A 57,671-nucleotide genomic window follows, 5' to 3' on the forward strand; every position below is an offset into this window, starting at 1 on the left:
CGGCCGGAGTCGGCCGTGGCATGACTCGACCACTAAGAAGACTGGATGAAAACCCGCGACCGCATCCTCGAATGTGCCCTGCAGTTGTTCAATCAGAAGGGCGAACCGAACGTCTCCACCATGGAAGTTGCCAATGAAATGGGGATCAGCCCGGGCAACCTCTACTACCACTTTCACGGCAAGGAGCCGTTGATTCTCGGGCTGTTCGAACGCTTCCAGAGCGAACTCGCCCCGCTGCTCGACCCGCCGTCCGATGTCGAACTGTCCCCTGATGATTACTGGCTGTTTTTGCACCTGATCGTCGAGCGCCTGGCCCATTACCGGTTTCTCTTCCAGGACCTGTCGAACCTCGCCGGACGCCTGCCGAAACTGGCCAAGGGCATCCGCAATCTGCTTAACGCTCTCAAGCGCACGCTGGCCTCGCTGCTGGCTCGATTGAAGGCTCAGGGGCAACTGGTCAGCGACACCCAGGCGTTGGGGCAACTGGTGGAACAGATCACCATGACGCTGCTGTTTTCGTTGGACTACCAGCGGATTCTCGATCGTGAAGGCGAAGTGCGGTTGGTGGTTTACCAGATCATGATGCTGGTGGCGCCGCATCTGTTGCCGCCCATCAAAGTCGCGACAGAACAGCTCGCCCTTCAATACCTGGAAGTACACGAATAGTTTTGGTCACCGATAACTCTGTGGGAGCGAGCCTGCTCGCGATGGCGGTGTATCAGCCAACATCGATGTTGGATGTAATGGCCTCATCGCGAGCAGGCTCGCTCAGGAGATCTGTAGCACCTCTAAAAACAAAAACGCCCGACCTTGGCAGGCCGGGCGTTTTTTTGAGCCCTGGAAAAATCAGGACTGACTGGTTGGCGTCGATGGCGCTGGCGCAACAGTCGGGGTTACAGCAGGGGTTGGTGCAGTAGCGGAGTTCGATGCGCTGACCGGGGCTGCCGACGCTGCCGGAGTTGCCGGCTTGGCAGCAGCTGCTGGTTTTGGTGCGGCGGCTTTTGGAGCTGCCGGTTTTTTCACCGCAGGCTTCTTCGCGGCGGCAGGTTTTGCCGCTGGTTTGGCTGCAGGTTTTGCTGCTGCTGTTTTAGCGGCAGGCTTGGCCGCCGGTTTGGCAGCTGGCTTGGCGGCGGCTTTCGCAGCTACCGGTTTAGCGGCTGGCTTGGCTGCGGCTGGCTTGGCGGCGGCAGTTTTGGCAGCTGCCTTGGCAGCAGGTTTAGCCGCTGCTTTAGCCAGTGGCTTGGCAGCGGTTTTGGCTGCTGGTTTAGCCGCGGCCGGTTTGGCTGCCGCGGTTTTTGCCGCAACAGGCGCAACCTTGGCACCAGTGAGTTTTTCGATTTGCTTAGTCAGGGTATCGACCTTGCTGTGCAGTGCCTTGACTTCGTTGCGGCTCGGTACACCCAGACGCGAAATGGCGCTGTTCAGACGCTTGTCGAAAGCGCCTTCCAGCTCATCCCACTTGCCCAGTGCACGGTCTTTCACGCCGCTGATGCGCGACTTGGCCGACGAAGCGGAGTCCTTGGCGGCATCGACAGTTTTGCCAACAGCGTTCTTGGTCAGCTTCTCGGCTTTCTCGCCGTCTTTAACCAATGCATCGAAGAGTTTGCTGCCGTCAGTATCGATCTTCGAGTACACGCCTAAACCAGCCAGCCAGATTTTACGGGAGTAGTCTTCTACCTTCCCGATCCACGAGCTGCCTTCTTTTTCGGTGTTCTTTTTACCAGCCATCCCGTTCTCCTTAAGATTTACGCGCGACGCGTTCGAGCAATGCCGTCAGTTCATCGAGCTTAGCAGAGAGTGTCTCAACGTCATGTTTAGACGGAATGCCGATACGATTCAAGGCACTTGCGACACGCGAGTCGAACGCCTTCTCGACTTTGTCGAGTTGAACTTCGACCTTGCCTTTGAAAGAGCTCACTTCAGTCTTGGCTTCAACAATCTCGGCATTGGCCGCTTCGAGCTTCTCGGCAACTACTTTTTTGCCTTTGGTTTCAACAGTTTGACCAGCCTTGATCAACTCTTGAAAGTAATCGCTGCCCTCTTGGCCAACCTTGGTGTAGGCACCCAGGCCTGCCAGCCAGATCTTGCGGGCATAGGATTTGACGTCGCCCAGAGCAGTGGTCGATGCGTCGATTTTTTTCTTCAAAATAACTTTGGCCATGGTGCACCTCACGCGCAGAAGGTTTGAGGAACTGCCCGCGGAAGTGTCGGGCTCAGGCACAAAGTAGGGAGAAAAATTAGAAACGGCACCCTAACAACTGACATAAACAGGTGGTGGCCCCACCAATTACTGTAGGAGCAAGCTTGCTCGCGATGCAGGCACCTCGGTATTCGGGTTACACCGCAGAGATGCCATTGCGAGCAAGTTTGCGCCTACAAGATCGCGCGCGTTATGCCAGCGCTTTATCCAGCGCCTTTTCGATTTCCGCTTTGATCATGCCGCTCATGGCCGACATCATCAGGCCCAGTTCCACATCGACCTTGATCGAGTCGTCACTGACATGCACCGCGCCCTTCACGCCGGAGCGCTTGAGGTTCAAGGTATCGCCGGACCACTGCGGCTCCAGGCCATAATGATCGGAAAGTTTCTGCGCCAGCTTGTCGGCCTTCTCGCGCGCCGCTTCCTTACCCAGGCTGTGGGCACGTTCAACACTAATATTGGCCATCAAATGACTCCTGCTATATGGATGCTTTCACAAGGCATCTTGACCTCCGCTGCGTCAAAACGTCCCGATGGTTGCCCATCTTACCTTCAGCCTTGCCAAGACAAAGCATGCCTTGGGGATTAGAATGTCGCGCATTCTCTTTTGGTGAGCGATATGACTGATCAGCGCAAAGGCAACGATGCCGAACCCACCACTCACTTCGGCTTCAAAAACGTTCCGGAAAGCCAGAAAGCGGAAAAAGTCGCCGAGGTTTTCCACTCGGTAGCCGCCAAGTACGACCTGATGAACGACCTCCTGTCGGGCGGCATGCACCGGCTGTGGAAGCGTTTTGCGATCGAACTGTCGGGCGTTCGCACCGGCAACCGCGTGCTCGACATCGCCGGCGGTACGGGCGACCTGACCCGTAAGTTCTCGCACCTCGTTGGCCCGACCGGCCAAGTGGTTCTGGCCGACATCAACGAGTCCATGCTCAAGGTCGGTCGTGACCGCCTGCTGGACCTGGGCGTGGCTGGCAATGTCGAGTTCGTGCAGGCCGACGCGGAAAAACTGCCGTTCCCGGACAACCATTTCGATTGCGTGACCATCGCTTTCGGCCTGCGCAACGTCACGCACAAGGAAGACGCCCTGCGTTCCATGCTGCGCGTCCTCAAGCCGGGCGGTCGTTTGCTGGTGCTGGAATTCTCCAAACCGACCAACGCGCTGATGTCCAAGGCCTACGACGCCTACTCGTTCGCGTTCATGCCGTTGATGGGCAAGCTGATCACCAACGACTCGGAAAGCTATCGCTACCTGGCCGAATCGATCCGCATGCACCCGAACCAGGAAACCCTGAAGTCGATGATGGTCGAGGCCGGTTTCGACCGCGTGACCTATCACAACATGACCGCAGGCATCGTTGCCCTGCACCGCGGCATCAAACCCTGATGCTGCTCGCCGGCCTGCTCGCCAGCGTCGAACTCGGCCTGAACCGGGTGCTTCGACTCGACAGCACGGCGTTGCCGCGGCTGGCGCATCTGACCGGCAAAGTAATCGCCGTCGATTGCCGCAGCCCGGCGCTGCAAGTGTTCATCCTGCCCAGCGATGAAGGCCTGATGCTCGCCTCCCAGTGGGAGACCGGCGCCGACTGCACCTTGCGCGCACCGGCTTCGAGCCTGCTGAAACTGGCGGTGAGCAAGGACAAGACCTCGATCCTGCACAGCCCTGAAGTCGAACTCGACGGTGACAGCGGCGTGCTGCTGGAACTGGTCGCGATCCTCCAGGACCTGGAGCTGGACTGGGAGTACGAACTCTCGCGCTGGCTCGGTCCTGTCGCCACGCAACTGATCGGCGGCCACCTGCGCAGTCGCGCCCGCTGGTATCAGCAAGGCTTCGCCAGCCTCGGCCAGAACCTTGGCGAGTACCTGGCGGAAGAATCGCGCACCCTCGTCGGTCAGCGCGAAGCCGAAGCCCGATTCAGTGAACTGGACCAGATCAAACTCGATCTGGAACGTCTTGAGGCGCGTTTCGAGCGCCTTTCCCGATCCCTCGACCCAAGCGATAACGCATGAAGCTGCTTGCCGTCCGCCGTTTGTTGCGCATCCAGCGCGTCGTGATCCGCTACCGCCTCGATGACCTGCTGTTCGCCCTGCCGCTGCCCTGGTTCCTGCGAGCGCTGCGATATGGCTTGCCGTGGCGCTGGTTCCCGCGCAAGACCCTCGACCTGAGCCGCGGCGCACGCTTGCGCCTGGCACTGCAGGACCTCGGGCCGATTTTCATCAAGTTCGGGCAGATCCTGTCCACCCGCCGCGACTTGCTGCCCGAAGACATCGCCGATGAACTGATGATGTTGCAGGACCGCGTCCCGCCGTTCGATTCGCAAGTGTCGGTCAAGCTGATCGAAGAACAGCTCGGCAAGAAAATCAGCGAAGTGTTCAGCCGCTTCGACGTCGAACCACTGGCCTCGGCATCGGTGGCGCAGGTGCATGCTGCGCAGCTGAAAACCGGCGAAGAAGTCGTGGTCAAAGTGATTCGCCCGGGCCTGAAACCGGTCATTGCGCAGGATCTGGCGTGGCTGTTCATCCTCGCCCGCGCGGCCGAAAAACTCTCGGCCGACGCACGCCTGCTGCACCCGGTGGACGTGGTTCAGGATTACGAAAAAACCATCTACGACGAACTCGACCTGCTGCGCGAAGCCGCCAACGCCAGCCAGCTGAAGCGCAACTTCGACGGCTCGCCGCTGCTGTACGTGCCACAAGTCTATTGGGACTGGTGCCGGCCAAAAGTGCTGGTGATGGAGCGCATCTACGGCATCCAGGTCACCGACCTGGCGACCCTGGCCGACCAGCGCACCGACATGAAAATGCTCGCTGAACGCGGCGTGGAGATCTTCTTTACCCAAGTGTTCCGCGACAGCTTCTTCCACGCCGACATGCACCCCGGCAACATTTTCGTCAGCACCGTGAATCCGTGGAGCCCGCAGTACATTGCGATCGACTGCGGCATCGTCGGCAGCCTGACCCCGGAAGACCAGGACTACCTGGCGCGCAACCTGTTCGCGTTTTTCAAACGTGACTACCGGCGTGTGGCACAACTGCACATCGATTCGGGCTGGGTTCCGGCGGAAACCAAACTCAACGAATTCGAAGCGGCGATCCGTACGGTTTGCGAACCGATCTTTGAAAAACCGTTAAAAGATATTTCCTTCGGTCAGGTGCTGATGCGCCTGTTCCAGACCGCACGCCGCTTCAACATGGAAGTACAGCCGCAGCTGGTTCTGTTGCAGAAAACCCTGTTGAACATCGAAGGCCTGGGCCGTCAGCTGTATCCGGACCTCGACTTATGGAACACCGCGCAGCCCTTCCTCGAACGCTGGATGCGCGAGCGTGTCAGCCCCAAAGCCTTGTTTGGCAACGTGCAAAGTCAGATCGAACAAATCCCGCATCTGGCCAACATGACACGTGATTTGCTCGAACGCCTGTCCCAGCCCCATGCCAACGATCCCCCGCCACCGTGGCACCAACGCCGTGACGACTGGTTCCTGCGCCTGCTCGGTGCGGCGCATCTGGCCGGTGGCGCGATCCTCGCCGCCGGTGGGCCGTTGAACGATCTGGCCTACTGGCCGGCGGGAATCATGATGGCCGTCGGCTTGTATCTGGTCGTTCGCCGATAGCCAGTTGTGCTGCGCACTGGCACACTGTTTCAACGTTGAGCCTGACTAATGAAGTGTCGGGCTCGCTGTCGGAGTCGAAGATGAAAAACTGGCTGGACGAGATCAAGTGGGACGCGGACGGCCTGGTGCCGGCGATTGCCCAGGATCACAAGACCGGGCGCGTCCTGATGATGGCCTGGATGAACCGCGAAGCGCTGGAACTGACCGCTGCCGAGAATCGCGCCATCTACTGGTCGCGCTCCCGTGGCAAGCTGTGGCGCAAGGGCGAGGAATCCGGTCACGTGCAAACCCTGCATGAGATGCGTCTGGACTGTGACGCCGACGTGATCATCCTGATGGTCGAGCAGATCGGCGACATCGCCTGCCATACCGGTCGTCAAAGCTGCTTCTATCGCGTCTACGAGGACGGCGACTGGACAACCGTCGACCCGGTCCTGAAAGATCCGCACGCCATCTATTCCGCAGGACACAAACATGAGTGACACTCTCACCCGCCTCGCCCAGGTACTGGAAGAGCGCAAAGGCGCCGCTGCCGACAGCTCGTATGTCGCCAGCCTGTACCACAAGGGCTTGAACAAGATTCTGGAAAAAGTCGGCGAAGAGTCGGTCGAAACCATCATTGCCGCCAAGGACGCCGCCATCAGCGGCGACTGCAGCGATGTGATCTACGAAACCGCCGATCTGTGGTTCCACAGCATGGTCATGCTCGCCCAACTGGGGCAGCATCCACAGGCTGTACTCGATGAACTGGACCGTCGCTTCGGTCTGTCCGGACACGCCGAGAAAGCCTCGCGCCCGTCCGCTTGAATAACGATTAGAGAGGAGCAGCAACATGGGCATTTTTGACTGGAAACACTGGATCGTCATCCTGGTTGTTGTCGTGCTGGTGTTCGGCACCAAGAAACTGAAAAACCTCGGCACCGACGTTGGCGAGTCGATCAAGGGCTTCCGCAAAGCCATGAACGATGACGAAAAACCGGCCGATCCGACCGTGACCCCGACCCAACCGGTGCCACCTGCTCAGCCACAGACCACCCAGTCCGTGAATCAGCCGCACACCATTGACGTGCAGGCGCAGAAAGTCGAAGAGCCGATCCGCAAAGACGTGTGAGCACTGACTAATGTTTGGTATCAGCTTCTCTGAACTGCTGCTCGTCGGCCTCGTTGCCCTGCTGGTGCTGGGCCCCGAGCGTCTGCCGGGCGCTGCGCGCACCGCCGGCCTGTGGGTCGGGCGTCTGAAGCGCAGCTTTAACGCGATCAAACAGGAAGTTGAGCGTGAAATCGGTGCCGACGAGATTCGTCGGCAACTGCACAACGAGCACATTCTTTCGCTTGAGCAGGAGGCGCGGAAGATTTTCACGCCGACCCAGCAGGAGCCGACACCGGTTGAGCACGTGGGAGAGCAGACGATTCACGCTCCCTCCGCTGCAACACCTGCACCCGCTGTAGCGACTACCGAACCCGCGCCCGTTGCTGCAGCGCCCGTGGTCGAAGCCGTTGCTCCAGCCGCCGCGCCTGTCGCGCCGGCTCCTCATGACCCAACACTGCCGCCGCGAGCCCCATGAGCGATCTCCCTGAAAACGACCAGCACATGCCGCTGGTTTCGCACCTCACCGAGTTGCGTACCCGCCTGCTGCGCTGCGTAGCGGCGATCTTCATCATCTTCGCCGGGTTGTTCGCCTTTACCCAGCAGATCTATACCTTCGTCTCCACGCCGTTGCGCGCCTACCTGCCGGCCGGTGCGACGATGATCGCCACCGACGTTTCGTCGCCGTTCCTGACGCCGCTGAAACTGACGATGATGGTCTCGCTGTTCGTGGCGATCCCGGTGATCCTGCACCAGATCTGGGGCTTCATTGCACCGGGCCTGTACAAGCACGAAAAACGCATCGCCGTGCCATTGCTGGTGTCGAGCATCATCCTGTTTTACGCCGGTATGGCCTTCGCCTATTTCCTGGTCTTCCCGCTGATCTTCAAGTTCTTCGCCGCTGCCACCCCGGCCGGCGTGGAAATGATGACTGACATCACCAGTTACCTCGACTTCGTCATGACGCTGTTCTTTGCCTTCGGCGTGGCGTTCGAGATCCCGGTGGCCGTGGTGCTGCTGGTGTGGATCGGCGTGGTCGACGTCAAGTACCTGAAGAAGATCCGTCCGTATGTGATCATCGGCTGCTTTGTGGTGGGGATGATCCTGACGCCGCCGGACATCTTCTCGCAGACGCTGCTGGCCGTACCGATGTGGTTGCTGTTCGAGATCGGCATCCTGTTTGGCGGCCTGGTCAGCAAACGCGGCGAGCATCCGGACGATCAACCGGTTGACGATCACAACGACCAGCCGCCAGCGACCCAGCCGTGAACCTGCTACTCCTCGAAGAGGCCGACTTTATTGCGGCCGACCGGGCCGTCCTGCGTGATCGGCGGTTGACCCACATGCAGGAAGTTCACCGCTGTGAAGTAGGCGACAGCATGCGCGTCGGGCGCATCGGCGGGTTGATGGGCTCTGCCGAAGTGCTGCGCCTGGACACCGGCGAAGCCGAATTGCGCGTCACCCTCGATCAACCACCACCCGCCAAGCTGCCACTGACCCTGGTGCTGGCCCTGCCACGGCCCAAAATGCTCCGTAGGGTGTTTCAGACCGTGGCGGCCATGGGTGTGCCGCGCATCGTGCTGGTGAACAGCTATCGCGTCGAGAAGAGCTTCTGGCAGACACCGTTTCTTGAACCGCAAGCCATTCGCGAACAGTTGATTCTCGGCCTCGAACAGGCGCGGGACAGCGTGTTGCCGGAAGTGGTGATAGAAAAACGCTTCAAACCCTTCGTTGAAGACCGCTTGCCTGCCATTACCGAGGGAACCCTTGGCCTGGTTGGCCACCCAGGCAACTACCCGCCCTGCCCTCGTGCGCTGAGCGAACCGGTGACCTTGGCCATCGGCCCGGAGGGCGGGTGGATCCCTTACGAAATTGACCTGCTGGGCAAATCCGGCCTGCAACCTGTGCAGTTGGGCGAGCGCATCCTGCGCGTCGAAACTGCCGTTACCGCGTTGCTGGCACGACTCTTCTAACTGACACCATTCTGCCCGCTCGTCAGAGCGCTTCTACAGATTGTCTGCCCACGGCCGATATACCTCCCATAAAACCAATGTTTGGTCCAAGGGAGTAGCAGCATGTACCAATGGCTGGCCGATAAGCTGGGAAACGTAGGCGTTAATCGCAAACTGGGCGTCGGCTTCGGTCTGGTGCTGCTGCTGACATTGCTGATTACCGTCACTGGCTGGACCGGCCTGAGTGACGTAATGAGTCGTGGTGACAAGCTGGGGTACATTTCCGACATCAATGGCCTCACCAAAGATTTGCGCATCGCCCGCCTGGATTATGAGATGCGTCGTGGCGAACAAGGCCCGGGCGCCGTCCACGATCTGTTGGGTAAGCTGGACAACGGCCTGCAAGCTGCCCGTCAGATGATTGAACAGCCCGCCGATGTGGCCATGATCGACCAGCAACTGGCCGCCGTCAGTCAGTACAAGCAAGCTTTCGCCACCTTGACCCAGGCCGGCGCCAATCGCGAAGACGCCCGCAGCAAGCTCGGTGCTACCGCTGACAATGCCGTCGCCAAGGTCGCTGAAGTTGAAAAATCCATGCTGCAGGGCGAGAGCGTTGCGCAGTTCAACAGCGTGATCGATTTGAGCAAGCTGCTTCAGCAAGCGCGCTTCCAGGTACGTGGCTACACCTACAGCGGCAAAACCGAGGCCGAGCAACCGGCATTGGACGCTATCGACAATGCCCTGAAGTATCTGGAAAGCCTGCCGTCCAAACTCCCCGAAGAACACATTGCCAATCTGAAACAGGCCACTGAATCGCTCGAAGCCTACCGCGCAGCGGTCAGTCAGTTCCGTGATTCCCAAGTGGCCAGCGCCGACGCACTCAAACACATGGCCGCCCAAGGCGAAATCCTGCTCGACGTCAGCAAGAAGCTCACGATTTCACAAACTCTCGTGCGCGATACCGACGTGCAACACGCCAAGAACATGCTGTTGCTGGCCACCTCCCTGGCGCTGGTCTTTGGGCTGTTTGCCGCTTGGGCCATTACTCGGCAAATCGTGATTCCGCTGAACCAGACGCTGAAGGTGGCCGAGCGCATCGCTGCCGGCGACCTGACCCATAACCTGGCGTCCAAACGCGCCGACGAACTGGGCCAATTGCAACGCGCTATTCAAAGCATGACTCAAGGCCTGCGCGAACTGATCGGCGGCATCAGCGAGGGCGTCACGCAAATCGCCAGCGCTGCCGAAGAGCTGTCGGCGGTCACCGAGCAGACCAGCGCCGGGGTCAACAGCCAACGGGTCGAGACTGACCAGGTGGCCACCGCCATGAACGAAATGACCGCCACCGTACAAGAAGTCGCACGCAATGCTGAAGAGGCGTCCGAGGCCGCTGTTGCCGCCGACCAGCAAGCACGCGAAGGCGACAAAGTGGTGGGCGAGGCCATCGCCCAGATTGAACGCCTGGCCAAGGAAGTCGGCAATTCCACCGAAGCCATGGGTGAGCTCAAACGCGAAAGCGACAAGATCGGTAGCGTGCTCGACGTCATTAAGTCCGTGGCCCAGCAAACCAATTTGCTGGCGCTCAACGCCGCCATCGAAGCCGCTCGCGCCGGTGAAGCCGGACGTGGTTTTGCCGTGGTCGCCGACGAAGTTCGCAGCCTGGCGCAGCGCACGCAGAAATCCACTGAAGAAATCGAAGAGCTGATCGTCGGCCTGCAAAACGGTACCCAGCAAGTCGCGACGATCATGGACAACAGCCGTACCCTGACCGACAGCAGCGTTGAGCTGACTCGCCGGGCCGGTGGCTCACTGGAGAGCATCACCCGCACGGTGTCTGCAATCCAGGCGATGAACCAGCAGATCGCCGCGGCCGCCGAGCAGCAAAGTGCCGTGGCTGAAGAGATCAACCGTAGCGTGTTGAATGTGCGGGATGTATCGGATCAGACGTCGGCGGCAAGTGAGGAAACCGCAGCGTCCAGTGTTGAGCTGGCGCGGTTGGGGACGCATTTGCAGATGCTGGTGGGGCGATTCAAGGTTTGAGGTGATTCAATTGCCTCGGTTCGCCTGCAACCGAGGTGATGAAATCGCCAGCAGGCTGGCTCCCACAGGAATGGTGTGAACACCACAAATCCACTGTGGGAGCTAGCTGCCTGCTAGCGATTGGCGCCCCCCAAGGCTGCTGCTTTCAGAGGACCTGACGCAAGAAAGCCTGAGCCCGCGGATCCTTCGGTGTTTCAAAGAACTCCGCCGGTGAGGCATCTTCCAGCAACTTGCCGTGATCGAAGAACAGCACCCGATCCGCCACTTCCCGGGCGAAGCCCATTTCATGGGTAACGCAGACCATGGTCATGCCTTCCACGGCCAGGTTTTTCATCACGTCCAGCACTTCGCCGACCATTTCCGGGTCCAGCGCCGAGGTCGGCTCGTCGAACAGCATGACCTTGGGCTCCATGGCCAATGCCCGGGCAATCGCCACGCGCTGTTGCTGACCGCCAGACAGGCGCGACGGAAACTCAGTGGCTTTTTGCGCAATACCGACCTTTTCCAGCAGCGCCATGGCCTTGGCCTCACGCTCTTTTTTGCCGCGCTTGCGCACGACTTTTTGCGCCAGGCAGAGGTTTTCCAGCACGGTCATATGTGGGAACAGGTTGAAGTGCTGGAACACCATGCCGACTTCGCGGCGGTAGGCGTTGACGTCGGTTTTCGGGTCGGCCAGTTGCAGACCGTCGATGCTTACCGAGCCAGAGTCGAACTCTTCAAGGCCATTGAGGCAGCGCAGGAAGGTCGATTTACCGGAGCCGGACGGACCGATCACCACCAGCACTTCGCCCTTGGCGACGGTCGTGCTGACGTTATCCACCGCGCGTACCACTTGGCCGCGGGTGTCGAAAACTTTTACCAGATCGCGGACTTCAATCACTTTGCGCGAGCCTCCGCTCAAGCCGGCTGGCGATTTTCGACAGCGGCAGGTTGATCAAAAGGTAAAGGCCAGCGACGCAGAACAGGATTTCGAATGGTGAGAACGAAGTAGTGATGACTTCACGACCACTTTTCAGCAGTTCGGTAATCGCAATCACCGATACCAGCGAAGTGTCTTTCACCAGGCTGATGAACTGCCCGGCCAGCGGCGGCAGCACGCGCTTGAACGCTTGCGGCAACACCACATGACGCATCGACTGACCGGCGCTCAATCCCAGGGAACGCGCGGCCTCGTTCTGGCCACGGGCGATCGACTGCACGCCGGAGCGGATGATCTCGGCCACATAGGCGCCGGTGAACAGCGACAGCGCGGCAATCCCGGCGAACTCGCGGGACAGGTTCATCACCGTGCCGATGAAGAAGTAGAAAATGAAGATCTGCACCAGTAGCGGCGTTCCGCGCACCAACTCGACGTAGAGGGTCGAAAGGTCGCGCAGGGTCGGGTTGTTCGACAGTCGGCACAGGCCGGTGGCGAGACCGATCAGCAGACCGAGCACGCCAGACACCACCGACAACCATAAGGTAGTCCAGAGACCCCACATCAACGGTCCTGCGGCCCAATGCCGGGTGACACCGATCACATCACCTTCAGCTACATCGTCGCCCTGGGCGACTTGCAGGCTGTTGTCATCGACGGTCAAGAGTTGCTCATCACCGGCGTCGTTGCGCAGGGTGACTTCGGCCTTGTCGCCCTTGCGCACCAATTCGCTGACAGTCGAAATATCGGCGGCGCGCTGGGATTCTTCGGCGTGATAGGCGAAGTACTGCGGCACGCGGTTCCAGCGCCATTCGTAGGACATCAGCGAGGTGGCGTAATACAACGCGCCCGCCAGTCCGATCAGCACCAGCACGGTCAGCACGTGCCAGGGCCATTGGGCTTTTTTCTGTTTCATCAGGGTTAGCAAGTCCGGATTTTGTGTTGCCAGGGAGGCCGCCATCGCCAGCAAGCCGGCTCCTACAGTTGATCTGGGTGAACACAATCATCCTGTAGGAGCCGGCTTGCTGGCGATTGCCGCGACTCGGTCTGAAGCCTTATTCCATGTCCTTGAGCCACTCGGTGCTCTTGAACCACTTGTCATGGATGCGATCGTAAGTGCCGTCTTCGTGGATCTGGTGCAGGAAGTTGTTGATGAAGTTGATGCTGTCGTAGTCGCCCTTCTTCAGACCGAAGGCCAGCGGCTCGTAGGTGAACGGCTTATCGAGGAACACCAGTTTGCCGTTGCCGACCTTGTTCACCGCGACGACGTTGTAAGGCGCGTCGTAGATGAAGGCATCGGCCTTGCCGTTGACCACGTCGAGCACGGCTTCCTGCTCGTTGTCGTAGCCATGGTACTTGGCTTTGGAGATCAGCTTCCTGGCGACCATTTCGCCGGTGGTGCCGAGCTTGGAGGTGATGCGGTAGTCGGCGGTATTCAGGTCTTTATAGGACTTGATGGTGCCTTCCAGCTCCTTGCGGATCAGCAGGGTCTGGCCGACCACGATGAACGGTTCGCTGAAGTTCAGGCGCAGGTTGCGTTCCTGGGTCAGGGTCATGCCGCTGCCGATCATGTCGAACTTGTCGGTGAGCAAGGCCGGGATGATGCCGTCATAGCCGGTCGAAACCAGCTCCAGTTTGACGCCCATGGCCTTGGACATGGCTTTGAGGATGTCGACTTCAAAACCGATGATCTCGCCGCGCTTGTTGGTCATTTCAAACGGCATGTAGGTCGGGTCCATGCCGACTTTCAATGTGCCGCGCTTGACCGCGTCATCAATCGCCCCGGCCTGCGCCGCGCTGACTGCAACCAGTGCCGTGACGCCGACCAGCAGCATCGACAGATACTTCTTCATCTTCAAGTCCCCAAAACCATAGCGTTTACGGTGCGAAATCGACAGTTTTCCAAGGAAAACAGACAGATACGGACACAAAACGGTCCGGGCGCACCAAGTCGGGGACGGATGCTAACGCACTCGCTCGATTGCACAAGGGTTTAGGCAGGAATTGTTGCCTGACGCCACGCAAAAAAACCCCGCTTTCGCGGGGCTTTTCATCATGCTAACTGAGGTTGAACGCTCAGGGGTTTGAGTGGCAGCAACGGTGCATGGGGATCGGCCTTGAGCGACTTGCGCCATGCGCCCAGCCACTCGGGGTGACCTTCGTTCCACACCTGCTCATGCAGGCGAGCCAAGGCTACCGGGTCGCTCAGCAGTTGCACTTTCTCGTTGTTGGTCAGGCCTTCAGGCCCAACCTTCATCGCGTGGCGAACCCGCTCGATCCGCAGCCACTCGATTGGCTCGGCCTGGCCGTGACGGGAGGTCGCCAGCGAGCACGCCAAAGCGTTCTGCTGTGGGTCTACTACTGAACGGACGAAACCGTCATTCAATGCATGCCAGCGGTTTTCGTGGGTGTACTGGTCGGTGGCCAGCAATGCCTGTGGCGGATTGTATTCCTCAGGGATCAGGAACAGGCTCTCGTCACGGGACTTGAGGCCCAAGCCAACACGACTGGAGATCACGGAAACAGGGATCGACAGCATCAACGAACCGACGATCGGCACCAGCCACCAGAGGAAGCTCGGGTTCAGCCAGATCACCAGCAAGGCCCAGAAGAAACCCAGCAAAGTTTGTGGACCGTGGCGTTTTACCGCTTCACTCCACGGCGTGGAGTCGTCGTCACGTTGCGGAGAGTTCCAGGTCGCGGCCCAGCCGAGGAACGCAGCGAGAACGAAACGGGTGTGGAAAATCATCCGTACCGGCGCCAGCAGCATGGAGAACAGCATCTCCAGCAGCATCGACAGCGTCACCTTAAACTTGCCACCGAACTCTTTCGCGCCCTTGGCCCAGATCAGGATGATGCTCAACAGCTTCGGCAGGAACAACAGCACGATGGTGGTCGAGAACAACGCAATCGCCTTGTCCGGGTGCCATTGTGGCCACAGCGGATAGAGCTGGCGTGGTTCAAGGAAGTACTGCGGTTCCATCAGCGTGTTGACCGCCAGCAGCGCCGTCGACAACACCAGGAAGAAGAACCAAAGCGGCGCCGACAGGTAAGACATCACGCCAGTGAGGAACACCGCACGGTGCACCGGGTGCATGCCTTTCACCAGGAACAGGCGGAAGTTCATCAGGTTGCCGTGGCACCAGCGACGGTCACGCTTGAGTTCATCCAACAGGTTCGGCGGCAGTTCTTCGTAGCTGCCCGGCAAGTCGTAGGCAATCCACACGCCCCAACCGGCACGACGCATCAACGCAGCTTCAACGAAGTCGTGGGACAGGATTGCACCGGCGAACGCGCCCTTACCGGGCAACGGCGCCAGGGCGCAGTGCTCGATGAACGGCTTCATGCGGATGATCGCGTTGTGGCCCCAGTAGTGCGATTCGCCCAACTGCCAGAAGTGCAGACCGGCGGTGAACAGCGGACCGTACACGCGGGTTGCAAATTGCTGCATGCGCGCATAAAGGGTATCCATGCCCGACGCACGCGGCGCGGTCTGGATGATCCCGGCGTCCGGCGTGGCTTCCATCAAGCGCACCAGACTGGTCAGGCACTCGCCGCTCATTACCGAGTCGGCGTCGAGAACGACCATGTATTTATAGTCACCGCCCCAGCGACGGCAGAAGTCGTCGAGGTTGCCGCTTTTACGTTTTACGCGACGGCGACGGCGGCGATAGAAGATCTTGCCGAAGCCACCCGCCTCACGGCAGACGTCCAGCCAGGCTTGCTGCTCGGCGACGCAAATGTCAGCTTCGTTACTGTCGCTGAGCACGAAGAAGTCAAAACGGTCCAGGTCACCCGTGGCCGCCACCGACTCGAACGTCGCGCGCAGTCCGGCAAACACCCGTGGCACGTCTTCGTTGCAGATCGGCATCACAAGTGCGGTGCGAGCGTCCTTTGGAATCGGCTCATTGCCGGCACTTTTACCGGAGATACGGTATTTATCGTGACCAGTGAGCAACTCTAGAAAGCCCATCAGGGCGGTCCAGAAACCCGCCGACACCCAGCAGAACAAAATCCCGAACAGGATCAGGATGCTGGTCTGCAGGGCATACGGCAGCACTTGCGTGGCCGTTTGCAGCAGCGGTTGGTGCAAGACTTCTTCGAGGTCGACGAACGACCAGCCCTGATACGGCATGATGCCTTTCATGTACCAGCCGGCGACGATGGTCTGGCCGAGCATCAACACCAACAGAATGTAGCGACGGATCGAACCCACGGTGCGCCAACGGGCAGCCGGCAACACACGCTCGTCTTTCGGTGGCTTTGGTGGGTTGGTGCGACCAGTCATACGGCGCCAGCCGCGTACCAGAATGTTGGTGCGCCACGGTTCCGGTACGACTTTGGTCCGACGAATCGGCGGGGTTGCCTTGAGGCAGACCCGACCGCTGGCATCAAGCGCCAGCATTTCGGCGTCCTGCAATTCTTCGGCGGTGCTCAGGGTCAAGCGTGTGCCAACCGATGCCTGGGCGGCATCGGCTGGAGCATCGAATGTCGAAGACGACAGACGTTCGTGCAATTCGCTGAAGGACTGGCAGCCCGCGAGTTCCGCGCGCTGCTGGTCGGTCATCGGCAGGTGAGCCAGGTACTCGGAAAGCGACTCTGGCTGTACTTGGGAATTACTCATCGGCAGGCAACTGATAGCTCCAGGTCTCGGTCAGGACTTCTTCAGTCGGTGCCGATTCCGGTGTGGCTGGGGCCGCGTCGGCAGCAGCAGGCTGCTTGGCGTCGGTGTTGGCCTGGTCCTTGGCATCTGCAACTGGCTTGGCGTCGGCCTGCTTGGCCTCGGCAGCCTTCGCGTCCTTGTCGATTTTCTCCGCCTGCTTGGCGGCGACCTTGTCAGCCTTGGCAACGGACGAAGTGGACGCTGGAACCGACGACTTCGCCAGGTCGGCAGGCACGATGTTCTGGACCAACGCAGCACGCATCTCGGTGGCTTTGCTCGGGTCCTTGATCTTCATGCGCAGGGTCAGGCGCCAGCCCTTGGTTTCAGGGTTGTAACGCACGCTGTTTTCCACCAGCTCGGAGTTGTCACCGACGCTGACCTGGCTGCGTACGTCCGTTTCCGGAGGCAATGCCGCCAGGGAAGGACCTTCGAAGTCCACCAGGTACGCAACGCTACCGTCCGGCTGACGAATCAGGTTGGACTGTTTAACGTCGCCAGTGGAACGCAGGGTCTGCTTGACCCAGGCGCTGTCCGGGGCGTGAATCGACGCTTCATCCATGGTCCAGTGCATACGATATGCGACATCGAGCGGCTGGCCAGGTTCAGGCAACTTTTCCGGGCTCCAGAAAGCCACGATATTGTCGTTGGTCTCGTCCGCGGTCGGAATCTCTACCAGATCGACGGAGCCTTTGCCCCAGTCGCCCTTCGGTTCGATCCAGGCGCTTGGGCGCTTGTCGTAACGGTCGTCGAGGTCTTCGTAGTGGCTGAAGTCACGGCCACGTTGCAGCAAGCCGAAACCGCGCGGGTTCTCGACCGAGAAGTTGCTCACGGCCAGGTGTTTCGGGTTGTTCAACGGACGCCAGATCCACTCGCCGTTGCCGGCATGGATCGACAGACCGCTGGAGTCGTGCAGTTCGCGACGATAGTTCAGTACTTTCGAAGGCTGGTTCGCGCCGAACAAGTACATGCTGGTCAGCGGCGCAACGCCTAGCTTGGTGACTTTGTCACGCAGGAACATCTGTGCCTTGACGTCGACAATGGTATCGCTGCCCGGACGCAGGGTCAGGCGATAGGCACCGGTCGCCCGTGGCGAATCCAGCAACGCGAAGATCACCAGGTGCTTGTCACCCGGTTTCGGTTGTTGAACCCAGAACTCGCGGAAACGCGGGAATTCTTCGCCGGACGGCAATGCGGTATCGATCGCCATGCCGCGAGCGGACAAACCGTAGACGTGCCCCTTGCCGACAACGCGGAAGTAACTCGCGCCGAGCATGGTCATGATTTCGTCTTGTTTGTCGGCCTTGTTGATCGGATACAGCACACGGAAACCGGCGTAGCCCAGTTGTTCGGTGGCTTTTGGATCGAATTTCACGTCGCCGAAATCGAAACGACTTGGATCGTATTTGATCTCTTCGACGGTGTTAGCCGTGATTTCGTTGATTTTCACCGGCGTATCGAAGTGCATGCCCTGGTGATAAAACGACAGCTTGAACGGGGTTTTCTGGTCGGCCCATTCGGCTTTTTCCGTCAGGAAACGGATTTTCTGATAGTCCGCGAACTTCATTTCGCGGAACTCTGTCGGCAGGTTACTGCGCGGCGCTTCGTACTTTTGTCCGGCCAGCTCTTTCGCTTTGACCGAGACATCATCCAGATTGAATGCCCAAATCTGGCCGGCGCTGAGCAGGCAGAGCAGTGCCGAACCCGCTACCAGAGCACTACGTAACCGTTTGGCAGACAATTTTGGTGCGTTACAGGGACTAACAATCACGAGCAACCCTCGCCGAAAACAGATCAAAAAACCAACGGCCAGTTAAAGGATCTGCAGGGTATCCGGTATAAAAAAACCGGCCTTGCAGACCACTCTTGCCAAGTTGGCGAGCATTGTTCCGACTCCGCTGGGGCAAAATGATTCCCCAATCGGATCCGGACAAGTCTCTACCTAAGTCAAAATGGACCAACGAACGCTGATCCCCGTAGCGCGCGATTATCTAGTAGGCCGCGTTACAACGCATCAGGGGTAACAAAGTATTTATCGGTAAAAACGCCTGTTTTCAGTCGAAAAGCGTTTAAAAAGATGTTTCAAGCGCTTTCAGGTCTGTAACAGGAAGGTGACCGGGCCATCATTGACCAGATGCACCTGCATATCCGCGCCGAATCTACCTGATGCCACAGTGCCATGCACCTGTTTCGCTTTGCCTAATAGATAGTCGAAAAGCTCTTCGCCCAGGGCCGGAGGCGCCGCGGTAGAGAAACTGGGGCGCAACCCGCTCTTGGTGTCGGCGGCCAGGGTGAATTGCGAAACCAGCAGCAACCCGCCGCCCACATCCGCCAGGGACAGATTCATCTTGCCTTCGGCGTCGCTGAACACTCGATAGTTAAGCAGCTTATTGAGAAGTTTGTCGGCGCTGACCCGAGTGTCCTCGGGCTCGACGGCCACCAGCACCAACAAACCCTGGTCGATTGCGCCGACCACCTCGCCCGCTACCTCGACTCGCGCGCCACGCACCCGTTGCAGCAGGCCTTTCATGCTTCTTCAGGGGCCAGATCGAGCAGGCGTCGCGCCATCCGGTCGGCAGCGCGCACCAAGGCATCGGTAATCCCCGGCTCGGCGGCAGCATGGCCGGCGTCACGGATGATTTGCAGCTCGCTGTTCGGCCAGGCTTGATGCAATTCCCAGGCGTTATCCAGCGGACAAATGACGTCGTAGCGACCATGGATGATCACGCCAGGCAAATGGGCGATCTTGCCCATGTCGCGGATCAACTGGTTCGGCTCAAGGAATGCATCGTTGGTGAAGTAATGGCATTCGATGCGGGCGATGGACAACGCGCGCTGCGGCTCGGAGAAACGATCGACCACCAGCGGATTCGGGCGCAGGGTCGCGGTCCGGCCTTCCCAGGTGGACCAGGCCTTGGCCGCATGCATCTGAGCGATCTGATCGTTACCGGTCAGGCGTTTGTGGAAAGCCGTGAGCAAATCGCCGCGCTCGTCCAGCGGGATCGGCGCGATGTAGTCCTGCCAGTAATCGGGGAACAGACGGCTGGCGCCGGCCTGATAGAACCACTCGATTTCCTGCGGACGGCAGAGAAAAATCCCACGCAGAATCAGACCGTGCACACGCTCCGGATGGGTTTGCGCGTAGGCCAGCGCCAGGGTCGAACCCCAGGAGCCACCGAACAGTACCCACTTTTCGATACCCAGGTGTTTGCGGATGCGCTCAAGGTCAGCGACCAAATCCCAGGTGGTGTTGTTTTCCAGGCTGGCATGGGGGGTGGAGCGACCGCAACCGCGCTGGTCGAAGGTGACAATGCGATACAGATTAGGATCGAAGTAGCACCGACTCTGTGCGTCACATCCCGCGCCGGGACCACCGTGGATGAACACCACCGGCAAACCTTCCGGCGAACCGCTTTCGTCGACATACAGGGTGTGGGTTTCGTCGACGGCCAGATCGTGCCGGGCGTGGGGTTTGATCTGCGGGTACAAAGTCTGCATTGCGCGCTCCGTAAGGGGTCGAGGTCATCCCTGGGGGGACTTCAATTATTCTGCCGTTGGGCATCATAAACCCGAATTACGCCAATGAGCATGCCTTGTAGGAGCGAGCTTGTTAGCGAAGAACGTCAGAGACCCGCATTCATCCAGGTCGCCCTCATCATCGTTAACGTCCATCGCGAGCAAGCTTGCTCCTACACAGGCTATGCGCAGGTTTTAGCGCTTGTAGCGCTCCAGCCCCCACGCCAACAATCCCTGCAGCAATTCCTTGAGCACCACCCGCGTTGGCTCTGCCAGATCCGGCCGATAACGGAACGGCTCAAACTCTTCCATATAGGTGCACTGCCCCAGCTCCAGCTGCACCGCATGGATGTTTTCTGTCGGGTTACCGTAATGCCGGGTGATGTGGCCGCCCTTGAAGCGGCCGTTCAGCACGTGGCTGTAGTCCGGGTGCCCGGCACAGATCGCTTCCAGCTGAGTCGCCAGCTGTGGATCGCAACTGGCGCCGTTGAAGGTGCCGAGGTTGAAATCCGGCAACTTGCCGTCGAACAGGTGCGGGATGATCGAGCGGATCGAGTGCGCATCGAACAGCAACGCGTAGCCAAACTCGGCTTTCAGTCGCGCCAGCTCGTTCTGCAAGGTGCTGTGGTACGGCGTCCAGATTTGCTCAAGATAAGTCGAGCGCTCTTCTTTCGAAGGCTCGCTTCCCTCACGGAACAACGGAATGCCGTCGAACAGGGTCGCCGGATACAGACCTGTGGTGGCGCCGACATACAAAGGCTTGTCGTCGGACGGACGGTTGAGGTCGATAACGAACCGCGAGTACTCGGCAGCCAGGATACTGGCGCCCAGTTCAGCGGCGAAATCGTAGAGCTGCGGGATATGCCAGTCGGTGTCCGGCAGGCTTTTCGCGTCGGGGATCAGCCCGGCCTCGACCGCAGGCGTCAGGCGCACACCGGCGTGGGGCATGCTGATCAGCAGCGGTACGCGGCCTTGTTTGAAGTTCAGAACCTTATCCACAACTGTTCTCCTACAGATTCGTTTCGACGCCGTGGCGCACGACGCGCTTTTCCAGGTCACCGCCCAGCCAGTACGACAGGTCGGCCGGACGATCGATTTGCCAGGCAACGAAATCCGCGACCTTGCCGGCCTCAATCGAACCGTGGGTGTCGGCCATGCCCAAGGCGATGGCGGCATGAATGGTGGCGCCGGCCAGAGCCTCTTCCGGGGTCATGCGGAAACAGGTGCAGGCCATGTTCAGCATCAGGCGCAGCGACAGTCCCGGCGATGTGCCCGGGTTGAGGTCGCTGGCGATGGCGATTTTCACGCCGTGCTTGCGCAGGGCTTCCATCGGCGGCAATTGGGTTTCACGCAGGAAGTAGAACGCGCCGGGCAACAACACCGCGACGGTGCCGGACCTGGCCATGGCGATGGCGTCGTCTTCGGTCATAAATTCCAGATGATCGGCGGACAGTGCGTGGTATCGCGCCGCCAGGCTCGAACCGTGCAGGGACGACAACTGCTCGGCATGCAGTTTCACCGGCAGGCCCAGGTTCTGAGCAGTGATGAATACACGCTCAACCTGCGCCGGTGAAAACGCCAGGTATTCGCAGAACGCATCCACCGCATCCACCAGCCCTTCGGCGGCGAGCGCCGGAAGCATTTCGGTGCAGATGTGATCGATGTAATCGTCAGCGCGATCCTTGTATTCCGGCGGCAAGGCGTGAGCAGCCAGGCAAGTGGCGCGCACGCTGACCGGTAGCTCTGCGCCGAGACGACGGGCCACTCGCAGCATCTTGCGTTCGTTGGCCAGGTCGAGGCCGTATCCGGATTTGATTTCGATGCTGGTAACGCCATCGCGCATCAGGCTTTTCAGACGCTTGGCGGCGCTGGCGAACAATTTGTCTTCGCTGGCGGCGCGTGTGGCACGCACGGTGCTGGCGATACCACCACCGGCCGCTGCGATTTCCGCGTAGCTGACGCCTTGCAGGCGCTGCTCGAATTCACCGCTGCGGTTTCCGCCGAACACCGTGTGGGTGTGGCAGTCGATCAGGCCTGGCGTGACCCAGGCCCCATTCAAATCGTTGACTGCCGGATATTCGCCCGCCGGCAATTCAGCGCGCGGGCCAACCCACTCAATGTGCGCACCAGACGTCACGATGGCCGCATCCTCGATGATCGAGTAAGCGCCTTGCGCCATGGTTGCGACGTGGCAGTGTTGCCAGAGGGTTTTCATCCCTTAGTCTCCACAAAATTCAAAATCGAATCGCTGGCAAGCCCGCTCCTACAGATCGCGTATACCCAGTAGGAGCCGGCTTGCCGGCGATGGCGCCCTTACAGACTAGGCAGCAACTTCGTCGACACCAGCTCGTTCAAGCAACGCGAAGCCAACAACTCAGTCGCCGCATTGATGTCCGGCGCAAAGAAACGGTCCTTCTCATAGAACGGCACTTCGTTGCGCAGAATCGCCCGCACCTTTTCCAGTTTCGGCGAGGTCTTCAGACCGTTGCGCAAGTCCAGACCCTGAACCGCCGCCAGCCACTCCACCGCCAGAATCCCGCGTGTGTTCTCTGCCATTTCCCACAGACGCTTGCCCGCAGCCGGAGCCATGGACACGTGGTCTTCCTGGTTGGCGGAAGTCGGCAAGCTGTCCACCGAATGCGGATGGGACAGCGCCTTGTTCTCGCTGGCCAGGGCCGCTGCGGTCACTTGAGCAATCATGAAGCCGGAGTTCACGCCGCCATTGGCCACCAGGAACGGCGGCAGTTGCGACATGTGCTTGTCCATCATCAGCGAGATGCGGCGCTCGCTCAGCGAACCGATTTCAGCAATGGCCAACGCCATGTTGTCAGCGGCCATGGCCACCGGCTCGGCGTGGAAGTTGCCACCGGAAATGACGTCGCCTTCAGCGGCGAACACCAGCGGGTTGTCGGAAACGGCGTTGGCTTCGACGGCCAGCACTTCAGCGGCCTGACGGAACTGGGTCAGGCAGGCGCCCATGACTTGTGGCTGGCAGCGCAGGGAGTACGGGTCCTGAACCTTCTCGCAGTTTTCATGGGAGTCGGACACTTCGCTGCGCTCACCCAGCAGATCGCGATAAGCGGCAGCGGCGTCGATCTGGCCTTTCTGGCCACGAGCCGCGTGGATGCGGGCGTCGAACGGCGAACGCGAGCCAAGTACTGCTTCAACGGTCAGGCCACCGAGTGCCAGGGCACCGGCGAACAGGTCTTCGCCTTCGAACAGGCCACGCAGGGCAAATGCCGTCGACACTTGAGTGCCGTTGAGCAGCGCCAGGCCTTCTTTCGCGGCCAGGGTCAGAGGAGTGAGGCCGGCGACTTTCAGCGCTTCGGTGGCTTCCATCCACTCGCCTTTGTAGCGCGCCTTGCCTTCGCCCAACAGCACCAGCGACATGTGCGCCAGTGGGGCCAAGTCACCGGAAGCACCAACCGAACCTTTCAGTGGAATGTGCGGGTAAACCTCGGCGTTGATCAGGGCGATCAGCGCGTCGATCACTACGCGGCGAATGCCGGAGAAACCACGGCTCAGGCTGTTGACCTTGAGCACCATGATCAGCCTAACCAGATCATCGCTGATCGGTTGGCCGACGCCGGCAGCGTGGGACAGCACCAGCGAGCGTTGCAGGTTTTCCAGGTCTTCGCTGGCGATGCGGGTCGAGGCCAGCAGGCCGAAACCGGTATTGATACCGTAGGCGGTGCGGTTCTCGGCGAGGATCTGTTCCACGCAGGCGACACTGGCCTCGATCTGGGCCGAGGCGCTGTTGTCGAGGGTCAGTTTTACCGGCTGCTGATACACGTCACGCAGTTGGGCGAGGGTCAGTTGGCCAGGGATCAAATTAAGCGCAGTCACATTCATTCTCCTTTTGAGAGTTTTTATTAACTAACCAGACGCTCCGGAGATGTCCGTTGTCCGTCGCTTCCCACCTTTTGGGGGGCTGGCGCCTTGGCACGCTGGCTTATGTAGAAATCAGTTCACGTTCGGCAAAGTCTTGTGCAGCACATTCGCTTCTTTCAACACCCCGGCAGCGGCGGCAATGTCCGGCGCCAGCCAACGATCCTGATCGTAGGCCGGAACCCGCTCACGCAGCAGTCGCCACGCGGCATCGGTGCCGGCGCCGAAACGTTGTTCTTTCAGGAATTCGAACGCCTGGGCCGCCAGCAAGTACTCGATCGCGAGAATCTGCGTGCAGTTTTCCAGGGCGCGATGCAGCTTCAGCGCGGCGTTGGTGCCCAGGCTCAAGTGATCTTCCTGCAGGCCCGAGGTGACGTAATTGTCGAGCACTGCTGGTTGTGCCAATTGGCGGTTTTCCGCACACAGGGACGCCGCCACGTATTGCACGATCATCATCCCGGAATTCACGCCCGGGTTGGCGACCAAAAATGCCGGCAGACCGCTGACATGCGGGTTGATCAAACGGTCCAGGCGACGCTCGGCGATGGAACCGATTTCGGCCATGGCAATCGCCAGCAAATCCGCCGCCAGCGCGACGGACTGACCGTGCGGGTTGGCCTGGGAAACCACGCGGTAATTGTCCGCCGTGCCCAGCACCAACGGGTTGTCGGTGGCGCTGTTGAGTTCGGTTTCGATCTGTTGGGTCGCGTGAACCAGTTGATCGCGCGCGGCGCCGTGTACCTGCGGGATCGAGCGAATGCTCAGGGCGTCCTGGGTACGAATGCCTTTGCTCTGGGCAATCACTTCACTGCCATCGAGCAATGCGCGCAGGTTGATACCGACCTGCTGCATGCCCGGATGCGGCTTGAGGGCGATGATTTCGGCATCGAAGGCGTCGATCTGCCCGCGCTGGGCCTCGAAACTCATGGCGCCAATCACGTCCGCCCAATGCAACAGATGCGCGGCATCAGCAATGGCCAGGCAGCTCAGGCCCGTCATGCAAGGCGTGCCGTTGACCAGGCACAAACCATCTTTGGCACCCAGTTTGACCGGTTGCAGCCCTTCTTCAGCCAAGGCCTGCTGCGCGGAAACGATTTGCCCGCGATAGCTGACATTACCCACGCCCAACAGCGCGATGCCGATATGGGCCATGTGAGTCAGATAACCAACGGAGCCTTGGGACGGCACTTGCGGGGTGATGCCACGGTTGAGCAACGCCAGCAGCGCTTCGACCACCTGGCGGTGCAGGCCGGATTTGCCGTGGCTGTAGTTGACGACAGCGGCGCACATGATCGAGCGGGTCTGCTCGTTGCTGAGCGGCGCGCCAACGCCACAGGCGTGGCTGAGCAAGGTGTTGCGCGACAACTGGCTGAGTTGTTCATCCTGCAGCGAGACGTTGCACAGCGCACCCAGGCCGGTGTTGATGCCGTAGGCGCGTTCGCCGCTGGTGACGATGCGCTGGACGATGGCTTGCGCGTTTTCAATGCGCGCCCAGATCGGCGCCGACAGCTCAAGCTGAGCGCCATGACGAGCAACGGCGACCACGTCCTGCCAAGTGACCTGCGCTTGGGTGATAACGATTTTTTCAGCCTGGGACATCTTTAACCTCATCCAAATATTGATGCAGCTTCACCGACGTCATCGCTGGCAAGCCAGCTCCTACAGTGTTCCGGGGTGTGCACACAATCTGTGCAACACAACCCATTCCTGTGGGAGCTGGCTTGCCAGCGATGGGGCCAGCACAGCCACCACAAATCTTTAAACCACCGCTGCCCTACGCTGCACAAAGCGGTCGACGTACTCATCCGCTGGCGAATGCAGGATCTCCCGTGGCGTGCCGACCTGGATCAAGCGGCCATCCTTGAGGATCGCGATGCGGTTGCCGATGCGCACGGCCTCGTCGAGGTCGTGGGTGATGAAAACGATGGTCTTGTGCAGGGTCTTTTGCAGTTCCAGCAACTGGTCCTGCATCTCGGCGCGGATCAGCGGATCGAGGGCGCTGAACGCTTCGTCCATCAGGATGATGTCGGTGTCCGCCGCGAGGGCGCGAGCCAGGCCGACACGCTGACGCATGCCGCCGGAGAGCTGGTGCGGGTATTTGTTTTCGTAGCCCTTGAGGCCCACGGTGTTGATCCAGTGCAGCGCACGCTCGGCACACATGGCTTTGTTTTCACCACGGATTTTCAGGCCGTAGGCGACGTTGTCCAGCACGCTCTTGTGCGGCAGCAGGCCGAAGCTCTGGAACACCATGCTGATCTTGCGCCGACGAAATTCGCGCAGGGCTTCCATGTCGTATTGCAGGATGTCCACGCCGTCCACCAGAATCGCGCCGCTGGTCGGGTCGATCAGGCGATTGAAGTGGCGCACCAGGGTGGATTTGCCGGAACCCGACAGGCCCATGATCACGAAGATCTCGCCGCTGCCGATGCTCAGGGACAAATCGTTGACGCCGACCACGCAGCCGGTTTCGGCCAGCACCTGATCCTTGGTCTTGCCCTGGCCAACCATGGCCAGCGCTTCCTTGGAACGGTTACCGAAAATCTTGAAGACGTTTTTGACTTCGATTTTGCTCACGGTTGCGTTGTTCATTTGCTCACCTCATGCCGTGCACGACCATACGCCTGTGTAATGCGGTCGATCACTACGGCCAGAATCACGATCGCCAGACCGGCTTCGAGGCCACGTCCGACGTTGAGGGTCTGAATCCCCACCAGCACGTCTTCACCCAGGCCACGGGCACCGATCATCGAGGCAATGACTACCATCGACAGGGCCATCATGGTGGTCTGGTTGATCCCGGCCATGATGCTCGGCAGGGCCAGTGGCAGTTGCACGCCGAACAGTTGCTGCCAGCGGTTGGCGCCGAAGGCGTTGATCGCTTCCATCACTTCGCCGTCGACCTGGCGAATGCCCAGATCGGTCAGACGGATCAGCGGCGGTGCGGCATAGATCACGGTGGCGAAAATCGCCGGGACCTTGCCCAGGCCGAACAGCATCAGCACCGGGATCAGGTACACGAAGCTCGGCATGGTCTGCATGATGTCCAGCAGCGGCATCAGCACCGAACGCAGGCGATTGCTGCGTGCCGAGAGAATCCCCAGCGGAATGCCGATCAACACCGAAATGATCGTCGCCACCATCATCAGGGCGAGGGTTTGCATGAGCTTGTCCCAGAGGCCGACCGCACCCACGAGGAACAGCAATCCGACGATCACCGCCGTGGTCACGACCTTACGGGTTGCGTGCCAGGCAACGCCGGCGACGATGGCCAGCATCAGCCACCAGGGCGCCGCGCGAAGCAGCCCTTCGAGATTGACGATGGCCCACAACAGGGTGTCGGAGATGTGCCGGAACACGTCACCGTAGTTGGTGACCAGCGAATCGACCCAACCGTTGACCCAGTCGGCGATGGAAAAGGTAAAGCTTTCGGGAAACATAAGAGACTCTCAATCAAGGGCTTTCAAGCACCGCAAGCGGTACTTAAAAGCTTGCCCTTATAGACAAGCTGTTTGAAAACGTAGCGAGCGAAGGCAAGACAAGGTGAAAGCAGGCGAGAAAGCGGAGTTGACTTTAGTCAATGAGCATTTCGAGTCTGCTTTCAACGCAGCATTGCCGAGCGCAGTAGTTTTCAAAGCGAAGCGTCGATTTTCTTGGCTGCGTCTTCGCTCACCCATGCGTGCCAGACTTCAGGATGTTCCTTCAGGAAGATCTTGGCCAGTTTTGGCGACTCGATGCGCTCTTTGGTCATGCGACCCAGGTTCTGGTTCAGCAGGTCGATTGGAACGTTGACCTTTTCCAGCACGCTCACCAGTTCCGGCGCTTCTTCGTGGAACGTCTTGGACAAGCCGACCTTGATGGTCACGGTCTTGTTCACACCGGGTTTCTCTTCGAGTTTCACCACGTCGATCTGGCCCATCAGCGGGGTTGGCGACCAGTAGTAGAACAGGATCGGCTCGCCACGCTTGTAGCTCGACAGCACCGCGGCATCCAGCGCCGGGCCGGTGCCTGGACGGAAGTTGGTGTAAGTGCTTTCGAGGCCGTAGCTTTTCAGCATTTCGCTGTTGTCGAGTTCACAGGTCCAGCCGGCCGGGCAGTTGTAGAAACGGCCCTTGGAAGGCTCTTCGGCGTCCTTGAACACGGCAGAGTATTTGGCCAGGTCGGCGATGTTTTTCAGGTCCGGCGCCTTGGCTTCCAGTTTGCGCTTGGCGTCGCCTTCGATCACGTAGCGCGGCACGTACCAGCCTTCGACCGCACCGACCACTGGCGCGCCGACACCGACGACTTTGCCGGCCTTCTCGGCCTTGTTCCAGACTTCACTGCGGCCGACCCATTCTTCGGCAAACACCTGGATGTCGTTGCTGCTCAGGGCGTTTTCCATGGTGATGGAGTTGCCCGGCAGGCTGTCGGTTTTGCAGTCGTAGCCTTTCTCCAACACGACTTGCATCACGTCGGTCAGAAGCATGGCGCTTTCCCAGTTCAGGCCGGCGAACTTCACCGGTTTGCCCGACTCGCACCAACCCGCCGCCTGAGTGGCGCCAGCGCTGGCCAGCAGGCCCATGGAAAGCAAAGTGGTCAGCAGGGTCTTGTTCGATTTCATTGTGTGACGCTCCTAATCATGAATTGGCTTACGGCAGTCAAGAGGCATCCAGCCCTGTCCACGTCCAATCAGGCCTGCGCCGCAGCGCGACCGGCCCCGCTTGTTTTTGGTTGTACAACGCTGCCCTGCTCGACCGGCAGAATCATTTGATCGGGCACGCTGCCGTGCCATTTTTTCGCACACACGTAATACAGGGCTGCGGGAATCACCAGACCGATGATCCAGGAAATATCCACATCACCCAGCACTGCCACCAGCGGACCGGTGTAGAACTTGGTGGAGATGAACGGCAGCTGCACCAGCACTCCGAAAACATAGACGCTGATACCGAGGGCGTTCCAACGGCCGTAGCGGCCATTCGGATCGGCCAGCGCCGGCACGTCATAGCGCTCGCGTGTGATGCAGTAGTAGTCCACCAGGTTGATTGCGCTCCATGGCGTGAAGAACGCCAGCAAAAACAGGATGAAGGACTTGAACGCACCGAGGAACGAGTGCTGGCCGAGCAACGCCATCAGGGTCGCTGCACCGACAATGACCAACACGAAGGCCAGACGCTGCAAGCGCGTGACTTTCAGCTCACCACGGAAACCGCTGATGATGGTCGCAATGCACATGAAACTGCCGTAGGAGTTCAGCGTGGAGATGGTGACCTTGCCGAACGCGATGCTGAAGTACAGCAGCGCAGCGGTGGCACCGGTACCGCCCAGACCGACGATGTAGGCGACTTCGTGGCCGGCGAACTGGCCGTTGGCCGAAGCGGCGGCAAACACGCCGAGGATCATCGCCACTTGTGCGCCAATGACCGAACCCGCGCCAGCGGCGAAAAAGGTTTTCACCGAAGAAACCTTGCTAGGCAGGTAACGAGAGTAGTCAGCCACATAAGGGCCGAAGGCGATCTGCCAGGACGCCGCGAGCGACACCGCAAGCAAGAAACTGCTCCAGCTGAAGTGGCGGATTTGCAACAGCGCACCAACGTCAACCTGGCTCATCAATCGGCTGAACAGATAAACAAAGGCAATCACGCCAACGACACTGGCGACTCGGCCGATCCAATGGATCACCCGATAACCGAGCACCGTCACCAGCACGATGACAATGGCGAAAATCAGAATGCCGACGCTGTCGCTGACGCCAAACAACTGGCCCAGCGCCTGGCCGGAAAGCACGGTTCCCGTTGCGGTGAAACCCAGGTACATCAGACACACCAGCACGATCGGGATGGCCGCGCCATAAACGCCGAACTGCACGCGGCTGGAAATCATCTGCGGCAGGCCAAGTTTGGGACCTTGCGCGGCATGCAGCGCCATCACGCCACCGCCCAGCAGTTGACCGATCAACAAACCGATCAATGACCAGAACACATCACCGCCCAGCACCACGGCCAGGGCCCCGGTGACAATCGCGGTGATTTGCAGGTTGGCACCCATCCACAGGGTGAACTGACTGAACAGACGACCGTGTCTTTCCGCCTCCGGGATGTAGTCGATCGAACGTTTTTCGATCAACGGTTTGTTGCCTGCACGTTCGCTGTTAACAGCCATGGTTCAACCTCTGTGGATTGTTATTCTGGGTTGGCAATCCCTGTAGGAGCCGGCTTGCTGGCGATGGCGTTTTGCCTGACACACCGTGGTGTCTGAATCGCCAGCAAGCCGGCTCCTACAGGTTGGGTTATTGCTTTATTTACCGGTAATCATCGGCAGGTTCAGCCCTTGTTCCTTGGCGCAGTCGATCGCGATCTGATAACCCGCATCGGCGTGACGCATGACACCAGTAGCCGGGTCGTTGTGCAGTACTCGAGCAATACGCTCGGCCGCTTCGTCAGTACCGTCGCAGACGATCACCATGCCCGAGTGCTGGGAGAAGCCCATGCCGACGCCGCCGCCGTGGTGCAGGGAAACCCAGGTCGCGCCGCTCGCGGTGTTCAGCAGAGCGTTGAGCAGTGGCCAGTCGGAGACAGCGTCGGAACCGTCCTGCATGGATTCGGTTTCACGGTTCGGGCTGGCAACCGAACCGGAGTCCAAGTGGTCGCGACCGATCACGATTGGCGCCGACAGCTCGCCGCTGCGCACCATTTCGTTGAACGCCAGACCGAGCTTGGCGCGCAGGCCCAGACCAACCCAGCAGATACGCGCCGGCAAACCCTGGAAGCTGATGCGTTCGCGAGCCATGTCCAACCAGTTGTGCAGGTGCGCGTCGTCCGGGATCAGTTCCTTGACCTTGGCGTCAGTCTTGTAGATGTCTTCAGCGTTGCCCGACAGCGCAGCCCAACGGAACGGGCCGATGCCGCGGCAGAACAGCGGACGAATGTAAGCCGGTACGAAGCCTGGGAAGTCGAATGCGTTTTCCACGCCTTCTTCCTGGGCCATCTGACGGATGTTGTTGCCGTAGTCGAAGGTCGGCACGCCCATTTTCTGGAACTCGAGCATCGCTTTGACGTGCACGGCCATCGATTGCTTGGCGGCTTTGATCACAGCGGCGGGTTCAGTCTTGGCGCGTTCGCGGTATTGATCCCAGGTCCAGCCGGCCGGCAGGTAACCGTTGAGTGGGTCGTGGGCGCTGGTCTGGTCGGTGACCATGTCCGGGCGTACGCCGCGCTTGACCAGTTCCGGCAGGATTTCTGCCGCGTTGCCCAGCAGCGCGATGGAAATCGCCTTGCCTTCGGAAGTGTATTTGGCAATGCGAGCCAGCGCATCGTCGAGGTCAGTGGCTTGCTCGTCGACGTAGCGGCTTTTCAGGCGGAAATCGATGCTCACTTGCTGGCATTCGATGTTCAGCGAGCAAGCGCCGGCCAGGGTCGCGGCCAGAGGCTGGGCACCGCCCATGCCGCCCAGGCCAGCGGTCAGTACCCACTTGCCTTTCAGGTCATCGTTGTAGTGTTGGCGACCGGCTTCGACGAAGGTTTCGTAGGTACCCTGGACGATGCCCTGGCTGCCGATATAGATCCAGCTACCGGCGGTCATCTGGCCGTACATGGCCAGGCCTTTGGCGTCGAGTTCGTTGAAGTGCTCCCAGCTCGCCCAGTGTGGCACCAGGTTGGAGTTGGCGATCAGCACTCGCGGGGCGTTGGTGTGGGTCTTGAACACGCCGACCGGCTTGCCGGATTGCACCAGCAGGGTCTCGTCGTCGTTCAGGTTGGTCAGGCTCTCGACGATCTTGTCGTAGCATTCCCAGTTACGTGCCGCACGCCCGATACCACCGTAAACCACCAGTTCTTTAGGGTTCTCGGCGACTTCCGGGTCGAGGTTGTTCATCAGCATGCGCAGCGGCGCTTCAGTCAGCCAGCTCTTGGCGGTCAGCTTGTTACCGCGGGCAGCGCGGATTTCAACGTCACGAAATTTAGTCACGAAAAGAACTCCTCAGCAATCAATCCAAAACCAACCCAGGCAGTGGGCGAGCAAGCCGATGGGCATCAGTGCACACCGGCGAATCAGTGGACGACGGTTGAGTCCTCGTGACTCATACGCATACGTCTTTACTTGTACATACAAGCATATGCAATCAAGCGGCCAACTTGTTGGATGGGTATTCAAGAAAAAATCTGAAATGGCTGGAGAGAGCCTGAATCAGGGGTTTTGGCGTAGATGAAATTTTTTGCGAGGGGATTTATTGAGGAGGTGTTGATTGTTACTTGAGCATGGTTTTGCGCCACGCTGGGGCGTTCGGTAACAAACTGGTGCGCTTTGAGGAACAGGAAGCGGATCTTTGTTGTGGCGAGGACGCTTGTTCCCGCTGGGGTGCGAAGCAGCCCTAAACCAATTCAACCCAGCTGTGCCAGGCGGATCCGACAAGCAGGATTTACGACGGCTTCGCCGCCGAGCGGGAGCAAGCTCCCTCGGCACAGGATTGTGTGAATAGTTAGATTAGCGTGCAGCCAGTTCGATCACACAGCAGACGCCGCTGCTGGAGACTTCCAGAAGGCCGGTATTACCGTCGAGCTGCAAGCAGTCATGGCGACCCAATTGCTGGGCACTATTACCCACTTTCACCTCAAGCGTTTCATCGACGCTGAACACCAGCACAGTCCCAGCCTCACTGAAAAACCGCTGCTCACCACTCAACCATTGCAACCGCGCGCTGTAACGTTGCGGCGCATAGATCAGGTTGAAATCGCGGATCGGCCCACCGAGCAGTGTGCAGGAGACCTTGCTTTCGCCACTGAAGGCAAACGGATCGATCGGTAACAACGGCCGCGTGACTTGACCGTCCACCGACAAGGCCATGCCGTCACCCTGCAACACGGTGATGATCCGCTCGTATCCGGCAAAGGTGGAAAAACCACCCGACTCACCAATGTCGGCAATGGATAGACGCCAGCCGAACCCGTCCAGACCGGTGCCGGCGTCGCGGGTGATTTCTTCGGTGCTGCCGCCACCGTTTTTCCACGGCATGCGCGGGTAATCTTTGGCGCGTAAAACTTTCAGACTACTCATTTATGAAAGCGACCTTCCAGACGATGACGGGAACCAGGGTGGATCAAGCGAGCGGCGGTCACCGGCTGGCGGCCGGACCAGGTGCGGCGACGGATCAGCAGGCACGGCTCGCCTTTTTCAATTTGCAGCAATTTGCATTCAGACGGCTCGGCGAGGATCGCCTCGACCACGTGCTCGCCTTCAGTCAGAGGCGCGACCTGGTTCAAGTAGGCATACGGCGTTTGCAAAGTGAAGTCTTGCTTGAGGTAGTCCGGTGCCACCAGCGCATTCACAAATCGGTCTTCGATTTGCACCGGAATATCGTTTTCGAAATGCACGATCAGCGAATGGAACACCTTCTGACCTTCGCGCATGTCGAGGGCCAGCGCGCGCTCGGAACCGGCAGCCTCTTCTTCAAGGGTGATCACCTTGCAGGTATGGCGATGACCACGGGAAGCGATTTCGTCGGCGATGTTGTGCACTTCAAACAGCGCGGACTGGCTTTTCGGCTCGGCGACGAACGTGCCGACGCCTTGCATGCGTACCAGTAGACCGTCGGCAGTCATCTCGCGCAGGGCGCGGTTGATGGTCATGCGGCTGAAACCCAATTGGCTGACCAGCTCGCTTTCCGACGGCACGCGGTAATGCGGCGGCCAGTTTCCACTGTCGATTTGCTGGGTGATCATCTGTTTGACGCGAGCGTACAAGGGCGCCGGACTGTCGCCCATGTTCGCGGCCAACGGAGAGACTGGAGGCGGAGTCGGCACGGTTAATCCTTGGTCGTTTGGTTGATGTTGCTAGCTTGCCGGAGTTTACCGAGCAGGCAAACGTCTGTATATGTATATACAAATAACACACGATGGGGTGCTGAACCATGTCCGCCTTCTTTGCTGAACGCGCGCTGCTGCCTAGTGGATGGGCCAACAATGTACGTCTTGAGGTCAGCGCCGATGGCGTGTTGACCCATATCCAGGCCGATTCCCACGCAGATGGCGCCGAACGGCTGAGCGGTCCGCTGCTGCCGGGCATGCCGAATTTGCACTCTCATGCATTCCAGCGCGCCATGGCGGGCCTCGCGGAAGTCGCGGGCAATCCGAATGACAGTTTCTGGACCTGGCGCGATTTGATGTATCGCCTCGTCGGAAAAATCAGCCCGGAACAACTCGGCGTTATTGCCCATCAGCTCTACATTGAAATGCTCAAGGCCGGTTACACCTCGGTGGCGGAATTTCACTACGTGCATCACGACAGTAACGGCCAGCCGTACACCGATCCGGCCGAACTGGCGCTGCGCATCAGCCAGGCCGCCAGTTCTGCCGGTATTGGTTTGACCTTGCTGCCGGTGCTCTACAGCCACTCCGGATTCGGTGGCCAGGCCCCGAACGAAGGTCAGCGGCGCTTCATCAACAGCACCGAAAACTACCTCAAGCTGCAATCGCGCTTGCAACCGATCCTCGCGCAGCAACCGGCGCAGTCCCTCGGTTTGTGTTTCCACTCGTTGCGCGCGGTCACGCCGCAGCAGATCAGCGAAGTCCTGGCCGCCAGCGACAAGCAATGCCCGGTGCACATTCATATCGCCGAGCAGCAGAAAGAAGTCGACGACTGCCTGAACTGGAGCGGCCGCCGTCCACTGCAATGGCTGTACGAAAACGCCGAAGTCGACCAGCGCTGGTGCCTGGTCCACGCGACCCACGCCAACCCGGAAGAAGTCACGCTGATGGCCAAAAGTCGCGCCATCGCCGGGCTGTGCCTGACCACCGAAGCCAACCTCGGCGACGGGATTTTCCCGGCGGTGGATTTCCTCGCACAAGGTGGGCGCATGGGCATCGGGTCCGACAGCCATGTGTCACTCAGCGTGGTGGAAGAATTGCGCTGGCTGGAATACGGCCAGCGACTACGCGATCAGCGGCGTAACCGTTTGTATGGCGCGGATCAGCCGATGGTTGGCCGGACGCTGTTTGATGCCGCATTGGATGGTGGCGCGCAAGCGCTGGGTCAGCCGATTGGTGCACTGGAGGTCGGCAAGCGTGCGGATTGGCTGGTGCTGGACGGCAACGATCCGTACCTGGCGACGGCGAGCGGTGACGGGATTCTGAACCGTTGGCTGTTTGCCGGCGGCGATCGGCAGGTGCGGGATGTACTGGTGAACGGCCAGTGGGTCGTGCGTGATGGGCGGCATGCCGGGGAGGAAGAAAGTAATCGTGCCTTCACCCAGGTTTTGCGCGAACTCCTGGGCTGATACAAAACCCTTGTAGGAGCTGGCTTGCCAGCGATGGCGGTCCTTCAGGCAACATAGATGTTGAATCTGACGGCTTCATCGCCAGTTCAAGCCGGCTCCTACAGGGTATGGATGATCAGTTCGAGGTCTTGGCCATCTGCGTATCCGACGCCCGCCAGATAAGCCGCGTAGTGTCATAACCTTGCTGACGCGCCTTGCTCAGCAACTCTTCACGCACCACGCCATTGACCTTCGGTGTGCGCGACAACAGCCACAAATATTTGCGACTCGGATCACCGACGATAGCCGTCTTGTAGTCATCGCTGACGTAAAGAACCCAGTACTCGCCCTTCGCCACGCCCGGAATCAGCCTCGAAAACCAGGTATCGAACTCGACCCACAATTTGTCGAACTTGCCCGGCACCTGCGGATAAGCCGTGCCCTTGACCTCTTCCCACTGCCATTGCGCCGTCAGGCAGCGGTTCAATACCGACACGTTACCGTCAGGCTTGAGCGTGTAGTGCGCTTCGGATTGCGCGCAATCGCGCTGGAAGTACATCGGCATTCGCGCCAACTCGTACCAGGTGCCCTGGTAGCGCTTGAGATTGACGCTGTTGGCCGTCTTGGGTGCCAACGCATCGTGGCCAGAAGTGGCACAGCCGGCCAATACCAGGCCGGCAAAAAGCATTATCAATAACCGCTTCATTGTTCTTCTCCGTGGGCGCGTAGCCCCGGTTTACTTCAGGCCTTGGCCGGAAAACATCAGCACTTTGTCACCGGCATACTGCACGCTGATAAAGCTGTTCTTGTCGCCCCAAGTGCAACTGGACATGCCGAGCGCGCCCGAACAGTCGGTCGGTTTGCCGAGCAAGGTTTCAACCTCGGTCTTGGCCATACCGGACGAAAGCTTCGAGTAATTTTCCTGATTGACCTTGCTGCACGCAGCCAACAAAACGCAGAACGAAAGCAGGGCGATGGAACGCAGCGACATGGTGTAACTCCGAGGGTGAAGGGATTGGCATGGCTGCCAAGCTGAACCTTAGAAGAGAAAACCCCTGTCTGGTTCCCTGGCCGACCGGCTATTTGTCAGGCCGCCCGTCTGCCTTTTGCCGGAAAATCAGCCACTTTGTTCGGCTATCGGTCATTTCGTCGGTTTTCACTAAAAGCGCCTAATCTTTGGCGCCGCCCAGTCGACATAAATGGCAGCGCAATGCCCACGTCCGTGGCGATTGCCACCCTCTGTCGTCCAGTCTTTCCGCGGTAGCTCATTTAATGACCAGAAACATGAAGTTCAGCCACAAGATCTTGTTGGCTGCCGCCCTCGTGGTGGCGGTTGCATTCGCTTGTTTCATCCTGTTCAACGACTATCGCCAGCGTCAGACGTTGCGTACCAGCACCGAAGCGTCGATGCAGGAACTCGGCAGCCTGACCACCAGCAACATCCAGACCTGGCTGGAAAGCCGCATGCAGTTACTGCAATCGATGGCCCAACAGGTCAGCGCCGATGGCAATGCCACCGCCAGCCTGAAGCGAATCATCGACCTGCCCGCCTACACCGGCAATTTCCAGTTGAGCTACTTCGGTGGCGCCGATGGCGTGATGTTCTCCGTCCCGGCGGGCAATCGCGCGGCGGATTACGACCCGCGCGCCCGTGGCTGGTACAAGGCGGCCAACAGCGCACAACAGACCATCGTCACCGAGCCGTACATCGCCGCCTCGTCCGGCAAACTGGTGATCACAGTGGCCACACCCGTGCAACGCCAAGGCCAAATGATCGGTGTCGCCGGGGCAGACATCGACCTGTCCAGCGTCAGTGCGATCATCAACTCGCTGAACTTCGGCGGCCACGGTCACGCCTTCATCGTCAGCGCCGACGGCAAGATCCTGATCCACCCGGACAGCAAACTGGTGCTCAAGAACCTGGCCGACGCCTACCCTAACGGCGCACCCAAAGTCAGCCCGGGCCTGAAAGAAGTCGAGCTCGACGACAAACGCCAGTTCATCTCCTTCACCCACGTCAACGGCGTGCCGTCGGCGGATTGGTACGTAGCCCTGGTGCTTGACCAGGACACCGCCTTCTCGATGCTCAGCGAATTCCGCACCTCTGCGGTCATCGCCATGGTCATTGCGGTGGTGATCATCATTGCGTTGCTGGGCATGCTGATCAGCTTCCTGATGCAGCCATTGCTGACCATGGGCCGCGCCATGCACGACATCGCCGAAGGCGAAGGTGACCTGACCAAACGCCTGACTATTCACGGCCACGACGAATTCGGCGCGCTGGGGCTGTCATTCAACCGTTTCGTCGAGCGGATTCACACCTCGATCATCGAAGTGTCCTCGGCCACCGGCCAGGTCAACGAAGTGGCGTTACGTGTAGTGGCCGCTTCGAACTCGTCGATGTTCAACTCCGACCAGCAAGCTTCGCGCACCAGCAGCGTCGCTGCGGCGATCAACCAGCTCGGCGCCGCCGCCCAGGAAATCGCCCAGAACGCCGCCCTCGCCTCTCAGCACTCAAGCGATGCCCGCGCCTTGGCCGAAGACGGTCAGCAGGTTGTGGACAAGACGATTTCGGCGATGCACCAGCTCTCGGCGAAGATCAGCGATTCGTGCGGCAACATCGAGACGCTCAACAGCAACACCGTCAACATCGGGCAGATTCTGGAAGTGATCACCAGCATCTCCCAGCAGACCAACCTCCTGGCGCTCAACGCCGCCATCGAAGCGGCGCGTGCCGGTGAAGCGGGACGCGGTTTTGCCGTGGTCGCCGACGAAGTACGCAATCTTGCCCACCGCACCCAGGACTCGGCGCAGCAAGTGCAGAAGATGATCGAAGAGCTGCAAGTCGGCGCCCGGGAAGCCGTGAGCACCATGACCGACAGCCAGCGCCAGAGTGAAAGCAGCGTCGGCATCGCCAACCAGGCCGGTGAACGCCTGGGCAGCGTGACCCAGCGCATCGGCGAGATCGACGGAATGAACCAGTCCGTGGCGACGGCGACAGAAGAGCAGACGGCGGTGGTGGAATCGATCAACGTCGACATCACCGAGATCAACACGCTGAACCAGGAAGGCGTGGAGAACTTGCAGTCGACATTGCGCGCGTGTGCTGATCTTGAGCAGCAGGCGGCGCGGTTGAAGCAGTTGGTGGGTAGTTTCCGGATCTAAGGCGCTCTCACCGGCCTCTTCGCTGGCAAGCCAGCTCATACAGAGATCTTTGTCGCACCGCTGATCACTGTAGGAGCTGGCTTGCCAGCGAAGGCGGCACCAGCAACAACGAAAAATTAGAACCTTGAGCCAGGCTGCAAAAGAAACTCGAGTTCCTCAGCCGTAGATGCCCTGCCCAACACCGCATTCCTGTGCGGAAACCGCCCAAACTGCGCGATCACTTTCTGATGCCGCTCGGCGAAATCCAGGTAATCGGCAAATAACGCCCGATCAGCCTCGGGTTGCTGCGCCACCAATTCGATGTACCGCGAGACGCCTTCGTCCTGCACTGCCAGATTTTCGCAATGCTCGAACACCAGCAAAATGAACACTCGCTGAATGGGCCGCAACTGCCGATCGAAATCCGCAGCGATGCCTTGGGCGACCAGTGCCTGCGCCCTTGTATCACCGGAATAAGTCTTGGGAGTGTCGCGAAAGATCATTCGCGGGAGTTGATCGAGCAACAGCACCAACGCCAGCCAACCTTCGGGGCATTGCGCCCACTCGGTCATTCCGCCGGCCAGTGCCTGTTCGACCTGGTCCCCGAAACGCTCGCGCGCCTCGAGGTCCTGGCTGTCACGCTTGCCGAACCACAACTTGCCCTTCTGCGCCGCCACTTCTTTCGCTGATTCGGAGTTACCGAACCACCATTCAAGCAACGGCTGCCAGGGCTCGGTCATGGATTATTCCTTGTGGTAAGCCGTGACGCGTGCAACTTCTTCTTTCGAACCAAGGAACACCGCCACGCGCTGGTGCAGGCCGTCAGGCTGGATGTCGAGAATGCGCTGGTGACCATCGGTGGACGCACCGCCCGCTTGTTCCACCAGGAACGACATCGGGTTGGCTTCGTACATCAGGCGCAGTTTGCCCGGTTTGGAAGGTTCGCGGCTGTCGCGTGGGTACATGAAAAGACCGCCACGGGTCAGGATGCGGTGCACGTCCGCCACCATCGCGGCGACCCAACGCATGTTGTAGTTCTTTTTCAGCGGACCTTCGTCGCCTGCCAGCAGTTCGCTGACGTAACGTTGTACCGGTGCTTCCCAGTGACGCTGGTTGGAGGCATTGATGGCGAATTCCTGGGTGGATTCAGGAATGGTGATGTTTTCGTGGGTCAGTACGAAACTGCCCATTTCACGGTCCAGGGTGAAGCCTTTCACGCCGTCGCCCAAGGTCAGGATCAACATGGTTTGGGGACCATAGATCGCGTAACCGGCGGCCACTTGCTGGGTGCCTGGCTGCAGGAAGGCTTTTTCGTTCAGGGGTTCGTTCTGGCTCAGGTATTCGTTCGGGCAACGCAGTACCGAGAAAATGGTGCCAACCGGGGCGTTGATGTCGATGTTCGACGAACCGTCCAGCGGGTCGAATACCAGCAGGTACGCGCCTTTCGGGTATTTCCCCGGGATCTGGTAGGCATTGTCCATTTCTTCGGACGCCATGCCGGCCAGGTGACCGCCCCATTCGTTGGCTTCGAGCAGGATCTCGTTGGAGATCACGTCGAGTTTCTTCTGCACTTCGCCCTGAACGTTTTCAGTGCCCATGCTGCCCAGAACGCCGCCGAGGGCGCCTTTGGACACGGCGTGGTTGATCTCCTTGCAAGCACGCGCCACCACTTCGATCAGGAAGCGCAGATCGGCAGGAGTATTGTTGCTGCGGGTCTGCTCAATCAAATAGCGACTCAAGGTAACGCGGGACATGGAAGGCTCCGGAGAATGGGGGGCTAAAAACCCGCGCAGTTTAACGCGAGTCGGGGCGTATTTCCTCCTATCAGACGTGATCGGCTGAAGAGAGTTCATGCGCGGGGTTTAGCGTAGATCGAAACGGTCCGGATGTGAGCTGAAATGTAGCGGTCATATCAGCATTTCTATCGACTGATCGACCGCTATCGCAGGCAATCCAGCTTGTAGATTTAGACTTGTAGGAGCGGGCTTGCCAGCAATCTGGCGCGCAGCGCCAGCCATTCTCAAGTGTTGGTTGGTGGTTTGCGCAGCAAACTGAACGCCATTACCGCCAGGAACAAAACACTGACCAGCAACACCGCCCACAAGCCAAATTTCTTCCAGTCGGTGCCAACCTCCGCCGGCACTGACGAAACAGCCGGAGTTACCGCTGCCCCGCCATCCACCGAAGCCCAACCGAACGTCGCCAGCTTCGCGGCGTTGTAATCCGGAATCAGCGTCGCCAATGGCAGGTTCGCCGCCTTCACCGTCGAACTGCCTAGCGCCAGCGTGTAAGGCCCCGGGCCCCGCGCCAGAAACACCAACTGCGTCGCGCGCACGGCAAATTCCATCGTGGGTGCTTGCGCCCCAAGCCCACCGCCGCGCTCATCCACGACCAGTTTCAGCTGCTGAACGGTTTGCCCCGACAACCGCAATTCGTTCTGCACCACGTCCTGACCGCTCTGGGTCAGGCGATAGAGCAAACCACTGTTCAGCGGCCGCCACGGCAAACTGCTATCGCGGCGACCGGACAAGATTACCGGCGCCAGGCTGTTGGGCTGGCTCAACTCGACCCGCACCCGCTCGACGTTCAGCCCCATCGGTAATTGCCAGGTGTATTCACCGGCCTTCCCGCTGCTGCCGGCCAGCGCTTGCGACCAGACCAACGGCTGCGGCAAGCTGCGAGGATTAGCGCTTTGCAGTTGCGCCGACGTGAGGATCGGCGCCGTGTGCGGCGTGTTCCACAGCAATCGCAAATAGCGCGCCGATTGCCCCGGCAAGCCAACTTCATGTTGTTCAACGCGCTCGTCGGCAAAGGTCAAACGCGCCACCTGCCCTTCGCCCCAGGATTGCCACTGCTGCAAATCGTCACTGGCCTCAATGCTGAAACGCTGAAAACCGTCACGTTCGCTGGTCCAGTCGATTATCAACTGCTGCAACGGCGCCTTGATCGAGCTGGCGTCGAGCAACCAGCCACGTAACTCTTCTTCGCCGGCCTCCAGTGGGCTGGAGGGTTGCACTTCGACCAGCGATCCATTGGCGTTCGATTGCACGCGCACGCTTGGTGCGCGTTCGGTGGCGTCCGCCGAGTTGTACAGCGGAAACCATTTGACGTCGGTCAGCGTGCGGTTGTCGTCGATTTGCGCGGATTCCCGGGCTAAAGCGTAAGCCTGCGGTTCACCGGCGGCATTGAACACGCGCACATCGCTCAGGTCGGTCTGGCGCGCATTCAGTTGCATGGCCATGGGCAGTTCGAGGCGATACCACGGGCCCTCACCGCTGACCGACAACGGCACTTGCGTGGCGAAGTCCGCCAGTTTCTCCTGAGCAGCCGCTGCCAGCGCCACACCCATTGCAACAACGCCCAACCAGCCAAAGTTCAGCTTCTGACTCAAGACGACACTCCTTCAGGTTCCGGAGCCGGTTTTTCCGCATCCGGCGCCGTTTCGACGCGTTTGGGTGGCAACGGCGCAAAATAGCCGACCACCAGCAGTAACACGCCAACGCCGATAAACGAGACGATCCGCGCCAGCCCGCCGCGGTTACTCAATTCGACAAAGAACAGTTTGGCCACCACCACGCCAATCAGCGCGGCGCCGACCAGCCAGACTTCGCGGCGATGCCGCAGATAACCGCCGATCATCAAGCTCAAGGCCATCAAGGTCCAGACGATCGACAGACCAGCCTGCACCAACATCGAGTCGAGTAACGCATCCCACTCGAACGGCACACCGCTCCAGTGATGCGCCGTGCGCATGACCACGACCGTGAAGAACATGAACAACGAGGCGCTGGCGATCATTTGCGTGGCGTGGGCGGTGTAATCCTTGCGGATCGGCAGTTGCGGCACGGCGCTACGTGACCAGACGTAGACGCCGAACAACGCAAACAACAAACCCAGCTCCAGCGGATTGAGCAGCGGCACATATGGCAGCGGTTCGGCGGCTCCGTCGCTGACAATGTTGGCCAGCCAGAACCAGCCCAACATCAGCAAGGTCAAAGGCGCAGCGGCGAATACCCGGTACTCCCGGGCATAAGCCGACACCGGCCAGGGCCAGGCACGCGGGGAAGCCATCAGCACCAGATACAGGCTCGGCAGAAGCGCCCAACCCAGCCAGCGCCAGGCGTTGTACTGCTCGGACATCAGCAGCAGGCCATAGCGCAATTCAAGCGCCAGCACCCCAATCAACAACCAGCAGCCGAGCACGTGCGCGGCGCTCAGCGCCCACGTCGGCAGCATCGGCGCCAAACGGCGCAGCGAAATGAAATGCACGGCGAAGACCGACGTCCACATCAACCAGCCGACGTCAGCCGCCGGGTGATAACGCGAATGCCAAGCGCCGAGCAATATCAGGCCGGCCGCTGGTATCAGTACGGTGCAGAGCAGCGCCAGCGATGGCCATTTCAGCCGCAACGCCAGCACCGTCCACGTCGCAACACTCAAGGCAGCGACGGCGAGCAGCAGCGTGGCTTGCAGATTCAGCGGGGCAAAGCGCAATACCTCGGTAACCCACGCCAGCGCCCACCAGCCTGCGCCCCACACCAGCAACACTTGAGAGAAACGCTGTAGAGCCAGGCCATCGAACGCCTTGGGCGGATTGTCCAAGTGCAAACGCCAGGCCCCGACAAACGCGACCAATCCCAACATCAACGGCGTCCAGAACCCGGCATGGGTCAACGGCCGCAACGCGTCGCCGGGCAGCGAATCGAACAGATCCGGCCCTGCCACCAGGAATAAAACGCCACCGAGCAATTGCACGGCAAACGCGGTGAACAAAAACGTGCGCGAAGGCAGTCGCAGGCTGATAAATAACGTTGCCAACCCGGCCAATGCCCAGCTGATTACTGTGCCATCGATGAAGAAAAACAGCGGCGCCAACAGGTAGAGGAACGTCAGACCGAGACAGGCCAGCACCGGCAATCCTTTACGTTCCCAGGGTTTCGTCTGCCCGGGCAACGCTTTATGCAATTGGTAGAAACTGAACAACAGGGCGCAACCCAGCAACAATGCACCCAAGGGAGCGCCGCTGATCAGACTGCTTTGTGCGTTGCGCAATTCGCTGAGAAACATCAGCGCCGAACCCAGTTGCAGCAACAAGGCAAAGGCCCGCGCCAACGGCCGTTGCTGACGCAGGCCGAGCCAGAAAATCCCCGCACCTTCCACTGCCCAGGCTGCTGTCGTCCAGCGCGCATCAAGGCCCAACGGGATCGCCAGACTGGTAAAGATCACGCCCAACGCCAGGCAGGTTTCCGCCAGAAGCAGAGCCTTTCCACCCATGAGTAGTCGAGCCAGGCCCATGTAGATAATGCCCAGCGCCAAGGCGCTGAAGGCGGCGGCGAATTCCAGATGCTGGACCAGCGCGAACTGCAAGCCGAAACCTACCAGCGGTGGTCCGAACAGCAACGTACCGTCAACGTAATCACCTTGGCGTGCCGACCAGCGCAGCAGCCCCTCACGGCTGTCGTCTTCGGGCACATCGGACAATTCACGTAACTTGCGCCGTGCGAATAACAAACCGATGGCCAGGTACATCAAGAAGAACAGAATCAGAAACGGCTCGGTGCTCCAGAGCAAATCCGCCGTGTAAGAACGCATGGCCCAGGCGAAACCAATACTGAAGGTGCCGACGAAGCCGATCACATTCAGCAAACGCCAGGCCTTGAACCAGGCAATCGCAAAGATGCCGGCATTGAGCAAAGCGAAGTAACTGAACAGCGCGACGTGGCTACCGGCCCCGGTGGACACCAGGATGGGCGCGGCGAAACCACCCAGCGCAGCAGCGGCGGCCAGCCCCAGGGAATTCTGGGTGACGGCGAGAATCGCCGAGAACACTGTGACCGCCACCAGCAGGCCAAACGCCGCCGTGGGATCGAGCAACGGGTGCAAGCGCATCGCGCCGAACACCGTCAGATACAACACGGCGATGCCGGCGCCTTGCAGGATCAAGGCGTACTGGCCGTTGCGGGCCCTCAGCCACCAGCCCAAGCCCAGTAACCCCAGCGCTGCTGCCGCGACGCCGGCGTAGCGCAACTCGATCGGTATCACCACACCTTCGGTGGCGTAGCGCAACAGAAAGGCCAAACCCAGGAACAACAGCACCACGCCGACCCGTAGCACTGTGTTGCCACCCAACAGCCACGCACGGGCGCCGCTAATGGCCCGCTCAATGAGATTAGGTGCGCGAGGGGTGGCACGTTGTTGCGGGTCAGGGGCAACAGACTTCCAGGCATCCACGGGGAGCGGACGGTTGGCTTCGGTGGTAATACCGGGATCGAGTTCGGGCGGCAGTTCCCAGATCAGTTCCGGGGCTTCGACAATGTCAGGGTTTTGAGCGGTATCTGTGATAACAGCTTCGGCGGTTTGCGGTGCGCTGATACCGGATACCTCCAGCACGGCCAGCCGTTGCTCGACCGCATGCAGCGCTACTTGCGCCTGTTGCAGCAAACGACGCTGCTCCACAGCCTGGGAGTCCAGACGACCGATGCGAATGGCCTGGCCGATCCCCAACCCGAGCAGCGCCCCCAGCAGCGCATCACTGAATGACTCGTCAAGTATCCAGCCCAGCACGAGGCCGATCAGCATCAACATCCATTGCATGGTCGATATCCCTAAGCGCTATCCGGAAAGATTAGCGTAGCCAGCTCCAATAAGATCGCAGCCTCCTGCAGCGCCTACACGATCAATGTAGGCGCTGCCGAAGGCTGCGATTTTTTGCGGCCGCCAGTATATCGACCCGATTGAAAAGTTACCCCAGCGCCTTCCAGATATCCGTGGCGTACTCGCGAATCGTCCGGTCCGACGAGAACCAACCCATCCGCGCCGTGTTCAACACCGCCGAACGCCACCATTCGTTCGAATTGTGCCAATGGGCTTCGACGCGCATTTGCGCATTCCAGTAGGAGTCGAAATCGGCGCAGACCAGGAAGCGGTCGTAGTCCACCAGCGAATCGATGAGCCCGGCATAACGAGACGGGTCATCCGGCGAGAACACCCCGCCGCGAATCGCTTGCAGTACGTCATTAAGTCGATGGGACGCGGCAATGTCCGGCACCGCGCTGAACTCATGGTTCTGTTTGCGTGCTTCAACCTGCTGCGCGCTGAGGCCGAAAATGAACATGTGTTCCGCGCCGATGCGCTCGCACATTTCCACGTTGGCGCCGTCCAGTGTCCCGATGGTCAACGCACCGTTGAGGCCGAACTTCATGTTGCTGGTGCCCGAAGCTTCGAAGCCTGCGGTGGAAATCTGCTCGGACAAATCCGCCGCCGGAATAATGCTCTCCGCCAGGCTGACGTTGTAGTTGGGCAGGAACACCACTTTCAGCAAGCCGCGCACCGTCGGGTCGTTGTTCACCACCCGGGCGATGTCGTTGGTCAGTTTGATGATCAGCTTGGCCTGGTGATAACTCGCGGCAGCCTTGCCGGCAAAGATTTTTACCCGCGGCACCCAGTCGATTTCCGGCTCGGCGCGAATGGCTTGGTAAAGCGCTACGGTGTGCATCAGGTTGAGCAGCTGTCGCTTGTATTCGTGGATCCGTTTGACCTGCACATCAAACATCGCCGCCGGGTTGACCGCGACCCCGAGGCGCTCGTGAATGATGTACGCCAGGGCTTTTTTGCTGTGCAGGCGTTGCTCGGCGAAGGCCTTGCGGAACGCGGTCTTCTCGGCGAATGGTTCAAGATCGAGCAAGCGAGCTTCCGGATTATCCAGCAGGTCCGGGCCGAGGGCATCGACCAGCATCGAAGTCAGTTCCGAGTTCGCCTGGTACAGCCAGCGGCGGAAAGTGATGCCGTTGGTCTTATTGTTGATCCGCTCCGGATAGAGTTTGTGCAGTTCGGAGAACACGGTTTTGCGCATCAGTTGCGTGTGCAACCCGGACACACCATTGACGCTATGGGAACCCAGGAATGCCAGGTTGCCCATGCGCACACGGCGGCCGTTGTCTTCTTCGATCAGCGACACCGCGCGCAGCACGTCGAAGTCGTGGATGCCTTTGGCGCGTAGCGAGTCAATGTGTTGGGCGTTGATCAAATAGATGATCTGCATGTGCCGCGGCAACATGCGCTCCATCAAACCGACCGGCCAGGTTTCCAGTGCTTCGGGCAGCAGCGTGTGGTTGGTGTAGGACAGCGTGTCGACCGTGACCTGCCACGCGGCGTCCCACGCCACATCATAGACATCGACCAATTGCCGCATCAGCTCGGCCACGGCTATCGACGGGTGAGTATCGTTCAGCTGAATCGCCGCGTGATCGCCCAAGGTCAGCACCGAGGTGTGCATGTTGCGATGGCGGCGCAGTAAATCCTGCAGGGACGCGGCGACGAAGAAATACTCCTGCCGCAGGCGCAGTTCCTGTCCGGCTTCGGTGCTGTCCGCCGGGTACAGGACGCGGGAGATACTTTCGGCCCGGGCCACTTCGGCAACCGCGCCCAAGTGGTCGCCGGCGTTGAAGCGCTCCAGGTGCAAATCTTCCATGGCCCGGGCACGCCACAGGCGCAGTGTGTTCACACTCGCGCCGCGCCAACCGACCACTGGCGTGTCGTAGGCAATCGCCCGCACGGTTTCCGCCGGATGCCAGACTTGCTTGGACTTGCCGCTTTCATCGGTCACGGTTTCGACGCTGCCGCCAAAGCCGATCGGGTAAACCACTTCCGGCCGCTCGAATTCCCACGGGTTGCCGAAATCCAGCCAGTGCTCGGTCTGCTCCTGCTGCCAACCGTCAACGATGGCCTGGCGGAACAAACCGTGTTCGTAACGAATGCCGTAACCGTGCCCGGCAATGCCCAGAGTCGACATGCTTTCCATGAAGCACGCCGCCAGACGACCGAGACCGCCGTTGCCCAGCGCCGCATCGGGCTCCAGCAGGCGGATGCGTTCCAGGTCGACCCCAAGTTCGGTCAGAGCCTCGCGTGCTACATCGAGCAGGCCAAGGTTGCTCAAGCTGTCATAGAGCAACCGGCCGATGAGGAATTCCAGAGAGAGGTAATAAACGCGCTTCTGGCCTTTTCGGTAAATCTGCCGCGTGTGGTCCATCCAGTGCTCGACCATGTGATCGCGCGCTGCCAGCGCAATGGCCTCGAACCAGTCGTGGTCGAAGGCGTGATCCGGGTCTTTGCCCACCGCGTAGGTGAGTTTGGTCAAGACGGCGTCGCGGAATGCGGCCACCTCTGCTTCGCGAACAAGTGGTTCTTGAGTCATCGATAAGACCTCGAGCGAGCTTTGAGTTGTCTGAGCCTAGACGGTCTGACAGGCGGTAGAGGCTCCGGTTCGGCAGTTTTTCCCGTTAGTGCGAATTGGATCGGCAATCCATTGTCGTGTACTTGATTCAATGCAGGTGCCGTGCCGGATTAGCGGTGTCGCTGGGCGGTGGTGAAAAAAATCTGGCGAAAGGTTGTTCAAAAATCCACCAGTCCCGGTATGATCGCGCGCCCTGATGCACACGCTGGTAACAACCGATGATGAAGCCGAACCTGATCGCCGCTGCGGAGATCGACCGCCTCGATACCTGGGCAAAATATTCTGCCCCGATGTGCGGCTCTTGCATGTCCAGCTGCTGCACGCTGCCGGTCGAGGTCAAAATCAAGGATCTGATCCGCATCGGGGTGGTCGATGAGTTCGAGATGGGTGATCCGCCGAAGAACATCGCCAAGCGGTTGCAAAAGGAAGGCCTGGTCGAGCGCTTCAACCAGAAGTCAGGAATCTTCACCCTCCAGCGCATGAGCAACAACGATTGCCTGTACCTGGATCGTAAGAGCCGTCTGTGCACTATTTATGAAAAGCGCCCCGACACATGCCGCAACCACCCTAAAATCGGCCCGCGGCCGGGGTATTGCGCTTATAAGCCGAAGGAAGTGGTGCGCGAGCAGAGTTCGCGGTCGATCGAGCGGTTCTGATACCCCTGTAATTTGCGGCGGCTGAACGGCCTCATCGCTGGCAAGCCAGCGCCTACAGTGATTGTTGTCGTACGCAGATTTTATGTACGCCTCTAAACCCTGTAGGAGCCGGCTTGCCGGCGATGGGGCCAGCAAAAACGCCACACAAATCGCAGACAAACAAAAACGCCCCCGGCCTTTCGACCGGGGGCGTTTTCATTCAGCCGGGCTAAATCTTATGCCTTGGCTTTCTTGGCAGCGCGGGTACGCTCGCTTTCGTCCAGGATCTTCTTGCGAAGACGGATGGACTTAGGAGTCACTTCACACAGCTCGTCGTCCTGGATGAATTCCAGAGCCTGTTCCAGGGTGAAGCGAACAGGTGGAACCAGAGCGATGGTTTCGTCTTTACCCGAAGCACGCATGTTGTCGAGCTTCTTGCCCTTGGTAGGGTTAACGCCCAGGTCGTTGTCACGGCTGTTCAGGCCAACGATTTGACCGTTGTAGATTTCCTGACCGTGTTCTACGAACAGCTTGCCACGCGCCTGCAGGGTTTCCAGGGAGTAGGTCAGTGCCTTGCCGGTTTCAACCGAAACCAGAACGCCGTTCTGACGGCCGGACATGTCGCCCGACTTCATCACGTCGTAACGGTCGAAGATCGAGGTCAGGATGCCAGCGCCGTTGGTCAGGGTCAGGAACTGGTTACGGAAACCGATCAGACCACGAGCAGGGATGTTGTATTCCAGACGTACACGGCCCTTGCCATCCGGCACCATGTTGGTCAGGTCGCCTTTACGCAGGCCCATCTCTTCCATCACCTTGCCTTGGGATTCTTCTGGCAGGTCGATGGTGACGTTTTCGTACGGTTCATGCTTCACGCCGTCAACCAGACGGATGATCACTTCCGGACGGCCTACAGCCATTTCGAAGCCTTCGCGACGCATGGTTTCGATCAGTACCGAGAGGTGCAGCTCACCACGGCCGGAAACCTTGAACTTGTCAGCCGAGTCGCCTTCTTCAACGCGCAGTGCAACGTTGTACAGCAGCTCTTTGTCCAGACGTTCCTTGATGTTACGGGAAGTCACGAACTTGCCTTCTTTACCGCAGAATGGCGAGTCGTTTACCTGGAAGGTCATGGAAACGGTTGGCTCGTCAACGGTCAACGGCTTCATCGCTTCAACGGTGTCCGGGTGGCACAGGGTGTCGGAGATGAACAGCGAGTCCATACCGCTGATGCACACGATGTCGCCTGCAGCGGCTTCGTCAACGTCTACACGGTGCAGACCGTGGTGACCCATCAGCTTCAGGATACGACCGTTACGCTTCTTGCCGTCGGCGCCGATAGCGACAACCGGGGAGTTCGGCTTGATGCGACCACGGGCGATACGGCCAACACCGATAACACCCAGGAAGCTGTTGTAGTCCAGTGCGGAGATCTGCATCTGGAACGGACCGTCACGGTCAACAGCCGGCGCTGGTACGTTGTCGACGATCGACTGGTACAGCGGGGTCATGTCTTCAGCCATTTCATTGTGGTCCAGACCGGCAATACCGTTCAGGGCCGAGGCGTAGACGACTTTGAAGTCCAGTTGTTCTTCGGTGGCACCCAGGTTGTCGAACAGGTCGAAGATCTGGTCCAGAACCCAGTCCGGACGCGCGCCTGGACGGTCAACCTTGTTGATGCACACGATTGGACGCAGGCCGGCTTCGAAAGCCTTCTTGGTCACGAAACGGGTTTGCGGCATAGGGCCGTCTTGAGCGTCAACCAGCAGCAGAACGGAGTCAACCATCGACATTACGCGTTCAACTTCGCCGCCGAAGTCGGCGTGGCCCGGGGTGTCCACGATGTTGATGTGGTAGCCGTTCCAGTTGATGGCGGTGTTTTTAGCCAGAATGGTAATACCGCGCTCTTTTTCCTGGTCGTTGGAGTCCATCACGCGCTCGTCGTTGAGCTCGTTGCGCTCCAGGGTGCCGGATTGACGCAGGAGTTTGTCTACCAGGGTGGTTTTACCATGGTCAACGTGAGCAATGATGGCGATGTTGCGTAGATTTTCGATCACTTGTGTATCTCGATCAGAGGATTCGGTGTGCTGACAAGTCTTGGCAGCGATTAACAGTAGCGTCCGTAAAAGCCGTTACAGCTTGACGGTGGCATCGGGGGGCCGGTGACGCAGGCCACAGGCAAACAGCCCCGGGCACTTAGCTCGGTCGATAAACGCGCACATTGGCATGCCCCTCACTGAGCAAATGGTGGGCATGCAGGCGACTCATCACGCCTTTGTCGCAATACAGCAGGTACTGGCGAGTAGGGTCCAGTTCCTTGAAACGAGCGTTCAGTGCATAAAACGGCATCGTCTGTACCTCGATACCAGCGAGCTCCAGCGGGTCATCTTCAGCGGCATCCGGGTGACGGATGTCGATAACGATCTGACCGGCCAGCGCATCGCTGACTTCTTCAATCTGTACGTCCTGGCCCAGTTCATCGATCACGCGATCGATCGGTACCAATTTGGCGTTCTCGAGCGCACGCTCAAGGACTGCCATGTCGAATTCTTTCTCTTCGTGCTCCACGCGATGGCGTTTTGCAGCGGTCTTGGGGTTCACCGAAATGACCCCGCAGTATTCCGGCATGTGCTTGGCGAAGTCGGCGGTGCCGATTTCGTTGGCCGTATCGATAATGTCCTGCTTGTGGCTGGCGATCAGCGGACGCAGCACCAGCTTGTCGGTCACGCAGTCGATCACGGACAGGTTCGGCAATGTCTGGCTCGAAACCTGGGAGATCGCCTCACCAGTCACCAGCGCATCAATGTGCAGTCGATCGGCGATTTGGGACGCAGCGCGCAACATCATACGCTTCAATACTACGCCCATATGACTGTTATCGACTTTGCCGAGAATTTCTCCGAGCACTTCCTCGAACGGCACACTGACAAATAGCACGCGTTGGGAGCTGCCGTACTTCTTCCAGATGAAGTGCGCAACTTCCATCACGCCCAGCTCGTGGGCCCGTCCGCCCAAGTTAAAGAAGCAGAAATGGGCCATCAGGCCACGGCGCATGATCTGGTAGGCCGCGACGGTGGAATCGAAGCCGCCGGACATCAACACAAGCGTCTGCTCCAGGGCTCCCAGCGGATAACCGCCGATGCCGTTGTGCTGGCTGTGGATGACGAACAACCGTTGGTCGCGAACTTCGATGCGAACTTCGATTTCAGGCTTTTTCAGGTCAATCCCGGCGGCACCGCACTGACGACGCAACTGGCTGCCGACGTATTTCTCGATGTCTATCGAGCTGAATGGGTGCTTGCCGGCGCGCTTGCAGCGTACCGAAAAAATTTTCCCGGCCAGTGCATCACCGTAGTGCTGTTTGCACTTCTCGACTATGTCGTCGAAATCGCCCAGCGGGTATTCATCGATTTGCAGGAAGTGCGCGACGCCCGGCATACAGCTCAGACGATCGCCCATCTCTTTCAACGCCTTGGGATCGCTGATGCGGGTTTCCAGCTCGAGGTTGTCCCACACGCCGTTCACCACCACAGCCGGGTCCAGATCGCGGAGCACGGCACGGATGTTCTTGGCCAACTGACGGATGAAACGCATCCGTACCGGGCGGCTCTTGATGGTGATCTCGGGAAAGACTTTTACGATTAGTTTCATGAAAACAGCGCGCGCTGGGCCAGCCGAAAAAGGGGGGCGCGGATTATAGCGGAAATTGCTCAAGGTTTAACCAGTTAATGTGCAGAAGGTTTTGCATGCACCAAAACGGATCACTTTGCGTTTTTAACGCCACATTAAGGAGCGTGTTTTCCTGCTTTAAATCGCTTTGCTGCTCTATAAGCGTGAATTTGGGGCAAAAAACCCATGGTGGGGCACTGGCATGCAATTTGCTCCCTTGTGAGGCAGGTTGCCTTGGCAGAGTATTCGCGCCGGCATCACAAACATTTAAGGGCATCCACTACCAGCCCTAATCCACCCGGAGGACACTATGTCGAAGTCGGTTCAACTCATCAAAGATCATGACGTCAAGTGGATTGATCTGCGCTTCACAGACACCAAGGGCACTCAGCACCACGTGACCATGCCGGCTCGCGACGCGCTGGATGACGACTTCTTTGAAGTCGGCAAAATGTTCGACGGCTCCTCCATCGCTGGCTGGAAAGGCATCGAAGCCTCCGACATGATCCTGATGCCGGACGACTCCACTGCTGTCCTGGATCCGTTCACCGAAGAGCCGACCCTGATCCTGGTCTGCGACATCATCGAACCTTCGAGCATGCAAGGCTACGACCGCGACCCACGTGCGATCGCCAAGCGCGCCGAAGAGCACCTGAAATCCACCGGCATCGGTGACACCGTATTCGCTGGTCCAGAGCCAGAGTTCTTCATCTTTGACCAAGTGAAGTTCAAGTCCGACATCTCCGGCTCCATGTTCAAGATCTACTCCGAACAAGGCTCCTGGATGTCCGACCAGGACATCGAAGGCGGCAACAAGGGCCACCGTCCAGGCGTCAAAGGCGGCTACTTCCCGGTTCCACCGTTCGACCATGACCACGAAATCCGTACCTCCATGTGCAACGCACTGGAAGAAATGGGCCTGACCGTCGAAGTTCACCACCACGAAGTGGCAACTGCCGGCCAGAACGAAATCGGCGTCAAGTTCAACACCCTGGTGAAGAAAGCCGACGAAACCCAAACCCTGAAATACGTTGTACACAACGTAGCTGACGCTTACGGCCGCACCGCGACCTTCATGCCTAAGCCTCTGTACGGCGACAACGGCTCGGGTATGCACGTTCACATGTCCATCTGGAAAGATGGCAAGAACACCTTCGCAGGCGAAGGCTATGCCGGCCTGTCCGATACCGCTCTGTACTTCATCGGCGGCATCATCAAGCACGGTAAGGCCCTGAACGGCTTCACCAACCCGGCGACCAACTCGTACAAGCGTCTGGTTCCAGGCTTCGAAGCGCCAGTAATGCTGGCCTACTCGGCTCGCAACCGTTCCGCTTCGATCCGCATTCCTTACGTGTCGAGCCCTAAAGCCCGCCGTATCGAAGCTCGCTTCCCGGATCCAGCAGCCAACCCATACCTGTGCTTCGCCGCACTGTTGATGGCTGGCCTGGACGGCATCCAGAACAAGATTCACCCTGGCGACGCAGCTGACAAAAACCTGTACGACCTGCCGCCTGAAGAGGCGAAAGAGATCCCACAAGTTTGCGGCAGCCTGAAAGAAGCCCTGGAAGAGCTGGACAAAGGTCGTGCGTTCCTGACCAAAGGCGGCGTGTTCTCCGACGACTTCATCGATGCTTACATCGCTCTGAAAAGCGAAGAAGAAATCAAGGTACGTACCTTCGTACACCCACTGGAATACGAGCTGTACTACAGCTGCTAATCCGGTAGCGCCTGCGCAAGCGGCGTGACAAGAGAGGCCTCCCTTTCAGGAGGCCTTTTTTTCTGCCCGTAATTTAATGGCTCCTACACGGGATTTGTGGTGTTTGGGAAACCACGTAAATCATGCCCAGATGTTTAGCGACTTGGGCCTACCACCACCTCTGACCTATGCTGCTAAGCATCGCTTTCGCTTCTGGTCGATTTCATGGGTCGCGTTTTTCTCTTCATCTTGTTGCTGATCGCACTGCCTGCTTCAGCGCAGATCTACAAGTACACCGACGCCGATGGCAACACGGCCTACAGTAATCAACCACCTGATGGAGTGACCGCGCAGCCCGTCGAACTACCGCCCCTGAACAGGATCGAGCCCCAGGCGCCTCCTGCGCCCAAGATTCAATCCAAGCCAATTGAGCAGCCCCAAGCCGCCTACGAGGTACTGGAGCTCACCGGCCTGCCCACCACTGAAGCCCTTCGCGCCAACAACGGCACCTTCAACGTCAACGTGCTCATCAAGCCGCGCCTGCAGGGCCCGCATCTGTTGAGACTGTTACTGGACGGTCAACCTTACGGCCAGCCAAGCAACGTACCAATCCTCCAATTGGTGAACATCGATCGCGGGGAACACAGCCTGGCGGTGCAGGTGATTGACGGCGAAACCTTGGTACAGCAGAGCTCGACAGTCACGTTTACCGTGCAACGGGTGCGAAAACATCGAATACCAGGGCGCTGATCGCGCGCCCTGGAAAGAAGTTCGTTGCGCACTATATTGGTGCGATTAGTTGCACTGCGCTCACAGCGCAGCCCATTTTGGTTCGAAAGTACCCGCACAAGCCGACAGTACGCCACGCAATCGAGCGTCATACGCCCGTTTCAGGGGTTTAACGCTTCTTTTCGGAGCCTTGGTTTGGTTTTTGCATTTTCCCCGCATCAGCGCTTTTTTCCTGCGCGCCGCCCTGCTCCAAAAGAGGTCCCGATGACCATTAGCGACGCACTGCACCGCTTGCTTCTCGACAACCTCACCACCGCGACCATCCTGCTCGATGCCGAATTGCGACTCGAGTACATGAACCCGGCGGCGGAGATGCTTCTGGCTATCAGCGGCCAGCGCAGCCATGGGCAATTCATCAGCGAGTTATTCACCGAATCCACCGAGGCCCTGAATTCCTTGCGTCAGGCGGTTCAGCAGGCGCACCCGTTCACCAAGCGTGAAGCGATGCTCACCGCCCTCACCGGCCAGACTTTGACGGTCGATTACGCAGTCACGCCAATCCTGAGCGATGGCAAGACAATGCTGCTGCTCGAAGTCCATCCCCGTGACCGCTTGCTGCGCATCACCAAGGAAGAAGCGCAACTGTCGAAGCAGGAAACCAGCAAGATGCTGGTGCGCGGCCTGGCCCATGAAATCAAGAACCCCCTGGGCGGGATTCGCGGCGCAGCGCAATTGCTGGCCCGTGAGTTGCCGGAGGAAAGCCTGCGCGACTACACCAACGTCATCATCGAAGAAGCCGACCGCCTGAGAAATCTGGTGGACCGCATGCTCGGCTCCAACAAGCTGCCGTCGCTGGCGATGTGCAACATCCACGAGGTATTGGAACGCGTCTGCCACCTGGTCGAGGCGGAAAGCCAAGGCTGCATTACATTGGTGCGTGACTATGACCCAAGCATTCCCGACGTCCTGATCGATCGCGAGCAAATGATCCAGGCAGTCCTGAATATCGTGCGCAATGCGATGCAGGCCATCAGCAGCCAGAACGAGTTGCGCCTGGGTCGCATCAGTTTGCGCACCCGCGCCATGCGTCAGTTCACCATTGGCCACGTGCGTCATCGCCTGGTGACCAAGATTGAAATCATCGACAACGGTCCAGGCATTCCGGCGGAACTCCAGGAAACCATCTTCTTTCCCATGGTCAGCGGACGTCCGGACGGTACCGGGCTCGGCCTGGCCATCACCCAGAACATCATCAGCCAGCACCAGGGCCTGATCGAATGTGACAGCCACCCAGGCCACACCACTTTCTCGATCTTTCTGCCACTGGAACAAGGAGCCACATCGACATGAGCCGTAGTGAAACCGTGTGGATCGTCGATGACGACCGTTCTATCCGTTGGGTCCTGGAAAAAGCCTTGCAGCAAGAAGGCATGACCACACAAAGCTTCGACAGCGCCGATGGCGTGATGAGCCGCCTGGCGCGCCAGCAACCGGACGTGATCATCTCCGACATCCGCATGCCCGGCGCCAGCGGCCTGGACCTTCTGGCGCGGATTCGCGAGCAACACCCACGGCTGCCAGTGATCATCATGACGGCGCATTCCGATCTGGACAGCGCTGTCGCGTCCTATCAGGGTGGTGCGTTCGAATATCTTCCCAAGCCGTTCGATGTCGACGAAGCGGTTTCCCTGGTCAAGCGCGCCAACCAACACGCTCAGGAACAGCAAGGCCTGGAAGTCCCGGTTGCCCTGACTCGCACCCCGGAAATCATCGGTGAAGCGCCGGCGATGCAGGAAGTGTTTCGCGCCATCGGGCGCTTGAGCCATTCCAACATCACCGTGCTGATCAACGGCGAATCCGGGACCGGTAAAGAACTGGTGGCCCACGCCCTGCACCGTCACAGCCCGCGCGCGGCTTCGCCATTCATTGCGCTGAACATGGCGGCGATCCCCAAAGACCTGATGGAATCCGAACTGTTTGGCCACGAAAAAGGTGCGTTCACCGGCGCGGCCAACCTGCGTCGCGGCCGCTTTGAGCAGGCTGACGGCGGCACGCTGTTCCTCGATGAAATCGGCGACATGCCGGCCGACACTCAGACCCGCCTGCTGCGGGTTCTAGCCGATGGCGAGTTCTATCGCGTCGGCGGCCACGTGCCGGTCAAGGTCGATGTACGGATTATCGCTGCAACGCACCAGAACCTTGAAACCCTGGTGCATGCCGGGAAATTCCGTGAGGACTTGTTCCACCGCCTCAACGTGATCCGCATCCACATCCCGCGCCTGTCGGACCGTCGTGAAGACATTCCGACCCTGGCCAAGCATTTCCTCAGCCGCGCCGCGCAGGAGCTGGCCGTCGAGCCGAAGCTACTGAAAAGCGAAACCGAGGAATACCTGAAAAACCTCCCTTGGCCCGGCAACGTGCGTCAGCTGGAGAACACCTGCCGCTGGATCACGGTGATGGCTTCGGGGCGCGAAGTGCATATCGGCGACTTACCGCCAGAACTGCTGAACCTGCCGCAAGACTCGGCTCCGGTGACCAACTGGGAACAAGCGCTGCGCCAATGGGCCGACCAGGCACTGGCGCGTGGTCAGTCGAGCTTGCTCGACAGCGCTGTGCCCGCGTTTGAGCGGATCATGATCGAGACCGCCCTGAAGCACACTGCCGGCCGCCGCCGCGATGCCGCCGTCTTGTTGGGTTGGGGGCGTAATACCCTGACTCGCAAGATCAAGGAATTGGGGATGAAGGTTGATGGCGGGGATGATGATGAGGGGGATGAGGGTTAAGCATCCCCTGGCCCATCGCTGAATGTTAGATCCAATCGCGGGCAAGCCCGCTCCTACAGATATTGCATCTGTGGGAGCGGCTTGCCCGCGATGCTTTTAGGGGATCAATGCACCGCCGCAATGCACCGTGAACCGCAATCGCGCACGCCAACTGATCCGAAACCCCAACTGCGTTCGTATCCGAACCCTTATCGAAAAAACGCGAAAGCCCCGATTTACGGGGCTTTCGGCGTATCGAAACGACTTTTTATTTCCATTTATTAAATTCTGGCATGCCCCCTGCAATAGTCCTTTCAGTGATTCAGTTCACTACCCAGTTTCGGGGACCTTGGTACAGGCAGGCCGGGGACTCCCCTCTTTACACCGGGCTCACACCGCACTAGCGACGAGCCCTCCCGTTTTGGGGTCCTTGGTACAGGCAGGCCGGGGATTCCTTCTTTACACCGGGTTCACGCCGCGATGCGCGAACCCTCCCGTTTCGGGAACCTTGGTACAGGCAGGCCGGGGATTCCCTCTTTTATTGCTCTCGGAGATGGATCTCCAGCCGCCAGCGGTCATCGACCTCGCTACCGGCCCAGTCGCCTTGCAGCGGGCGGGCCGCTACCAGCGACAGCAACAATCCCCCGTCACTCAATCGCGTTCGCCAGTTCACGTCCTTGCCGTTGAGCCTGAGCTGACCTTTTTGC

49 protein-coding genes and 1 pseudogene (1 of these 50 running past the window's edge) are annotated in these 57,671 nt (G+C 59.4%); 18 read left to right on the forward strand and 32 right to left on the reverse strand.

Features of this window, described 5'->3' with window-relative positions; genetic code table 11:
• The first annotated feature begins 45 nt into the window (after positions 1-45).
• On the forward strand, positions 46-666 hold the full coding sequence (locus ABVN21_RS21640; protein ID WP_034148599.1) for a TetR/AcrR family transcriptional regulator: 621 nt from the start codon (positions 46-48) through the stop codon (positions 664-666).
• Positions 667-846: 180 nt separating this feature from the next.
• Here the strand turns inward: ABVN21_RS21640 and ABVN21_RS21645 are convergent, their stop codons facing one another.
• From ABVN21_RS21645 to ABVN21_RS21655, 3 genes are all read right to left on the reverse strand, one after another.
• The gene (locus tag ABVN21_RS21645) at positions 847-1,728 is read right to left on the reverse strand and encodes a phasin family protein (protein WP_339553528.1); all 882 of its coding nucleotides are present in this window, start codon (positions 1,726-1,728) and stop codon (positions 847-849) included.
• A 10-nt stretch (positions 1,729-1,738) separates the two neighbouring features.
• Positions 1,739-2,161, reverse strand: a complete 423-nt coding sequence (locus ABVN21_RS21650) for a phasin family protein (protein WP_223503398.1) — start codon at positions 2,159-2,161, stop codon at positions 1,739-1,741.
• A 229-nt stretch (positions 2,162-2,390) separates the two neighbouring features.
• On the reverse strand, positions 2,391-2,666 hold the full coding sequence (locus tag ABVN21_RS21655; RefSeq protein ID WP_339553529.1) for a polyhydroxyalkanoic acid system family protein: 276 nt from the start codon (positions 2,664-2,666) through the stop codon (positions 2,391-2,393).
• 153 nt (positions 2,667-2,819) lie between these two features.
• On the opposite strand from ABVN21_RS21655, the gene ubiE reads away from it, so the two are divergent.
• The 10 genes from ubiE to ABVN21_RS21705 all read left to right on the forward strand — a co-directional run bounded on the left by ubiE (position 2,820) and on the right by ABVN21_RS21705 (position 10,893).
• A complete protein-coding gene (ubiE, locus tag ABVN21_RS21660; RefSeq protein WP_033045331.1) occupies positions 2,820-3,590 on the forward strand; it encodes a bifunctional demethylmenaquinone methyltransferase/2-methoxy-6-polyprenyl-1,4-benzoquinol methylase UbiE in 771 nt (256 codons plus the stop codon).
• A complete protein-coding gene (locus tag ABVN21_RS21665) occupies positions 3,590-4,213 on the forward strand; it encodes an SCP2 domain-containing protein (RefSeq protein ID WP_339553530.1) in 624 nt (207 codons plus the stop codon). Before ubiE ends, ABVN21_RS21665 begins: the two co-directional genes overlap by 1 nt.
• Positions 4,210-5,814: a ubiquinone biosynthesis regulatory protein kinase UbiB gene (gene ubiB / locus ABVN21_RS21670; RefSeq protein ID WP_339553531.1), complete on the forward strand. Its 1,605-nt coding sequence runs from the start codon at positions 4,210-4,212 to the stop codon at positions 5,812-5,814. Before ABVN21_RS21665 ends, ubiB begins: the two co-directional genes overlap by 4 nt.
• An 80-nt stretch (positions 5,815-5,894) precedes the next feature.
• The gene (gene hisI / locus ABVN21_RS21675; protein WP_339553532.1) at positions 5,895-6,296 is read left to right on the forward strand and encodes a phosphoribosyl-AMP cyclohydrolase; all 402 of its coding nucleotides are present in this window, start codon (positions 5,895-5,897) and stop codon (positions 6,294-6,296) included.
• Positions 6,289-6,621 (forward strand): phosphoribosyl-ATP diphosphatase, encoded by a 333-nt coding sequence (locus ABVN21_RS21680; protein WP_007899279.1) that lies wholly within the window; start codon positions 6,289-6,291, stop codon positions 6,619-6,621. Before hisI ends, ABVN21_RS21680 begins: the two co-directional genes overlap by 8 nt.
• A gap of 25 nt (positions 6,622-6,646) precedes the next feature.
• Positions 6,647-6,925 carry a twin-arginine translocase TatA/TatE family subunit gene (locus tag ABVN21_RS21685; protein WP_339553533.1) on the forward strand — a complete coding sequence of 93 codons (279 nt, stop codon included), beginning with the start codon at positions 6,647-6,649 and terminating at the stop codon, positions 6,923-6,925.
• Positions 6,926-6,935: 10 nt separating this feature from the next.
• The gene (tatB, locus tag ABVN21_RS21690; protein ID WP_339553534.1) at positions 6,936-7,379 is read left to right on the forward strand and encodes a Sec-independent protein translocase protein TatB; all 444 of its coding nucleotides are present in this window, start codon (positions 6,936-6,938) and stop codon (positions 7,377-7,379) included.
• Entirely contained in the window at positions 7,376-8,170 is a 795-nt protein-coding gene (gene tatC, locus ABVN21_RS21695; RefSeq protein ID WP_339553535.1) for a twin-arginine translocase subunit TatC, read from the forward strand. Before tatB ends, tatC begins: the two co-directional genes overlap by 4 nt.
• On the forward strand, positions 8,167-8,874 hold the full coding sequence (locus ABVN21_RS21700; protein WP_339553536.1) for a 16S rRNA (uracil(1498)-N(3))-methyltransferase: 708 nt from the start codon (positions 8,167-8,169) through the stop codon (positions 8,872-8,874). The genes tatC and ABVN21_RS21700 overlap by 4 nt, the downstream gene beginning before the upstream one ends.
• 102 nt (positions 8,875-8,976) lie before the next feature.
• Positions 8,977-10,893: a methyl-accepting chemotaxis protein gene (locus ABVN21_RS21705; RefSeq protein ID WP_339553537.1), complete on the forward strand. Its 1,917-nt coding sequence runs from the start codon at positions 8,977-8,979 to the stop codon at positions 10,891-10,893.
• Positions 10,894-11,038: 145 nt separating this feature from the next.
• Here ABVN21_RS21705 and ABVN21_RS21710 read toward each other — a convergent pair whose 3' ends face one another.
• From ABVN21_RS21710 to hutC, 19 genes and pseudogenes are all read right to left on the reverse strand, one after another.
• Positions 11,039-11,773: an amino acid ABC transporter ATP-binding protein gene (locus ABVN21_RS21710; protein ID WP_339553538.1), complete on the reverse strand. Its 735-nt coding sequence runs from the start codon at positions 11,771-11,773 to the stop codon at positions 11,039-11,041.
• Positions 11,766-12,728, reverse strand: a complete 963-nt coding sequence (locus tag ABVN21_RS21715) for an amino acid ABC transporter permease (protein ID WP_339553701.1) — start codon at positions 12,726-12,728, stop codon at positions 11,766-11,768. Before ABVN21_RS21715 ends, ABVN21_RS21710 begins: the two co-directional genes overlap by 8 nt.
• 136 nt (positions 12,729-12,864) lie before the next feature.
• Positions 12,865-13,662 (reverse strand): transporter substrate-binding domain-containing protein, encoded by a 798-nt coding sequence (locus ABVN21_RS21720; protein ID WP_339553539.1) that lies wholly within the window; start codon positions 13,660-13,662, stop codon positions 12,865-12,867.
• Positions 13,663-13,862: 200 nt separating this feature from the next.
• Positions 13,863-16,433: a glucans biosynthesis glucosyltransferase MdoH gene (gene mdoH, locus ABVN21_RS21725; protein ID WP_339553540.1), complete on the reverse strand. Its 2,571-nt coding sequence runs from the start codon at positions 16,431-16,433 to the stop codon at positions 13,863-13,865.
• Positions 16,426-18,240: a glucan biosynthesis protein gene (locus ABVN21_RS21730; protein ID WP_339553541.1), complete on the reverse strand. Its 1,815-nt coding sequence runs from the start codon at positions 18,238-18,240 to the stop codon at positions 16,426-16,428. Before ABVN21_RS21730 ends, mdoH begins: the two co-directional genes overlap by 8 nt.
• A gap of 321 nt (positions 18,241-18,561) precedes the next feature.
• Positions 18,562-18,999, reverse strand: a complete 438-nt coding sequence (gene dtd / locus ABVN21_RS21735) for a D-aminoacyl-tRNA deacylase (RefSeq protein WP_339553542.1) — start codon at positions 18,997-18,999, stop codon at positions 18,562-18,564.
• Complete coding sequence (pip, locus tag ABVN21_RS21740; RefSeq protein WP_339553543.1) at positions 18,996-19,967, reverse strand: prolyl aminopeptidase; 972 nt, start codon at positions 19,965-19,967, stop codon at positions 18,996-18,998. The genes dtd and pip overlap by 4 nt, the downstream gene beginning before the upstream one ends.
• Positions 19,968-20,063: 96 nt before the next feature.
• Positions 20,064-20,141: pseudogene (locus tag ABVN21_RS21745) on the reverse strand (outer membrane lipoprotein carrier protein LolA); the annotation flags it as partial.
• A 39-nt stretch (positions 20,142-20,180) separates the two neighbouring features.
• The gene (gene hutG, locus ABVN21_RS21750; protein WP_339553544.1) at positions 20,181-20,984 is read right to left on the reverse strand and encodes an N-formylglutamate deformylase; all 804 of its coding nucleotides are present in this window, start codon (positions 20,982-20,984) and stop codon (positions 20,181-20,183) included.
• 10 nt (positions 20,985-20,994) lie between these two features.
• Positions 20,995-22,200: an imidazolonepropionase gene (gene hutI, locus ABVN21_RS21755; protein ID WP_339553545.1), complete on the reverse strand. Its 1,206-nt coding sequence runs from the start codon at positions 22,198-22,200 to the stop codon at positions 20,995-20,997.
• A 98-nt stretch (positions 22,201-22,298) separates the two neighbouring features.
• On the reverse strand, positions 22,299-23,837 hold the full coding sequence (gene hutH / locus ABVN21_RS21760; RefSeq protein WP_339553546.1) for a histidine ammonia-lyase: 1,539 nt from the start codon (positions 23,835-23,837) through the stop codon (positions 22,299-22,301).
• A gap of 111 nt (positions 23,838-23,948) precedes the next feature.
• Positions 23,949-25,472, reverse strand: a complete 1,524-nt coding sequence (gene hutH, locus ABVN21_RS21765) for a histidine ammonia-lyase (protein ID WP_339553547.1) — start codon at positions 25,470-25,472, stop codon at positions 23,949-23,951.
• A 159-nt stretch (positions 25,473-25,631) separates the two neighbouring features.
• Positions 25,632-26,462, reverse strand: a complete 831-nt coding sequence (locus tag ABVN21_RS21770) for a glycine betaine/L-proline ABC transporter ATP-binding protein (RefSeq protein WP_339553548.1) — start codon at positions 26,460-26,462, stop codon at positions 25,632-25,634.
• A complete protein-coding gene (locus ABVN21_RS21775) occupies positions 26,459-27,310 on the reverse strand; it encodes a proline/glycine betaine ABC transporter permease (protein WP_034148578.1) in 852 nt (283 codons plus the stop codon). The genes ABVN21_RS21770 and ABVN21_RS21775 overlap by 4 nt, the downstream gene beginning before the upstream one ends.
• 191 nt (positions 27,311-27,501) lie before the next feature.
• Positions 27,502-28,470, reverse strand: coding sequence for an ABC transporter substrate-binding protein (locus ABVN21_RS21780; RefSeq protein WP_339553549.1), 969 nt, complete (start codon positions 28,468-28,470; stop codon positions 27,502-27,504).
• Between the two features lie 68 nt (positions 28,471-28,538).
• Positions 28,539-30,011 (reverse strand): cytosine permease, encoded by a 1,473-nt coding sequence (locus tag ABVN21_RS21785; protein WP_339553550.1) that lies wholly within the window; start codon positions 30,009-30,011, stop codon positions 28,539-28,541.
• Positions 30,012-30,146: 135 nt separating this feature from the next.
• Positions 30,147-31,814: a urocanate hydratase gene (hutU, locus tag ABVN21_RS21790; protein WP_339553551.1), complete on the reverse strand. Its 1,668-nt coding sequence runs from the start codon at positions 31,812-31,814 to the stop codon at positions 30,147-30,149.
• A 516-nt stretch (positions 31,815-32,330) separates the two neighbouring features.
• Positions 32,331-32,900 (reverse strand): HutD family protein, encoded by a 570-nt coding sequence (locus ABVN21_RS21795; RefSeq protein WP_339553552.1) that lies wholly within the window; start codon positions 32,898-32,900, stop codon positions 32,331-32,333.
• Positions 32,897-33,607: a histidine utilization repressor gene (gene hutC, locus ABVN21_RS21800; protein WP_162135916.1), complete on the reverse strand. Its 711-nt coding sequence runs from the start codon at positions 33,605-33,607 to the stop codon at positions 32,897-32,899. The genes ABVN21_RS21795 and hutC overlap by 4 nt, the downstream gene beginning before the upstream one ends.
• 146 nt (positions 33,608-33,753) lie before the next feature.
• Here hutC and ABVN21_RS21805 point away from each other — a divergent pair, with 146 nt between their 5' ends.
• A complete protein-coding gene (locus ABVN21_RS21805) occupies positions 33,754-35,118 on the forward strand; it encodes a formimidoylglutamate deiminase (protein ID WP_339553553.1) in 1,365 nt (454 codons plus the stop codon).
• Positions 35,119-35,233: 115 nt separating this feature from the next.
• On the opposite strand, the gene ABVN21_RS21810 is transcribed toward ABVN21_RS21805, so the two are convergent.
• Together ABVN21_RS21810 and ABVN21_RS21815 are read right to left on the reverse strand one after the other, a co-directional pair.
• On the reverse strand, positions 35,234-35,803 hold the full coding sequence (locus ABVN21_RS21810; RefSeq protein ID WP_339553554.1) for a lipocalin family protein: 570 nt from the start codon (positions 35,801-35,803) through the stop codon (positions 35,234-35,236).
• Positions 35,804-35,833: 30 nt separating this feature from the next.
• Positions 35,834-36,088 (reverse strand): hypothetical protein, encoded by a 255-nt coding sequence (locus tag ABVN21_RS21815; RefSeq protein WP_339553555.1) that lies wholly within the window; start codon positions 36,086-36,088, stop codon positions 35,834-35,836.
• Positions 36,089-36,369: 281 nt separating this feature from the next.
• Between ABVN21_RS21815 and ABVN21_RS21820 the strand changes: the two genes are divergently transcribed.
• Positions 36,370-38,262, forward strand: a complete 1,893-nt coding sequence (locus tag ABVN21_RS21820; RefSeq protein WP_339553556.1) for a methyl-accepting chemotaxis protein — start codon at positions 36,370-36,372, stop codon at positions 38,260-38,262.
• A 116-nt stretch (positions 38,263-38,378) separates the two neighbouring features.
• Here the strand turns inward: ABVN21_RS21820 and ABVN21_RS21825 are convergent, their stop codons facing one another.
• The 5 genes from ABVN21_RS21825 to ABVN21_RS21845 form a co-directional block, all read right to left on the reverse strand.
• A complete protein-coding gene (locus ABVN21_RS21825; protein ID WP_339553557.1) occupies positions 38,379-38,981 on the reverse strand; it encodes a DUF924 family protein in 603 nt (200 codons plus the stop codon).
• A gap of 3 nt (positions 38,982-38,984) precedes the next feature.
• Positions 38,985-39,995: a class 1 fructose-bisphosphatase gene (locus tag ABVN21_RS21830; RefSeq protein ID WP_223503431.1), complete on the reverse strand. Its 1,011-nt coding sequence runs from the start codon at positions 39,993-39,995 to the stop codon at positions 38,985-38,987.
• A gap of 266 nt (positions 39,996-40,261) precedes the next feature.
• Entirely contained in the window at positions 40,262-41,632 is a 1,371-nt protein-coding gene (locus ABVN21_RS21835) for a DUF3999 domain-containing protein (protein ID WP_339553558.1), read from the reverse strand.
• A complete protein-coding gene (locus ABVN21_RS21840; protein WP_339553559.1) occupies positions 41,629-44,835 on the reverse strand; it encodes a DUF2339 domain-containing protein in 3,207 nt (1,068 codons plus the stop codon). The genes ABVN21_RS21835 and ABVN21_RS21840 overlap by 4 nt, the downstream gene beginning before the upstream one ends.
• A 148-nt stretch (positions 44,836-44,983) precedes the next feature.
• The gene (locus ABVN21_RS21845; RefSeq protein ID WP_339553560.1) at positions 44,984-47,434 is read right to left on the reverse strand and encodes a glycogen/starch/alpha-glucan phosphorylase; all 2,451 of its coding nucleotides are present in this window, start codon (positions 47,432-47,434) and stop codon (positions 44,984-44,986) included.
• Between the two features lie 257 nt (positions 47,435-47,691).
• On the opposite strand from ABVN21_RS21845, the gene ABVN21_RS21850 reads away from it, so the two are divergent.
• A complete protein-coding gene (locus ABVN21_RS21850; RefSeq protein WP_339553561.1) occupies positions 47,692-48,129 on the forward strand; it encodes a YkgJ family cysteine cluster protein in 438 nt (145 codons plus the stop codon).
• Positions 48,130-48,344: 215 nt separating this feature from the next.
• On the opposite strand, the gene typA is transcribed toward ABVN21_RS21850, so the two are convergent.
• Together typA and thiI are read right to left on the reverse strand one after the other, a co-directional pair.
• On the reverse strand, positions 48,345-50,165 hold the full coding sequence (typA, locus tag ABVN21_RS21855) for a translational GTPase TypA (RefSeq protein ID WP_339553562.1): 1,821 nt from the start codon (positions 50,163-50,165) through the stop codon (positions 48,345-48,347).
• Positions 50,166-50,304: 139 nt separating this feature from the next.
• Positions 50,305-51,759 carry a tRNA uracil 4-sulfurtransferase ThiI gene (gene thiI / locus ABVN21_RS21860; RefSeq protein ID WP_339553563.1) on the reverse strand — a complete coding sequence of 485 codons (1,455 nt, stop codon included), beginning with the start codon at positions 51,757-51,759 and terminating at the stop codon, positions 50,305-50,307.
• A gap of 328 nt (positions 51,760-52,087) precedes the next feature.
• Between thiI and glnA the strand changes: the two genes are divergently transcribed.
• From glnA to ntrC, 4 genes are all read left to right on the forward strand, one after another.
• Entirely contained in the window at positions 52,088-53,494 is a 1,407-nt protein-coding gene (glnA, locus tag ABVN21_RS21865) for a glutamate--ammonia ligase (protein ID WP_034148558.1), read from the forward strand.
• 204 nt (positions 53,495-53,698) lie between these two features.
• Complete coding sequence (locus ABVN21_RS21870) at positions 53,699-54,223, forward strand: DUF4124 domain-containing protein (protein WP_339553564.1); 525 nt, start codon at positions 53,699-53,701, stop codon at positions 54,221-54,223.
• A 243-nt stretch (positions 54,224-54,466) separates the two neighbouring features.
• Positions 54,467-55,552, forward strand: a complete 1,086-nt coding sequence (glnL, locus tag ABVN21_RS21875) for a nitrogen regulation protein NR(II) (RefSeq protein ID WP_034148557.1) — start codon at positions 54,467-54,469, stop codon at positions 55,550-55,552.
• Positions 55,549-56,985: a nitrogen regulation protein NR(I) gene (ntrC, locus tag ABVN21_RS21880; protein WP_339553565.1), complete on the forward strand. Its 1,437-nt coding sequence runs from the start codon at positions 55,549-55,551 to the stop codon at positions 56,983-56,985. The genes glnL and ntrC overlap by 4 nt, the downstream gene beginning before the upstream one ends.
• Before the next feature lie 517 nt (positions 56,986-57,502).
• Here ntrC and ABVN21_RS21885 read toward each other — a convergent pair.
• Positions 57,503-57,671: the final stretch of a hypothetical protein gene (locus ABVN21_RS21885; RefSeq protein WP_339553566.1), read on the reverse strand. It continues 272 nt past the right edge of the window; only the last 169 of its 441 coding nucleotides appear in the window; its start codon lies off the right edge, out of view; its stop codon occupies positions 57,503-57,505.

Source organism: Pseudomonas sp. MYb327 (genome assembly GCF_040438925.1).
GTDB lineage: Bacteria > Pseudomonadota > Gammaproteobacteria > Pseudomonadales > Pseudomonadaceae > Aquipseudomonas.

Coding starts and splice junctions, on each gene's coding strand:
- ABVN21_RS21830 (WP_223503431.1), bottom strand. CDS start 39,995: ATGTCCCGCGTTACCTTGAGTCGCTATTTGATTGAGCAGACCCGCAGC.
- ABVN21_RS21705 (WP_339553537.1), top strand. CDS start 8,977: ATGTACCAATGGCTGGCCGATAAGCTGGGAAACGTAGGCGTTAATCGC.
- ABVN21_RS21815 (WP_339553555.1), bottom strand. CDS start 36,088: ATGTCGCTGCGTTCCATCGCCCTGCTTTCGTTCTGCGTTTTGTTGGCT.
- hisI (WP_339553532.1), top strand. CDS start 5,895: ATGAAAAACTGGCTGGACGAGATCAAGTGGGACGCGGACGGCCTGGTG.
- ABVN21_RS21680 (WP_007899279.1), top strand. CDS start 6,289: ATGAGTGACACTCTCACCCGCCTCGCCCAGGTACTGGAAGAGCGCAAA.
- ABVN21_RS21845 (WP_339553560.1), bottom strand. CDS start 47,434: ATGACTCAAGAACCACTTGTTCGCGAAGCAGAGGTGGCCGCATTCCGC.
- glnL (WP_034148557.1), top strand. CDS start 54,467: ATGACCATTAGCGACGCACTGCACCGCTTGCTTCTCGACAACCTCACC.
- hutC (WP_162135916.1), bottom strand. CDS start 33,607: ATGGGCGACAGTCCGGCGCCCTTGTACGCTCGCGTCAAACAGATGATC.
- ABVN21_RS21870 (WP_339553564.1), top strand. CDS start 53,699: ATGGGTCGCGTTTTTCTCTTCATCTTGTTGCTGATCGCACTGCCTGCT.
- ABVN21_RS21650 (WP_223503398.1), bottom strand. CDS start 2,161: ATGGCCAAAGTTATTTTGAAGAAAAAAATCGACGCATCGACCACTGCT.
- ABVN21_RS21805 (WP_339553553.1), top strand. CDS start 33,754: ATGTCCGCCTTCTTTGCTGAACGCGCGCTGCTGCCTAGTGGATGGGCC.
- dtd (WP_339553542.1), bottom strand. CDS start 18,999: ATGAAAGGCCTGCTGCAACGGGTGCGTGGCGCGCGAGTCGAGGTAGCG.
- glnA (WP_034148558.1), top strand. CDS start 52,088: ATGTCGAAGTCGGTTCAACTCATCAAAGATCATGACGTCAAGTGGATT.
- ABVN21_RS21770 (WP_339553548.1), bottom strand. CDS start 26,462: ATGAACAACGCAACCGTGAGCAAAATCGAAGTCAAAAACGTCTTCAAG.
- ABVN21_RS21850 (WP_339553561.1), top strand. CDS start 47,692: ATGATGAAGCCGAACCTGATCGCCGCTGCGGAGATCGACCGCCTCGAT.
- tatC (WP_339553535.1), top strand. CDS start 7,376: ATGAGCGATCTCCCTGAAAACGACCAGCACATGCCGCTGGTTTCGCAC.
- ABVN21_RS21785 (WP_339553550.1), bottom strand. CDS start 30,011: ATGGCTGTTAACAGCGAACGTGCAGGCAACAAACCGTTGATCGAAAAA.
- ntrC (WP_339553565.1), top strand. CDS start 55,549: ATGAGCCGTAGTGAAACCGTGTGGATCGTCGATGACGACCGTTCTATC.
- ABVN21_RS21810 (WP_339553554.1), bottom strand. CDS start 35,803: ATGAAGCGGTTATTGATAATGCTTTTTGCCGGCCTGGTATTGGCCGGC.
- ABVN21_RS21775 (WP_034148578.1), bottom strand. CDS start 27,310: ATGTTTCCCGAAAGCTTTACCTTTTCCATCGCCGACTGGGTCAACGGT.
- ABVN21_RS21825 (WP_339553557.1), bottom strand. CDS start 38,981: ATGACCGAGCCCTGGCAGCCGTTGCTTGAATGGTGGTTCGGTAACTCC.
- ABVN21_RS21840 (WP_339553559.1), bottom strand. CDS start 44,835: ATGCAATGGATGTTGATGCTGATCGGCCTCGTGCTGGGCTGGATACTT.
- ABVN21_RS21665 (WP_339553530.1), top strand. CDS start 3,590: ATGCTGCTCGCCGGCCTGCTCGCCAGCGTCGAACTCGGCCTGAACCGG.
- ABVN21_RS21795 (WP_339553552.1), bottom strand. CDS start 32,900: ATGAGTAGTCTGAAAGTTTTACGCGCCAAAGATTACCCGCGCATGCCG.
- thiI (WP_339553563.1), bottom strand. CDS start 51,759: ATGAAACTAATCGTAAAAGTCTTTCCCGAGATCACCATCAAGAGCCGC.
- ABVN21_RS21685 (WP_339553533.1), top strand. CDS start 6,647: ATGGGCATTTTTGACTGGAAACACTGGATCGTCATCCTGGTTGTTGTC.
- hutI (WP_339553545.1), bottom strand. CDS start 22,200: ATGAAAACCCTCTGGCAACACTGCCACGTCGCAACCATGGCGCAAGGC.
- ABVN21_RS21655 (WP_339553529.1), bottom strand. CDS start 2,666: ATGGCCAATATTAGTGTTGAACGTGCCCACAGCCTGGGTAAGGAAGCG.
- ABVN21_RS21640 (WP_034148599.1), top strand. CDS start 46: ATGAAAACCCGCGACCGCATCCTCGAATGTGCCCTGCAGTTGTTCAAT.
- hutH (WP_339553547.1), bottom strand. CDS start 25,472: ATGTCCCAGGCTGAAAAAATCGTTATCACCCAAGCGCAGGTCACTTGG.
- pip (WP_339553543.1), bottom strand. CDS start 19,967: ATGCAGACTTTGTACCCGCAGATCAAACCCCACGCCCGGCACGATCTG.
- ubiE (WP_033045331.1), top strand. CDS start 2,820: ATGACTGATCAGCGCAAAGGCAACGATGCCGAACCCACCACTCACTTC.
- ubiB (WP_339553531.1), top strand. CDS start 4,210: ATGAAGCTGCTTGCCGTCCGCCGTTTGTTGCGCATCCAGCGCGTCGTG.
- ABVN21_RS21645 (WP_339553528.1), bottom strand. CDS start 1,728: ATGGCTGGTAAAAAGAACACCGAAAAAGAAGGCAGCTCGTGGATCGGG.
- hutH (WP_339553546.1), bottom strand. CDS start 23,837: ATGAATGTGACTGCGCTTAATTTGATCCCTGGCCAACTGACCCTCGCC.
- ABVN21_RS21720 (WP_339553539.1), bottom strand. CDS start 13,662: ATGAAGAAGTATCTGTCGATGCTGCTGGTCGGCGTCACGGCACTGGTT.
- ABVN21_RS21780 (WP_339553549.1), bottom strand. CDS start 28,470: ATGAAATCGAACAAGACCCTGCTGACCACTTTGCTTTCCATGGGCCTG.
- tatB (WP_339553534.1), top strand. CDS start 6,936: ATGTTTGGTATCAGCTTCTCTGAACTGCTGCTCGTCGGCCTCGTTGCC.
- ABVN21_RS21820 (WP_339553556.1), top strand. CDS start 36,370: ATGACCAGAAACATGAAGTTCAGCCACAAGATCTTGTTGGCTGCCGCC.
- mdoH (WP_339553540.1), bottom strand. CDS start 16,433: ATGAGTAATTCCCAAGTACAGCCAGAGTCGCTTTCCGAGTACCTGGCT.